The sequence below is a fragment of the Novipirellula caenicola genome, from assembly GCF_039545035.1.
Taxonomy (GTDB): Bacteria; Planctomycetota; Planctomycetia; order Pirellulales; family Pirellulaceae; genus Novipirellula; species Novipirellula caenicola.
Genome location: NZ_BAABRO010000012.1, coordinates 229,617 through 286,599 on the forward strand (window position 1 = coordinate 229,617; position 56,983 = coordinate 286,599).

General features: G+C 55.0%; 61 protein-coding genes and 1 other RNA gene (1 of these 62 running past the window's edge). 26 read left to right on the plus strand and 36 right to left on the minus strand.

Features of this window, described 5'->3' with window-relative positions:
* Positions 1-45 precede the first annotated feature (45 nt).
* From ABEA92_RS21400 to ABEA92_RS21415, 4 genes are read right to left on the minus strand one after another with little or no spacing between them, the layout of a single operon-like run.
* Complete coding sequence (locus tag ABEA92_RS21400) at positions 46-792, minus strand: glycosyltransferase family 2 protein (RefSeq protein WP_345685967.1); 747 nt, start codon at positions 790-792, stop codon at positions 46-48.
* On the minus strand, positions 789-1,505 hold the full coding sequence (locus ABEA92_RS21405) for a glycosyltransferase family protein (protein ID WP_345685969.1): 717 nt from the start codon (positions 1,503-1,505) through the stop codon (positions 789-791). The genes ABEA92_RS21400 and ABEA92_RS21405 overlap by 4 nt, the downstream gene beginning before the upstream one ends.
* Positions 1,502-2,887 (minus strand): sulfotransferase, encoded by a 1,386-nt coding sequence (locus ABEA92_RS21410; RefSeq protein ID WP_345685971.1) that lies wholly within the window; start codon positions 2,885-2,887, stop codon positions 1,502-1,504. Before ABEA92_RS21410 ends, ABEA92_RS21405 begins: the two co-directional genes overlap by 4 nt.
* Positions 2,865-3,425 carry a hypothetical protein gene (locus tag ABEA92_RS21415; protein ID WP_345685973.1) on the minus strand — a complete coding sequence of 187 codons (561 nt, stop codon included), beginning with the start codon at positions 3,423-3,425 and terminating at the stop codon, positions 2,865-2,867. The genes ABEA92_RS21410 and ABEA92_RS21415 overlap by 23 nt, the downstream gene beginning before the upstream one ends.
* Before the next feature lie 80 nt (positions 3,426-3,505).
* Here ABEA92_RS21415 and ABEA92_RS21420 point away from each other — a divergent pair, with 80 nt between their 5' ends.
* The 3 genes from ABEA92_RS21420 (at position 3,506) to ABEA92_RS21430 (ending at position 5,292) form a co-directional block, all read left to right on the plus strand.
* A complete protein-coding gene (locus tag ABEA92_RS21420; protein ID WP_345685975.1) occupies positions 3,506-4,048 on the plus strand; it encodes a DUF1697 domain-containing protein in 543 nt (180 codons plus the stop codon).
* 383 nt (positions 4,049-4,431) lie between these two features.
* The gene (locus ABEA92_RS21425; RefSeq protein WP_345685977.1) at positions 4,432-4,830 is read left to right on the plus strand and encodes a hypothetical protein; all 399 of its coding nucleotides are present in this window, start codon (positions 4,432-4,434) and stop codon (positions 4,828-4,830) included.
* A 183-nt stretch (positions 4,831-5,013) separates the two neighbouring features.
* Positions 5,014-5,292 (plus strand): hypothetical protein, encoded by a 279-nt coding sequence (locus ABEA92_RS21430; RefSeq protein ID WP_345685979.1) that lies wholly within the window; start codon positions 5,014-5,016, stop codon positions 5,290-5,292.
* A 995-nt stretch (positions 5,293-6,287) separates the two neighbouring features.
* Here ABEA92_RS21430 and ABEA92_RS21435 read toward each other — a convergent pair.
* From ABEA92_RS21435 to ABEA92_RS21445, 3 genes are all read right to left on the minus strand, one after another.
* Complete coding sequence (locus ABEA92_RS21435; protein WP_345685981.1) at positions 6,288-7,079, minus strand: hypothetical protein; 792 nt, start codon at positions 7,077-7,079, stop codon at positions 6,288-6,290.
* On the minus strand, positions 7,079-10,222 hold the full coding sequence (locus ABEA92_RS21440; protein ID WP_345685983.1) for a phage tail tape measure protein: 3,144 nt from the start codon (positions 10,220-10,222) through the stop codon (positions 7,079-7,081). Before ABEA92_RS21440 ends, ABEA92_RS21435 begins: the two co-directional genes overlap by 1 nt.
* 276 nt (positions 10,223-10,498) lie before the next feature.
* Complete coding sequence (locus ABEA92_RS21445) at positions 10,499-11,014, minus strand: hypothetical protein (protein ID WP_345685985.1); 516 nt, start codon at positions 11,012-11,014, stop codon at positions 10,499-10,501.
* Positions 11,015-11,132: 118 nt separating this feature from the next.
* Between ABEA92_RS21445 and ABEA92_RS21450 the strand changes: the two genes are divergently transcribed.
* Positions 11,133-11,531, plus strand: coding sequence for a hypothetical protein (locus ABEA92_RS21450; protein WP_345685987.1), 399 nt, complete (start codon positions 11,133-11,135; stop codon positions 11,529-11,531).
* Between the two features lie 72 nt (positions 11,532-11,603).
* Here the strand turns inward: ABEA92_RS21450 and ABEA92_RS21455 are convergent, their stop codons facing one another.
* The 15 genes from ABEA92_RS21455 to ABEA92_RS21525 all read right to left on the minus strand — a co-directional run bounded on the left by ABEA92_RS21455 (position 11,604) and on the right by ABEA92_RS21525 (position 24,082).
* Positions 11,604-12,020, minus strand: coding sequence for a phage tail tube protein (locus ABEA92_RS21455; protein ID WP_345685989.1), 417 nt, complete (start codon positions 12,018-12,020; stop codon positions 11,604-11,606).
* Positions 12,021-12,037: 17 nt separating this feature from the next.
* Positions 12,038-12,595: a hypothetical protein gene (locus ABEA92_RS21460; protein ID WP_345685991.1), complete on the minus strand. Its 558-nt coding sequence runs from the start codon at positions 12,593-12,595 to the stop codon at positions 12,038-12,040.
* Positions 12,592-13,038, minus strand: coding sequence for a hypothetical protein (locus ABEA92_RS21465; protein ID WP_345685993.1), 447 nt, complete (start codon positions 13,036-13,038; stop codon positions 12,592-12,594). Before ABEA92_RS21465 ends, ABEA92_RS21460 begins: the two co-directional genes overlap by 4 nt.
* Positions 13,035-13,406: a hypothetical protein gene (locus ABEA92_RS21470; protein WP_486348737.1), complete on the minus strand. Its 372-nt coding sequence runs from the start codon at positions 13,404-13,406 to the stop codon at positions 13,035-13,037. The genes ABEA92_RS21465 and ABEA92_RS21470 overlap by 4 nt, the downstream gene beginning before the upstream one ends.
* A 5-nt stretch (positions 13,407-13,411) precedes the next feature.
* Complete coding sequence (locus ABEA92_RS21475; RefSeq protein ID WP_345685997.1) at positions 13,412-13,660, minus strand: hypothetical protein; 249 nt, start codon at positions 13,658-13,660, stop codon at positions 13,412-13,414.
* Positions 13,661-13,710: 50 nt separating this feature from the next.
* Positions 13,711-14,727: a hypothetical protein gene (locus ABEA92_RS21480; RefSeq protein WP_345685999.1), complete on the minus strand. Its 1,017-nt coding sequence runs from the start codon at positions 14,725-14,727 to the stop codon at positions 13,711-13,713.
* Between the two features lie 278 nt (positions 14,728-15,005).
* Positions 15,006-15,329 (minus strand): hypothetical protein, encoded by a 324-nt coding sequence (locus ABEA92_RS21485; protein WP_345686001.1) that lies wholly within the window; start codon positions 15,327-15,329, stop codon positions 15,006-15,008.
* Between the two features lie 29 nt (positions 15,330-15,358).
* The gene (locus ABEA92_RS21490; RefSeq protein ID WP_345686003.1) at positions 15,359-15,685 is read right to left on the minus strand and encodes a DUF2190 family protein; all 327 of its coding nucleotides are present in this window, start codon (positions 15,683-15,685) and stop codon (positions 15,359-15,361) included.
* A gap of 20 nt (positions 15,686-15,705) precedes the next feature.
* Positions 15,706-16,038: a DUF2190 family protein gene (locus ABEA92_RS21495; protein WP_345686005.1), complete on the minus strand. Its 333-nt coding sequence runs from the start codon at positions 16,036-16,038 to the stop codon at positions 15,706-15,708.
* Positions 16,039-16,100: 62 nt separating this feature from the next.
* Complete coding sequence (locus ABEA92_RS21500) at positions 16,101-18,134, minus strand: phage major capsid protein (RefSeq protein WP_345686007.1); 2,034 nt, start codon at positions 18,132-18,134, stop codon at positions 16,101-16,103.
* Positions 18,091-19,599, minus strand: coding sequence for a phage portal protein (locus ABEA92_RS21505; protein WP_345686009.1), 1,509 nt, complete (start codon positions 19,597-19,599; stop codon positions 18,091-18,093). The genes ABEA92_RS21500 and ABEA92_RS21505 overlap by 44 nt, the downstream gene beginning before the upstream one ends.
* Positions 19,600-19,662: 63 nt before the next feature.
* Positions 19,663-19,860, minus strand: coding sequence for a hypothetical protein (locus ABEA92_RS21510; protein WP_345686010.1), 198 nt, complete (start codon positions 19,858-19,860; stop codon positions 19,663-19,665).
* A 608-nt stretch (positions 19,861-20,468) separates the two neighbouring features.
* Positions 20,469-20,744: a hypothetical protein gene (locus ABEA92_RS21515; protein WP_345686011.1), complete on the minus strand. Its 276-nt coding sequence runs from the start codon at positions 20,742-20,744 to the stop codon at positions 20,469-20,471.
* An 804-nt stretch (positions 20,745-21,548) separates the two neighbouring features.
* Positions 21,549-22,721 carry a DUF1559 family PulG-like putative transporter gene (locus tag ABEA92_RS21520; RefSeq protein ID WP_345686012.1) on the minus strand — a complete coding sequence of 391 codons (1,173 nt, stop codon included), beginning with the start codon at positions 22,719-22,721 and terminating at the stop codon, positions 21,549-21,551.
* A gap of 512 nt (positions 22,722-23,233) precedes the next feature.
* Positions 23,234-24,082, minus strand: coding sequence for an AraC family transcriptional regulator (locus ABEA92_RS21525; protein ID WP_345686013.1), 849 nt, complete (start codon positions 24,080-24,082; stop codon positions 23,234-23,236).
* Between the two features lie 253 nt (positions 24,083-24,335).
* Between ABEA92_RS21525 and ABEA92_RS21530 the strand changes: the two genes are divergently transcribed.
* The 3 genes from ABEA92_RS21530 to ABEA92_RS21540 are packed head-to-tail and all read left to right on the plus strand — an operon-like array spanning position 24,336 to position 29,803.
* Positions 24,336-27,557 (plus strand): GH116 family glycosyl-hydrolase, encoded by a 3,222-nt coding sequence (locus ABEA92_RS21530; protein ID WP_345686015.1) that lies wholly within the window; start codon positions 24,336-24,338, stop codon positions 27,555-27,557.
* A 50-nt stretch (positions 27,558-27,607) separates the two neighbouring features.
* A complete protein-coding gene (locus ABEA92_RS21535; protein WP_345686117.1) occupies positions 27,608-29,026 on the plus strand; it encodes a sulfatase in 1,419 nt (472 codons plus the stop codon).
* A gap of 9 nt (positions 29,027-29,035) precedes the next feature.
* Positions 29,036-29,803, plus strand: a complete 768-nt coding sequence (locus ABEA92_RS21540) for a GDSL-type esterase/lipase family protein (protein WP_345686018.1) — start codon at positions 29,036-29,038, stop codon at positions 29,801-29,803.
* On the opposite strand, the gene ABEA92_RS21545 is transcribed toward ABEA92_RS21540, so the two are convergent.
* The 4 genes from ABEA92_RS21545 to ABEA92_RS21560 all read right to left on the minus strand — a co-directional run bounded on the left by ABEA92_RS21545 (position 29,800) and on the right by ABEA92_RS21560 (position 33,595).
* Complete coding sequence (locus tag ABEA92_RS21545) at positions 29,800-30,180, minus strand: hypothetical protein (protein ID WP_345686020.1); 381 nt, start codon at positions 30,178-30,180, stop codon at positions 29,800-29,802. The genes ABEA92_RS21540 and ABEA92_RS21545 overlap by 4 nt on opposite strands.
* 819 nt (positions 30,181-30,999) lie before the next feature.
* Positions 31,000-32,448, minus strand: coding sequence for a terminase gpA endonuclease subunit (locus ABEA92_RS21550; RefSeq protein WP_345686022.1), 1,449 nt, complete (start codon positions 32,446-32,448; stop codon positions 31,000-31,002).
* 138 nt (positions 32,449-32,586) lie between these two features.
* Complete coding sequence (locus tag ABEA92_RS21555; protein ID WP_345686024.1) at positions 32,587-33,267, minus strand: hypothetical protein; 681 nt, start codon at positions 33,265-33,267, stop codon at positions 32,587-32,589.
* The gene (locus ABEA92_RS21560) at positions 33,257-33,595 is read right to left on the minus strand and encodes a hypothetical protein (protein ID WP_345686026.1); all 339 of its coding nucleotides are present in this window, start codon (positions 33,593-33,595) and stop codon (positions 33,257-33,259) included. The genes ABEA92_RS21555 and ABEA92_RS21560 overlap by 11 nt, the downstream gene beginning before the upstream one ends.
* 118 nt (positions 33,596-33,713) lie before the next feature.
* Between ABEA92_RS21560 and ABEA92_RS21565 the strand changes: the two genes are divergently transcribed.
* From ABEA92_RS21565 to ABEA92_RS21610, 10 genes are all read left to right on the plus strand, one after another.
* Entirely contained in the window at positions 33,714-34,571 is an 858-nt protein-coding gene (locus tag ABEA92_RS21565) for an amidoligase family protein (RefSeq protein ID WP_345686028.1), read from the plus strand.
* Between the two features lie 288 nt (positions 34,572-34,859).
* Positions 34,860-35,135 carry a hypothetical protein gene (locus ABEA92_RS21570; RefSeq protein WP_345686030.1) on the plus strand — a complete coding sequence of 92 codons (276 nt, stop codon included), beginning with the start codon at positions 34,860-34,862 and terminating at the stop codon, positions 35,133-35,135.
* A 132-nt stretch (positions 35,136-35,267) separates the two neighbouring features.
* Positions 35,268-35,489 (plus strand): hypothetical protein, encoded by a 222-nt coding sequence (locus ABEA92_RS21575; protein WP_345686032.1) that lies wholly within the window; start codon positions 35,268-35,270, stop codon positions 35,487-35,489.
* Positions 35,490-35,744: 255 nt separating this feature from the next.
* Entirely contained in the window at positions 35,745-35,996 is a 252-nt protein-coding gene (locus ABEA92_RS21580) for a hypothetical protein (RefSeq protein ID WP_345686034.1), read from the plus strand.
* A gap of 59 nt (positions 35,997-36,055) precedes the next feature.
* An RNA gene (locus ABEA92_RS21585) (hammerhead ribozyme type II) lies at positions 36,056-36,117 on the plus strand.
* 26 nt (positions 36,118-36,143) lie between these two features.
* Positions 36,144-36,632, plus strand: coding sequence for a winged helix-turn-helix domain-containing protein (locus tag ABEA92_RS21590; protein ID WP_345686036.1), 489 nt, complete (start codon positions 36,144-36,146; stop codon positions 36,630-36,632).
* Positions 36,633-36,650: 18 nt separating this feature from the next.
* Entirely contained in the window at positions 36,651-36,887 is a 237-nt protein-coding gene (locus ABEA92_RS21595; protein WP_345686038.1) for a hypothetical protein, read from the plus strand.
* 267 nt (positions 36,888-37,154) lie between these two features.
* Positions 37,155-37,388 carry a hypothetical protein gene (locus tag ABEA92_RS21600; RefSeq protein WP_345686040.1) on the plus strand — a complete coding sequence of 78 codons (234 nt, stop codon included), beginning with the start codon at positions 37,155-37,157 and terminating at the stop codon, positions 37,386-37,388.
* Positions 37,388-37,615: a DUF4314 domain-containing protein gene (locus ABEA92_RS21605; RefSeq protein WP_345686042.1), complete on the plus strand. Its 228-nt coding sequence runs from the start codon at positions 37,388-37,390 to the stop codon at positions 37,613-37,615. The genes ABEA92_RS21600 and ABEA92_RS21605 overlap by 1 nt, the downstream gene beginning before the upstream one ends.
* 12 nt (positions 37,616-37,627) lie before the next feature.
* Positions 37,628-37,948, plus strand: a complete 321-nt coding sequence (locus tag ABEA92_RS21610) for a hypothetical protein (protein WP_345686044.1) — start codon at positions 37,628-37,630, stop codon at positions 37,946-37,948.
* Between the two features lie 6 nt (positions 37,949-37,954).
* Here ABEA92_RS21610 and ABEA92_RS21615 read toward each other — a convergent pair whose 3' ends face one another.
* From ABEA92_RS21615 to ABEA92_RS21625, 3 genes are all read right to left on the minus strand, one after another.
* Positions 37,955-39,265, minus strand: a complete 1,311-nt coding sequence (locus tag ABEA92_RS21615; RefSeq protein WP_345686046.1) for a DNA modification methylase — start codon at positions 39,263-39,265, stop codon at positions 37,955-37,957.
* Between the two features lie 101 nt (positions 39,266-39,366).
* On the minus strand, positions 39,367-39,567 hold the full coding sequence (locus tag ABEA92_RS21620; RefSeq protein WP_345686048.1) for a hypothetical protein: 201 nt from the start codon (positions 39,565-39,567) through the stop codon (positions 39,367-39,369).
* A 48-nt stretch (positions 39,568-39,615) separates the two neighbouring features.
* Positions 39,616-39,756, minus strand: a complete 141-nt coding sequence (locus tag ABEA92_RS21625; protein ID WP_345686050.1) for a hypothetical protein — start codon at positions 39,754-39,756, stop codon at positions 39,616-39,618.
* Between the two features lie 558 nt (positions 39,757-40,314).
* Between ABEA92_RS21625 and ABEA92_RS21630 the strand changes: the two genes are divergently transcribed.
* The 3 genes from ABEA92_RS21630 (at position 40,315) to ABEA92_RS21640 (ending at position 43,784) form a co-directional block, all read left to right on the plus strand.
* A complete protein-coding gene (locus ABEA92_RS21630) occupies positions 40,315-40,665 on the plus strand; it encodes a hypothetical protein (protein WP_345686052.1) in 351 nt (116 codons plus the stop codon).
* Between the two features lie 1,244 nt (positions 40,666-41,909).
* Positions 41,910-42,263: a hypothetical protein gene (locus ABEA92_RS21635; RefSeq protein WP_345686054.1), complete on the plus strand. Its 354-nt coding sequence runs from the start codon at positions 41,910-41,912 to the stop codon at positions 42,261-42,263.
* A gap of 759 nt (positions 42,264-43,022) precedes the next feature.
* Positions 43,023-43,784: an ankyrin repeat domain-containing protein gene (locus ABEA92_RS21640; protein WP_345686056.1), complete on the plus strand. Its 762-nt coding sequence runs from the start codon at positions 43,023-43,025 to the stop codon at positions 43,782-43,784.
* Between the two features lie 380 nt (positions 43,785-44,164).
* Here ABEA92_RS21640 and ABEA92_RS21645 read toward each other — a convergent pair whose 3' ends face one another.
* The 7 genes from ABEA92_RS21645 to ABEA92_RS21675 form a co-directional block, all read right to left on the minus strand.
* Entirely contained in the window at positions 44,165-46,348 is a 2,184-nt protein-coding gene (locus tag ABEA92_RS21645) for a DUF3987 domain-containing protein (protein WP_345686058.1), read from the minus strand.
* Entirely contained in the window at positions 46,348-48,009 is a 1,662-nt protein-coding gene (locus tag ABEA92_RS21650; protein ID WP_345686060.1) for a DEAD/DEAH box helicase, read from the minus strand. Before ABEA92_RS21650 ends, ABEA92_RS21645 begins: the two co-directional genes overlap by 1 nt.
* Positions 48,009-48,590 (minus strand): RusA family crossover junction endodeoxyribonuclease, encoded by a 582-nt coding sequence (locus ABEA92_RS21655; RefSeq protein WP_345686062.1) that lies wholly within the window; start codon positions 48,588-48,590, stop codon positions 48,009-48,011. The genes ABEA92_RS21650 and ABEA92_RS21655 overlap by 1 nt, the downstream gene beginning before the upstream one ends.
* A gap of 98 nt (positions 48,591-48,688) precedes the next feature.
* Positions 48,689-49,147, minus strand: coding sequence for a DUF669 domain-containing protein (locus ABEA92_RS21660; protein ID WP_345318260.1), 459 nt, complete (start codon positions 49,145-49,147; stop codon positions 48,689-48,691).
* A gap of 55 nt (positions 49,148-49,202) precedes the next feature.
* Positions 49,203-49,961, minus strand: a complete 759-nt coding sequence (locus tag ABEA92_RS21665) for an ATP-binding protein (protein ID WP_345686064.1) — start codon at positions 49,959-49,961, stop codon at positions 49,203-49,205.
* Positions 49,962-50,001: 40 nt separating this feature from the next.
* Positions 50,002-50,241 carry a hypothetical protein gene (locus ABEA92_RS21670; RefSeq protein WP_345686066.1) on the minus strand — a complete coding sequence of 80 codons (240 nt, stop codon included), beginning with the start codon at positions 50,239-50,241 and terminating at the stop codon, positions 50,002-50,004.
* 109 nt (positions 50,242-50,350) lie between these two features.
* A complete protein-coding gene (locus ABEA92_RS21675) occupies positions 50,351-50,995 on the minus strand; it encodes a hypothetical protein (RefSeq protein WP_345686068.1) in 645 nt (214 codons plus the stop codon).
* A 538-nt stretch (positions 50,996-51,533) separates the two neighbouring features.
* Between ABEA92_RS21675 and lexA the strand changes: the two genes are divergently transcribed.
* The 6 genes from lexA to ABEA92_RS21705 all read left to right on the plus strand — a co-directional run.
* Positions 51,534-52,187: a transcriptional repressor LexA gene (gene lexA, locus ABEA92_RS21680; RefSeq protein WP_345686070.1), complete on the plus strand. Its 654-nt coding sequence runs from the start codon at positions 51,534-51,536 to the stop codon at positions 52,185-52,187.
* Positions 52,188-52,193: 6 nt separating this feature from the next.
* Positions 52,194-53,387 carry a hypothetical protein gene (locus ABEA92_RS21685; RefSeq protein WP_345686072.1) on the plus strand — a complete coding sequence of 398 codons (1,194 nt, stop codon included), beginning with the start codon at positions 52,194-52,196 and terminating at the stop codon, positions 53,385-53,387.
* On the plus strand, positions 53,344-54,267 hold the full coding sequence (locus tag ABEA92_RS21690) for a hypothetical protein (protein WP_345686074.1): 924 nt from the start codon (positions 53,344-53,346) through the stop codon (positions 54,265-54,267). Before ABEA92_RS21685 ends, ABEA92_RS21690 begins: the two co-directional genes overlap by 44 nt.
* A 343-nt stretch (positions 54,268-54,610) precedes the next feature.
* A complete protein-coding gene (locus tag ABEA92_RS21695) occupies positions 54,611-55,117 on the plus strand; it encodes a DUF2924 domain-containing protein (RefSeq protein WP_345686076.1) in 507 nt (168 codons plus the stop codon).
* Positions 55,114-56,691, plus strand: coding sequence for a recombinase family protein (locus ABEA92_RS21700; RefSeq protein WP_345686078.1), 1,578 nt, complete (start codon positions 55,114-55,116; stop codon positions 56,689-56,691). Before ABEA92_RS21695 ends, ABEA92_RS21700 begins: the two co-directional genes overlap by 4 nt.
* On the plus strand, positions 56,688-56,983 hold the 5' portion of the coding sequence (locus ABEA92_RS21705) for a hypothetical protein (RefSeq protein ID WP_345686080.1). 118 nt of this gene lie beyond the right edge of the window; 296 of the gene's 414 nt are visible here — the first part of the coding sequence; its start codon is at positions 56,688-56,690; the stop codon falls past the right edge of the window. The genes ABEA92_RS21700 and ABEA92_RS21705 overlap by 4 nt, the downstream gene beginning before the upstream one ends.

Below are 56,983 nucleotides of genomic sequence, written 5' to 3' on the forward strand. Positions count from 1 at the left end.
CAACACTGGGGGCGATGGATGGTTTTGATGCAAAAAGTAACTTGATCACGCACGGACAATTTGGCCTCCGGGATAACGCATCGAATGAAATCCGTGTTTACGAAGTCCCATCGAGCGGAACTTTGATCGTTCGCGGAGGGGGCGGTAAGCGTCGCTGGTCACGTGGGCGTGGCGAATGAAACAATCGCCGGCGACCGCCACCTGTAGGTGAGCCAGCTTTGCACGGTAGAAGAATTCCCAGTGCTCGTACGTCTTCAGTTCTTCGTCCCACCGAAGAGACCGGATCGTTTCGGTGCGAGCGAGAAACGCATTGGAGGACATGTGACACCAAGCGACGTGACCGTTTCGCCGGATCTCGCCGCGATGCATCCAAATTCGCCGGCCCTTCATCAACGGCGAGAGCATCGTCGGCCGGCCGCCGGATCCTTGCCGGACACCCAAAATATCAACGTCAAGGTTATCGAAGCGATCGATGAGCTTGTCGAAGTTCAGGTTCGGAGTGACGACGTGGTCGTCATCAAGAAGAAACATGAACTCGGTGCCGACCGCATCCACCGCGATATTGCGACCGACTCCGACGCCAACGTCGACTTCGGCCGGGTGAATGACTTGGCACTTCGCGGCGGACTCGGGATACGCGGCAAGAAAACGGTGCTCCGGCTGTCCGTCATCGACCACGATAATATTGGCTGCAGCGATGTGCTTGCACAGCGACTCGACCAAGCGGTGGCAGGACCAGGGGCGGTGGATCGTCTTGACGCAGAACGTAACGTCGGACAGCTGAATTCTCATGCCAGTTTTTGCCCTTTAGTTTCGTCAACTTTGCCGTCCCACCATTGCTTGAGCAAGTTTTCTGGGACTGATCCATCGGGTTGCACCAATCGCAATACGTGGCGATGGTGTGTAATGCGGATGGCGGAGTAGTGACCAACTTGCTGACGGTTTCTGCAGTTCCATTCAGCCGGCAAGATGTAACTGGGAACCGCGTGACGTAGGAGCGCCTTCGTTAGCAGAACTTCGTCATTGCCGCCACGGTAAATGCGTCGCCAATATGCTAGTGCGTCGAGAACGCGTTGGCACTTGCGAAGCATTACGACGCCAGAATTCATCGAGGGAACACCGCAGATCCCGACCTGATCACAGCGTCTGGAAACGCCGTGAACATAAATTGCTTCGTAGCCGAATCGCTCAGTTAGCAAACGGGAAGGCGCGATTGACGAGGGTTTGAGCACCACCGTGTCGGCGTCGAGGTAGACTGTGCGATCAAATGGTAGCCATGGAATGAAGCGTGGTTTGACCTGATACCCAAGGGGCGATTTGACATCGAAGCGATACTCGACATCGGGGCATGTGTCGGCTGGTTGGTCGGTGAACAACGCAACGGGTACGCTCGGGCAGTGATGCCGCAACGACGATAGGGAGCGGCGAAGCTGCCACAGTGATCGGCCACCGATCGCGATATACATCACGCCCAGATTCTCCGTTGGCTTGGGGAACCTGCTCATCCGTGTTTGCGAAGTTGGGGGTCGACGTGATCGATTGCTGCCGCGATCTCTTCGGCCGTTGGCTGGATGCCGAGGAATTCGATCAGATTGCGAATGACCTCTTCGGGATGAGTGGTCAACTCGGCGAACTCGATGCGGAAGACGTCAATCTCAGGATGCTTTTCCAGGAATGCATCACGGTGCTGCATCAGGCTGCGTTGGAGACGATCGCATTGTTCATCATTGGCAGCAAACCATTGGCCTCGATGTTTTTCGGAGCGGTTTTGCAGGCTTCGAATCGACGCCTCGATGTCACGCTCGACACTGATGACCTTCAGTGAACCCCCGAGGCCAGCATGAAGATGCTCGACAAATCGGCAGAGATGCGGGTATTTGCCACCGGCCACTGTCTTGTCGCGATTCGCTTCCGCTTTGCGAGTGACGATCCATGACTTCAGCTGTTGCGTGAGCTGCTCATCCGACATCGTGGGATCGACGGCGGGAAATCGCATCGCCTTCTCACAAAGCTGGGCCAATCCGACGGCTTCGCCCCCACCCGTAGCTTCGTAACCACCGAGCTGGTTGCCCATATGGACGCCAAGGTGATGCATAACCATGGCGACGCAAGATGTCCCCGAGCGATGGGGACCGAGCACGGCGTAGAACGGGGCGTCCGAATGGTCGGCATTGCGGGCGTCGTTGAAGAAGCGTGTCTGTTCCCACTTGCGACCGCAGATATTGGACTTGGTTGGTAGTTGCCCGACGAGCCAGCGGTCGGGGGCGTAGACCGCGATCGACTCTTTGTCGACGTTCTTGCCTTGCACAAGTGATTGGTAGCGTCGCTGGGTCAATCGCCCAAGATGATGATCGATGTGGTGTTTCGAGTGCCAATCACTCCAATGAAGGTGTCGGTACAAAACCTTCATATTTTCACGACCACGGACCATGAAGGCGTGCGTCCGATTGACATTGTACGGCCGGTAAACGTGCTCGCTGATTTTGTGCGGCGGGTGTTTACCGGCATAAAGATGCTGGCCACCGAGATACGCGAGTCCCCAATCGGCCGGCAACTCGGTGACGTAGGCTTTGAGTTGTTGAGCGAAGTCTTCGCAGAACCCGGCGTCGTCTTCGAAGACCACATATGAATTTATACGCTCGATCAGGCATTTTTCAAGGATTAAAGCGTGTGAACGGTAACAACCCCAAGCTCCATTCCCGGCACGCCACTGGGGCGGCGTCGCGACACGGCGGCCGTCGATCGCCATAAATCGCTCGGGATGAGGAAACGGCCAGGGATCGGGAATTTGCTCCATCCACTCTTTGAGGCGATCCTCACGCCGATCGAGGTTCATCAGAAAGCATCGCTCGACGATCGGCCGATCAATCGCGATCCTCGTTGTCATTCGGCTCGGGTGCTCCGTCGGGGAATTTGCGTAGGAATTTTCGGACGGCTGTTTGAACGAGTGACTTGGCGATGACGCGAGTGAACCTTCCATGGGGCATTCCTCTCAATTGAGCTTCTTCGAGTAACCAGTCGGCGATCGTGTCGATGTTTCGCAGGCAGCCTTCGGCGCCCCAGTCGTTCATCGTGTCGACTCGCGTTTCGCAGTTGCACGTTTCGTTCGGCTTTGCGAACCATGCAAGCATGTTTTTCAGTTCGTTTCCCGGACCGGGCCGGTAATCGGTGATCTTCAACGTTGCAGGTTCTTGCTGACGATCTGGCAAGTAGCTACCAAGCATCGCGTACAGTTCACGAGTGTCTTTCTTGCGACGCTTCTTGTTGACCAAGGCCATGCCGATCGTGACGACGTTGATCGCTCGCGGGTTAGATTCGTTTTGACACGCGTTGCAAGCTGCGGGCGAGACTTTGGCTTGGCAGCCTGCCATGCCCGAGGCAACTTCGCAGACGTTGCTGGGTGTCAGGTGCGGGCAGTGGATCATGGGGTTATTGCTGCCACATGTTATGATGTGCTACGGTCATATCAAACGTTGCAAACAACCATCAAGCTATAGGCATTTCGTTGAAGACAATCTGGATTGCGCTGTTCCGAGGCATTAATGTGGGCGGCAAAAACAAGATGCAGATGGCACCGCTCAAGACAGTGATGGAGTCGATTGGTTGCGAGAACGTTCAGACCTACATCCAGAGCGGAAATGTAGTCTTTGAATCATCGCTAAAGTCAAAGAAGTCGCTCCAAACGAAGCTCCTCGATACTGTCGAGGAGCAATTTGGTTTTCGTTCGCACTTGATCTTGTTAACGAAAAGTGAATTACTAAAAGCAATCGATTCGAACCCGTATGCTGACGCGACGGCGGACCCTAAGTCGCTCCATTTTTTCTTTTTGGATGAGTCACCGAGTGATCCTGACATGGATGCCATTGAGGGACTGCGTGCCGATTCTGAATCCTGCTTGTTAATTGATTTGGTTTTCTATTTACATGCACCGAGCGGCATCGGCCGGTCCAAGGTTGCTGCTGGTGCCGAACGTAAGCTTGGCGTCGCTGCGACCGCAAGAAACTTTAACACCGTTAAAAAGTTATCGGAGATGATCAACTTTAGGTGATATGGGCATTACATCATGCGGTCATCTCCGTCACTTGGCCGTCGTAACTTCCCGTGCTTGAGGGTGGTTCACCGGGATCCTCGCAGTCACTATCGACTAGTTCCCAACCGCAGGACCAGATCCAGGTGCTGTTACACGGTTCACTCGATCCGCTGCTGTCATAGGACGGTTCCTCGACGGAGTAGCTGTGGCTGAGACGATTCGACCCACTGTCGCTGGGTTGGTTTGATTCCGACGTGGAATCGTGACTTTGGGATGGTTTTTCACTGGTACTATCACTGGCACTGCCAGATGAATCTCCGTAGCTCCGATCATGACTTTCACTCGGCCGATCGCTTCCGGAGCTTTCAGAGTTCGAGCCAGAACCGCTATCCGAACGTGAAGTGGATTCGGATCCACTTGAAGAAGCCGCCACGCTGGTGGAAGCATTGCTAGCAGATTCGGATGTGCTACCTGAGTACGATCGTGAAACGCTAACAGAATCGTGCCGAGAATTGGAGCTCTCGTTAGCGCTTGGTTCACTATCCGAACCACTGTCTGATTTGCTGGCGGAATGCGATACCGATTCTGACGTGGATTGCGAGTCAGAGTCACTCGACAACGATCCGCTGAGGCTGCTTGCTGACGCATCCCAACTGTGTGACGGCGAGGTTTGGGAAAGCGAATCCGAGTGGCTGTCCGATTCGCTCTCTGAAACGCTGGATACAGATTCGCTTGCAGTCGAATTCGATGCCGAATCAGAACTACTGAGTGACGTGATGCTGCCGGAATCACTGGATTGACTACTAACAGTGCTGGATGATTCTGATTGACTCGATGACGACGCGTATGACGATGACGCACTCTCCGAACGGCTGGAGGATGCGGACGCCGCGGAAGACGAGTGGCTGCCCGACACCGATGGTGACGATGACGACGAAACGCTGCTTAGCGAAGGGCTGCTACTTGAGAAGCTTGAACTTGAATTGGACGAACTACTGTGGGATGGTGACGACGAGCTACTGTCGCTCGATGATTCGCTGGATGAACTCGATCCGCTGATGCTCGAACTATCTGACGAACTGCTGCTAGACCCACTGCTCGACGACGAGGATGACGAGCTACTGCTGCTGCTAGACGAGTCACTCGATGAATGCGATTCCGATGAGCTAGACGATGACGATCCGCTCGATGAAGAGTTGCTCGACGATGACGAACTGGACGAACTACTGCCGTCGCAACATCGACATCCGATCGTCAGGTAGCTGCTGGTGTCTTCATGGAAGTGACAGATAATCTGCTGGCTCGCCAGCAACGCGTAGTCGCAGACATTGTAGACCGATACACGCGGTCCAAGCGGTATCCAGCGAGTCCCATCGAAACGCAGCTCTCGGGCAACACCCCAAGATTTTGCTTTCAGGCGTTTTGTGGGCTTACATAGAAGCGTTTGTTTCGGTGGGTCGATCACCCATGAACGCTGCCCATCGAAGCTTACTTGCAGGTATTGTTTGGGCGAGTCGGCAATCGGCCCGCGGATTCGCTGTGCTGAATGATTCCGAGCGGTAATCCGGACCGTGTTACCGTCTGGATCAGCGACGGGCTCAATGTCGCCTGCTTCGTCGAGTTGGTAGAGGTCACAATCGGCACTGCCTGTGCGCATACCTCGGCGTTCCGCGATGCCACCGGCGGGAACTTCGATGAAGTAAACCTGAGCCGCAGACCGGCCAACGCGAACCACCGCCCACTGCTCGCCAAGTTGGCTGGGATCATTTCGCCAGAGGATTTGGGCAGATCCATCCGGTTTGGACTGAAGTGTATCGCCCCCGGATTCACCCACGTCCGCAAACTTGTGCCATGTCTTGACGACGTTGACTCGCGCAGCCACAACGCCATCGAACACGACGCGGCCGACCTTGTCTTCCGCAATCGGTTCGATGGCAACCCCAACGCGACCGGTATGTTCCTGTTCGTTGGGGATAACGCACTGGATCGTCGCATCGCGAACGAAGCGTGCAAGTTCAGTCGGTCCCACCGTTGGATCGGTCAGTGGCGAATTGAAGCCGACGATGCCGCCAATCGGAATGGTCGCTGCCGACGTGTTATGGACGCGGACAGTCGCTGCGTTTCGCACATGTGTGCGCGGACCGCCACCACCCGGCAACCGGTTGCGATGGGCCGCATCCGCCGCGGCGAGCAAACGGTTGTATTCTGCCGCGGTGATATGGAATGGATCGCCGGGACGGACGCGTCGTGCCATCGTTTACGAAATCCCCAGCACGCCGAAATTACCACCGCGATATACCTGTTCGACGTAGGCGGCCTCGGGAACCTGCAGCACCCGATCACCTACGACTTTCTCACCGTGTTTGACCCACAAGTAATCCCATCCGTATTTTTCGACGCCGCTGATGTTACCGATCGTCAGATTCGATTCGTTGGGCCGAGCAGCGAAGTGATAGGTGACGTCGACCCAGTTGTTTTCATCCTCACCTCCTTCGCCACCAAGGAACAATGCTTCGCCGGCAGCGAAAATCGACCAGGGCGACGAGTTGGTTCGCCCGGTCATCGAGACCATCGCCAATAGATACGCCGTCGAGACGTACTCGAACTTTTTGCGTACCGAGAACTCGAATGCCGGCACGGTAATGTCAACGCCGGCAACGCCTGAATCGCTGACGCCGATCGCTCCGTGGTAGATGGGAGCAACGGCACCCGGCGCTGCGTAGATGCCTCGCGTTTGCAGAGATTGATTTAGGTGGGTCGTCGCACCAGTGGTGCTGAACGAAACAGGATCCAGCTTCGTTTGATTCAGCGTGATACTGACCAGGGCGTGCCGCGCGTTGATGTATTCCGCATCGATCTGCAGATACGGAACTAGGTCATGGTGGTTAGCATCGTAATAGGAAAAGGCTGCGTCGGCTGCGGCAGTCGGGTCAACGTCGCCGTCGTTGGTGGCAACGTAGGCGGCGAAGTCCGAATGCGATTTGCCTCGTGACGCTTTCTCGGAAAGAGCCGCAGTGTCGAAGTTGTAACCTCCCGAAGTGAAACTCATCAGCTGAACATCAAGCCTCCCGATTGGGAACGTTCGACGAGTCGCCTCGTGTTTTCTGCGGTCGCGATGATTGCTCGCTTCATATCGTCAGTGATGCCGTCGCCTGAGGAGGCGGGCAATCGCAGCGAGGCGGTTGTGCCCGATAACGCTGCATCGAACTCGCTTAGTGACTGACGCACCAAAGCGAGAGCTTCGTTAACAGCTGCGATGTCCAGCATTGGCTGTTCGATTGCCAATTCAGGCATTTCGAGCTTAACCGGCTCGGGGACGTCCGCGGGGACCGCGGCATCCGCCTTGTCAGGAAGCTCCAATTTAGGAGCGACGATGACTTCGCCAGCGTCCTTCACTGGTTCCAACCGGAGCTGCTCAAGTTTTCGGGCGCCACTTCCGAGCCCCAGTCCGAGCGTCTCAAAATCGCCGGCCGCGGCCGTTTGGGAGTCTTCCGTTTCAGGCCCCTTTGCAAAACCCTCAAGCGAATCCTTCGCCTCGCGATCGAGACCGAGTTTCAGATCCTTGGGGTTTGGCGGTTGCAGCTCAGTGTCATCGATGCCTGGAAGGTCGACGGGAGGAACATTCACATCGCCCGGTTTGGGAAGAGCCGTCGGTTGAGGTGGCACCGGCAGTGCATCTTCTGCTTTCGGCTTACCGTTCTCATCGGACGGCGCCGTGGCGTTGTTCGCACGTTCGACGGCGGCATCAAAATCGGCTTGTGCTGCAGCGATTTCCGCGTTTCGATCGTTGTCGCGGTCTACGGCTGTCGGCCGGCCCGCTTCTCGAGCGGCCTTGGATTCGGCACGAATTTGATCCAGCGTTGCCTGGACACCCGCGGTCGTATCGTCAATCAGGTTTTGACGCGCTGCCTGAGCCGCGTCGTTTTCGCGAAACTGCCGCTGCTTGGTTTGATCGACAGCCGCGTTCTTAGCATCGGTCTCGGCATCGATCGCCCGCATATCCGCATTGATGTCCTGACCCTCGCGAGCCTCGCGACGTGCTTCGAGCTGAGCAGCGATGCCTTTTTGCATCTCGATGCGGTTGGCTTCGATCTGCTCTTTGCGTTTTGCACGACGTTGTTGCCGCTGGATAATCGCTTGTTGGCGCTGCTGTTCTTCGGCTGCATCGGCTGCTCGGGTGTCAGCGTCGATCTTTGCCATTTCAACATCGACGTTGATGTCATCGTCGAACAGTGCCTTCAGCTTGATCCAGGCTTTCTTCAGAAATCCTACGGTGGAGTTCCACATTGATTTCACCTGACCAACAAACACGGTCCAGGTGTCGGCCAAGTAGTCGACAGTTTCCACCCAGGCTTTTTCGACGCCGGCAAGGGCGTTGATCAACACGCCTCCTATCTGGACTGCAACATCGCCCGCGATATCAACGAGTTCGTGCAGTTTGAGAAACCCCTTCTTGAGGAAGCCGATCGTGTTGTTCCAGCCTTTTTGAACGGCTGAGGTGAGGATCGTCCAACCATCGGCCATGAATCCGAGCGTGTCGTTCCAGACGCCAGCGAGGCCCGATAATGCACCGATCAAAACATCGCCAATCGCATACGCCGAGTCTGCCCAGACATCGGAGATGTACTGAGTGAATTCGGCCCATTTTGCTTTCAAGAAAGTGGTGCCCGTAATCCACTGCAGTTTCAGGTAGGACCACAGCACATCGGCCGCCGCGGTGATGTCGCCGGCGGCTAGAGCGTTGGCGATCGCACCAAAAGCGGCAAGTGTTTCCGCTTTGAGGACTTCGAAGACGCTGCCGAGATACTCGATCGCTTGGCCGGCGATGCCGGTGGAATACAGGAAATAGCCACCTAGCGCCGCGATGGCAGCGACGACTAGCCCCAACGGCGTGAACAACATCCCAACCGCGCTGACGATCACTCCGATGGAGGCACCAATGAAACTAAAGATGCTGGCCAATCCTCCGACGGCGAAGGATGCCGCAGCGGCAAACGAACCGAGAGTGAACAGTGCGGCGCCGATACCAATGATTGCGACCGCACTTGCCGCCGCAATTTTGACGATCTTTTGGTTCTTGTTGATCCACTCAATGACGCCGGACGCCGCGCGGCTGAACGCGTTGACCATGCTGGTGACGCTACCTTCGAGCGATTCGCCGATCGTGATCGCCACACCCTCGATGGAGGATTTTAGAATGCGGAACGCTCCGCCCAGGCCGCCTTCCATCTCCTCGGATGTTTTGGCAGCGACCCCGCCTGCGTTTTGCAGTTCCTGGTAGAGTTTGCGGGTGTCGGCCACCGACTTGCCGATCGAACTGGCCGCAGTGATGCCTAACAAGCCGAAGACTTCGTTGAGTTTCTCGGCCTTCTCCGCCGTGCCCATGTTTTCGGTCGCTGCGGCAACTTCGCCGAGGATGTCGACCAACGAACGGGCGTTGCCCTTGGCATCTTTGGTGGTGACACCGAATGTGGTTTTAAACTTCTCAGATTCGGCGGCACTGATGGTGAGCAGCCGGCGCATCGCGTTACCGGCCGACGAACCTTGGATGCCCATGTTGCCAAGTGTTCCGAGGATCGCCAACGTCTCTTCGAGATTCATGTTGGCGTCCGCAGCGACCGGGCCGGCGTACGACAATGCTTCGCCGAGAGACTCCACAGTGTTGAACGACCTATTGGCTGCGGCGGTCAGTCCGTCGGCGACGCGAGTGGCATCACCGGCTTCCATACTGAACTGACGGATTGTTGCCGCCATGATGCCGGATGCCTGCGCCGCATCGGTGCCCGTCGCTCGAGCCATGTTCATCACGGCGGCAGTCATGCGTTCGATCTGTTCCGGCTTGAAACCAGCGCGACCGAGTTCCGTCATTAGCGAAGCGACTTCGCTAGCGGAGTAGCTGGTTGTGGCTCCCAGCTTCTTAGCTGTATTGCGGAGCGACTCAAGCTGCGTTTCGGTCGCCTGAGTAATGGCGGCGACACCTCGCATGGCATCGTCGAAGTTCGAGAAGATGGCGACGCTGCCGGCCAGAGGGGCTGCGGCGGCAGTACCAAATCCCATCAGTTTCGCACCGAGCAATCGCGTCGATTGACCGAACGATTGCAAACGTTTTTGAGCCGATCGTAGGCCTTTGACGAATGCTGCGTCCTTCGTCAGCAATTCGACGTATGCAGCTCCGGCGCGGACTTGGGACATGAAACGAGTCTGGTAGCTTTAGTCTGGAGACTGCAGGAAGAAGACACTAAGACGACGGGGCGACTTGTGCTTGAACGAACTTCGCACCAAGAAGAGTGGCAACCTGTTGGACGGTTGCCTGTGCCGGGACTGGTCTTGTCGCCGTGTAGGGATTGAAATCGTCGGGCTTGAACGGTTTTCGACGACGTCGGCGATCACGGTTGATTTCGGCGGTCAGTGCCATGACACTCGATGCGATGTTCCAGTCATGCCGTCGCCGAGCGTCGGCCATTTGCATTAGCTGGCGGAGGGTGAGTGGTCCGGGGTCGACTCCGACAATTCCGGCGAGTTCGACGACGATCCGTTCAACGTCGGCACCCCGAGTTTCCGTTCGAGGTCGCTGAGAAGCGTGTCCACCAGCTTCGGATCGTCCAGCCTGCGTTCGATCGCTTCCATTCCCCGAGTTTCGATCAACCGTTGTTTGTCGGCCGCCTTCCGCAGAAGACGGCGACGCGACTCCGGGAAGTAAGCAACTAGAGCGTCGACGACCGCTTTACAGGCTTCGTCGATTGCGTCGCCGGCCAGCCCTTCAGCAAATGCTTCATCGTCGACGTCTTGTTGGTCCGCTTGCGGTTTGCAGATTGCGAATAGGACGTCGCCTAACAACAGCGGGTCGCTGGACAACTGCGTGATCAGATCCCCGTCGATGGCGTCCAACAAACGAACGTCGGTAAGTGCTTTGACGCGGCGAAGTGTGGTGTTGTCGATATCGACGATCCACACGCGACCGCGGCGATCAATAAATTTTTGCATTAGTCCCCTGTCGCAATTGATTGACAGTTACATTGGTAGAGTTATCAAACTGTAGCGACGACATATCGTCGTTGCTTGGTTATCGCAGACGCATGTTTCAACCGACCCTGGTATAACGATGGGCTACAACCTGTACATCACTCGGCGGAAGTATCATTTCGAGGAGGAGGGCCCATCCATCACCATTGACGAATGGCGAGCGTTCGTCGACGCTGATCCAGAGCTGAGTTTTAGTCACCGCGACGAAGCGCTCACTGCGATCTGGAATGGCAAGTGTGAGTACCCTGACCCGTGGTTTGCGTATTCCGAGGACTATGGTTCTATCGAAACTAAGAATCCGGACGTGCCTATCGTGAACAAGATGATCCAGATGGCCGCGCGGCTCGACGCGAAGGTCCAGGGCGACGACGGTGAAATTTACAAGACGCCTAGCGAGACTTATTTCGAAGACGAAGATGACTTGAGCACATCAACAATTCGTCCTTGGTGGCGACGATTGGCTCGTCTGTTCCAATGAAGCTATTGTCCGACATCGTTCTCAGATTGCTTGGCGGATACTCATCCGTTGCGGTGCGTCAAACGCCAGTTCTTACGTTCCGCTACCGGCCGGGACATTCATACCGTTACCAGACGAGGACTGGGTTGGCTTGAGCGTCACGTCGGCGGAGACCACTTCTTCGAGGTTTTGGTTGACGTTGAAGGTCATGACTTCGCAGGTCAGTGTCAGTGAACCGCCGGCGTCACTGATGTCGACGTCGCAGGGCGTGCCACTGCTCCAAAGCGTCTGAAGCATTGAGAACGAGGTGTCGCCATTCTTGTTGAGGACCGTGAACTCGATCGAGGCATCCTTTAGTGTGCCCACGGTGGCTCGCCAACCGTTGTTGTCACGAGTGCTCGCATCCGCTTCGGCTTTTTCGAGATTGACCGTCAAGTCTTTGACGTTCTTGATTTCGGCACCGTCGATGGTGAGCACTGCGTCGAGACCGAGAACTACTTCTGCTGACATATTGACCTTCTCTCGATTTACTTGACGGAATCACGCCAGAACTTGGGTAGACGTGATTGGTTGGCTTGCAGGGCCGGTTTCATGAATGGACGTTTGGGATAACGTCGTGGCTTGTTTGCGCCGCGGCGTTCGTTTTCTTCCTCGACCAACCGTGTGGCACGATTGGCCTGGGCGACGGTTTGCAAAAGCGTGCGAACAAACTTGCCGGGTGCTGCCACGCGGATCGGACCGTGCTGGCCAACCCGGAAGCGGTGACGCTTCAGTTTGCGTCGCTTTGTGACAACACCGCCGAACTCGTGTAGGTTCCACAGGCGACCAGCGATTTCGTTGACCGGGCCTATTACTGCCTCTTCGCGGTCCCGATTCACCTCGTAGCGAATCACGCGGCGCAGCATGCCGGTCTGCGTGTGTGGCGGCGAACCAGGACTCGACGGCTTCTTCCGTTTACGGATCGATCGCTTCGCGGTTATCCGAATGGTCGCGGCAGCATGACCAAGCGAGCGGAAGTTGGCGGATTGAACTTTCTTCTGGACTTTCGCTTGATCAAAATGGACCCGTGTTCGGATCTGGATCACTTCGCGAGCTCAAACGTCAACGTCAGCAAACTCGTGAATTGATTGAACTGCGTCCAGTGTTCGGTGGAGTACAGGACAGCGTTTTCCACCTTCACACACCGAGCGGCGACGAAAGAGTTGAGCCGTTTCAATCGGAAGTAATCGGCGACTTCCTCGACGAAGAACACGAGCGGGTCGATTTCTTTGGCATCTCCCTTGCTGAACTTCTTCTGGATGGCCACATCGATCGTCGCGTGAAATTTGTTGCTTACTCGATCGAGCGGCAAGTATTCGACCTCACGTGGCACCACAGTAACGCGCAGCTCCTTCATGTCTTCGAGATCGAAGTTGGGAACATAGAGTCGTTGTGCAGCGAGGTTCTTTTTGCTGAAGTCGCCGGCGTTGATTTCAGCCACGACGCTGTCAGCAATTTGAATCACCGTTGCTGGTGTCGTTGTTGTCATGTGATCGTGTCGACCAATTTGGTGTGAATGCGAAGTTTGATGCGAAAGGGATCGCTGTAGCGCCAGGGCGGTTCGTTACCAATGGACATCAGTTCGTACACGAACGTCGTATCGCCGTCGGCTTCCAAGATGCGATCACCGCGGCGAGGCCAGGTACCAATGTCGGACTGCAGCAGATCCTTCGTGTTGATCAGAAAGTCACGAACCTGGGCACGGGTGACGATGCCTTCGCCGTCGTCTTGTTCGTATTCCGACTTGCCGATCGTCGCCGATAGCTCAGCGGATAATTCTTCACGCTGATAGACAACGGTTCGCGATGCGTGCTTGTTCAACTTTTCCGCTAACCAAGACTGGCCTCGCTGAAGCATGTCGCTCACGATTTGCTACTCGCCCGCGAATTTGCGGTGCGTTTCGTCTGCAGTAACGCAGCTGCCTTCTCGCCAAGTTCGTCACGCCACGCTTCATTTGCACGACGTTGATACTCATCCGAGATCGCCTCGGCTTCTTCGTGCAACTGTTGCTGCCGAAAATTGAGTTGGCGTGAGAACGGATGAAGCGGACTGTTTCCTCCGCCCAGTGCGTTCCCGCCTCCGTCACGTTTCTTATTCGGCAGCAATGCCACGGCGAGGAGAACTAGAACAACTACGGTTGCGATTCCTAGAATCATGAGCTTCACATGCCTCGCTTGATGAGAATGAATCCGAGTAGGATGATGGCGACAACGATCAGGGCGAGCGTGGCCAGTTCGCCGGCCCCGGCCCAGATCAAGGCGTTGCGACCGCCAAGATCGCGGTCAAATAGCCGGTCACGGTCGACGTCGCGGTCTCGGTCGAATGGACGCCAGTTATCGTTTGGTTCGACAGGACAGTAGCCATCGGGACAATCCTGAGACGTGAGCTGTAGTGTCGGTGAGATTGCATCGTCCCACGAATAGCCGCGGGTTTTGAGAGCACCGGTCCGCTGAGCCTGACGGGTCTGTTGATAAAGCTCGTAACCGTGTCGCAGGTCGTCGTAAAGTTCGGCGGCGGTCGCGGGGAGCATCGTGTGTCCCGCCGCATGAACGTGTCCCCCATTTGCGTCCTGGAACAGCACCACAGGGAATTGGCCGACCGGCACGATCTCTTCGAACCGAGTTCGATACAGAGCATTGCCGGACGTATAGACCTGGAATTCGCAGGCGGATTTCAGTTTGACAAGACGGCTGTCCCTGTTGAACCAATCCAACAACTGTTGACTCTTCGCGTCAGTGCCAACGAAGAGGGCAATCTGGTATTGCTTTCGGGCGGGTGCCGGTTTCGAGCTGGATGTCGGCGTTACCACGATCGGCGCTGGAACGGTTAAAGCCGCTGGCGAGTTCGCAGGAATTACTCGGTACGGACGCACGATTGGCGTTGTTGGAACGACACGGGATGGCACCGCAGTCGGAGGACAAGGGCGACACGGCTGGGTGAATTGTTGTTTCAACTCGCCCTGGGCCCCAAGGTTGACTCGCTGTGGTTCGTCCAGCTTTTCAATCTGACCCACTGATGGTGGTGCAACCGGGCGTGCCGGAGGCAGCTTCCATGTTGACTCTTGCGGTGGTGGTGCCGACGAAGTAATCGCGGTAAACACGACTCCTAGCAGCACCGCATGGATGACCGCCACGGCGATCAGACCCACGCTTAGTCGGATTCGGATTTCGTCTTTCACTCGATGACCTCGTAACTTGGATATGGCAAAGAACTGGCGGGGTCTTCCAACACGGTCAACGCGAATCCGCCATAGCCCGCCCATAAACGAACGAATTGTTCACGGGGTGTCAGTTCAAACCGGCCGGGATAGTTGTTGTCCAGAATCGCTGCGTACTGGCGTCCATCGCGTTTGACCCAACCAACGAAGGTGCAGCAGTGAGCCGGCTTCCACCACAGGATTGCCCCACGGCGCGTTGCGGTGGCCCAGTCAAGGAACCGCGGATCGGCTTTGACCGTCTAGCTGTAATCGATGTCCGCAGCATCGAGGCGGCTTCGCAGTCGCGAGTCCCACTCGCCGTCGCTGTACGTCGCCCGCCAACGTTCGCCGAGTTCGTACTCATTGAGCCAACGAAGATGATTGACCAGCGACGCATGGACGCAGCTGCCTTGGTTGAGCCGGCCAGTCCAGTTTCGCTGGTGAAGCTGCGTCGGAAGATTGGCTACAGGCTGTTCCGCTGGCGGTGCAGGAAGCGGCTTGACTTGCACCGGATGATCCGGCAAACATCCTGTGGCAAACAGGAGCAATCCGGCTGCGATAAATGCACGCAGAAATCCTTTCACGTGGTTTTCCTCTTCAAGATGAACGGGACTTACTGCGTCAGCAGGACGCGAACAATGGAGCTGCCCGGCGTCGCAGGCCGGATCGCTTTGCCAAGCAGCGGGTGACCGCCACTCGTCTTGACCACATGCCAGCTGGCGGTAGACCAATAAAGCCGAGTGCCGACGTCGATGTTGGTCGACGGGTCTTTCAGCACGTCAAAAACACCGCGAACAGAAAGTCCCCCGGTCTGACCGGCTGCAACGAAGAATTTCCTGATCCCAACAAGTTCCCCCAGCACAACGATCGAACCAGCGGGTACATCATCCGCGGGGACGAAATCAATGGTCGAACCGTCGTGCAAGAAAGTTGCGGGCATCGCGAGTCAACTTCCTTTTGTTATTGGCTCAGACGCACACGCACGTTGTCATCGTCGGCGGCTGCGGCGAGCACCGCTTTGCCGAGCAACTTGTTTCCGGTAGCCGTCGTCTGCGGCTCGTTGCTTCCGTCGACATAGACCTTCTGACCGACGGTGAATGCAACGGCACTGGCGGGAGTCTTCGGAACGTCAAATACGCCTTCGACGGCGATCGCGCCAAGCGTGTCGGCTTTGATTGACCGCTTAGTGATGCCGACGAGATCGCCCTGCACCACGATTTCACCCATTGCGAGATCGGCGTCAGGCGTGTGATCGATCGCCGATCCGTCATAAACGAACTCTGCTGAAGACATGAAAACCTCAAATGGAAGTGAACTGGTTGGTTGCTAGGAAAGGTGGATGCCTATCCCACGGCTCACGCTTCGCCGGTGACTTTCACGGCGGCGCGATGGTCTTGAGAATTCACACCAAAGTCGATGTAGCTGCGGAAGCCCATGCCGAGCGTGTTCGGCGGCATTTCGACTCGCTCGATAACCGGCGTGCGGCGTCCATTGAGGAACACGATCTCAAACGCCGGCAGCACGTTGGGGTTGGCGAACAGATACCACGCGGTGCCGCTCGCGCCGGTGTAGTACGAATCCGACAGGTGAGGCGTACTGATGATCCGGTACTTATTGCGGTGCGGGTTATCGACCGGGATTTTGGTCGGCGAACCCTGAGCATCGATCATCAATTGAGACGAGCCCATCAGCAGTTCAGCTTCGGTTTCAAGCTCCACCGGAACTACCAAGTACTCGGGCCGAATATTGATCGGCTTTTGGTCTTTTGGCTTCCCGCCAGGGCCGGCCTTTTGCTTGCGGAAGGTCGTCTTGGCGACGGTCAAAGCATCGGGACCGAACTTGGTGTCGGCACCTGTGAGCAGGTTCGCGTTGCCTGAGGAGAAGAAGCCCGCGTTCTTCAGCAGCAACGTGAAGAACAGATCGTCGATCGACTCGGCGCCGGAGCGTCCCATTTGGCGTGGGATGTCCATGAACGCTGACAAGTCGTCGTTGATGATGTCATGTCGCGTCAGCGTCAGGATCTGGCCGTACGTGTCGGCCTTGTAACTGAATTTCTGGTCCGACAACTTGCCGTGCTTCAGTTCCCCATCCGGGGCGACTTGCTCAAAACCGCCGGTTCCAAGCAAACGATAACGGGCGACTTCTTTAAAGTCCGTCACAGTTCCGACACTACACAAATCAAACGCAGCGATCGGAGTGTTTTGATATGCCGCCAGCAACGTCTTGTTCATGACGTTTTCCATAATCGACGGCAAGCTCATCGAGGAGAAACCGGCACGAATGGTGGCGGTTCCGTCCCCAAACACTCGCGGCACTTCGATGCCTTCCATGCGAGCACACTCGGCGACCAGTTCACGCAGACCGATATGTCGCAGCGGATCCGCGGCGTTGAGAGTCTTCTCGCCGTAGGCGGCTAGCAATTGCTTTTCCTCGATCCCTACCGACAGACACGCGGCGGCCTCGAGGACTTCGCGACTGTAACGCGGTGAGTTTTGGGTTTGCTCTGGAGCTTTGGGGCGTTCGCTTCGTAGCACGGCGAGTTCCGTCTTGGTGGTGGACCAGCCTTGCTCGATCGCGTCGGCTTCGATGTCCGCATGGCTGCCGGCACAAAGTTTCCGAATGCCGGCAATGCGGCGAGATTCGGCCGCGGCCTCGGCACGCATTTCGACAACCGGCGAGGTCGGCTTGGGGTGTTTCGTCTCGGTCTTGGGCTTCGTGCTCATGTTCAAACTTGCGTTGACGGGTTCGAGGTCGTCCGTGGATTGGGTTTTGTCAGCTTCGGTTTCATCTGGTCCGTCGCCATCCGCTAGCCCCGCCGCCACACGTGCCTCGGTGTTGTCGTCGGCCCCGAGAGCGACGAACGAAACCTCGCCAAGGGTCGATTTGCGAGCGATATAGACTGGGCCTTTGAATTCGCGATCGTTGGCGTTCGCCGTCTTGCCTTCGGGGATGAAGACAACTTTGTCGGCACTCGCACCGAGCGATGCTTGCCAAGGGAACCCGTTCTCGCTGGTCGCGATGACTTCTTGGGCTGTGGCGCCCACTCCGGAAATCACCCCAGCGACTTCGAGTGACTTGTCGGTGATCGCGATGTCATCAGTGTGACCGACGATGCTGCCGCGATCATGATCCTTCAGAATCGGTCGTGACTTCCGAGTCACTCGCATCCCAACCAGATCAACGACGACTGGGTAGGGCCATCCGCCGAGCCGCATCGCACCGCCGGTGTACGCGGTCATCGAGAACTTACGCAGCGAAGGCTTGCCCTCATCGGGTGTTTCGACTGCCGCAAGCGTAATCGTCGCCGCGTCATCACAAACGATTCGTAGCGAACTGGGGACAGATTCAGCTTCCGCTTCGAGCGGCTTGTTGTTCAGCGTCTTCGGCATCGTCTTGCGTGACCGGGGTTTCGGGTGGAGTATCAGTGTCGGACTCGATCGACAGGCCGAGTTCGCGCATCAGTGCCAATTCCTTGGCACGTTGTTTAAGTTCCGTCTCCCAGTCACGCCCCTGCCGCGCAAATTCGATGGCCAGAGTCGTCGTATGGCTGGCGAGACGGATTTTCTGGGCGTTGGCTTCTTTGGCGGGATCGACATGTTCGTGACCATCCCAAAACCATTGGTGCTCGAATGTGGAATCGAGCGTGCGAAGCGAATTGGGCAGATAGCCCTCGATCAGAATGGCTTCGCGAATCCACGCAGTCAGAATGCGATCCAAAACAACGCGAGCGAGTTGCGTTTGTTCAACGCGGATCGATTTGAAATAAGTTTGGTGATCGAGTCGCCCGCTGGCGTAGTTGTAGCCCGAGGAATTTCCAGCGGCGACGTTGAACGGCATGTTCAAGCAGCGGGCGATTTCGTTGAGAATCTCTTTCTTGAACTCCGCGTAGGTCGTCGAAGGTTGCTCCGACTTCATCTGAGCCATCTTCCAGCCGCCTGGCATCGTCAGCAGCATTCGTTTTTCAAGTTCGATCGGCTCGAAAGGTTCGGCCGCATCGGCTTCACCATTGGCCGGCGCATCGGTGTAGAGGATGCCGGCGAACTCGGCAGCGGTTTCAGCAGCCGAAAGCACCGCGAGCGTGAACCGGCGGAGTTGTGCGAACAGCGGCAGTGCTGGCGTAATGTCCGGGATGCCTCGAATTTGTCCTGGACGGTCACAACGAAAGTAGTGCAGCACCGCGGCGGCCGGCACGGTGTCGTATTCATCGTCAACGAGGAACAGCCCATCGCCGGGATGGTTCCGCAGCACGTCGTAAGCAATCGGGTTGCCGTCGGCATCGAAGCGAATGCCATCGAGGTATCGCCCGGTGTCAGGGGCGAGCGTCGGAGAGGCAACCTGGTCGGCTTCGATCAACCGCAAGTCCAGCTTTACCGCCGCATCGACGCGTTGATTGTTGGTAAGCAAACCAAACGACTCGCCATCGGCAACGCGAGATAGCCGCATGGTTCGCAGCTTTTCGGCTAGCCCAATGGATTCGGCCCAAGCATAGAATTCTGATTCAACAAAACGGTTCGCGGCGTCGTTCGCCGTCAGCATTTGCAGCCTTGGACCGGTGCCGACCACATCGTTAGCCAGCGTTAACGTGATCCCTCGAGCGTAGCTGTTATTGGCGACCTCGTAACGCGAACGGTTGCGAAGCGTTCGCCTCACATCAGGGCTGTTCGCAGCCGCGGCCGACAACCCATCGGCCCGCGACCAATGTTTCATGTTGTCGAGCGTCGTATTGGCTGCGTCGTATTTAGCTCGAATTCGCGAAAAGAAGGGCTGCCGGGGCGAGCGTCCTGACGCGGCGGGAGAACGGGAACCTCCGCTGCGCCATGCTTGCTCGATTATCCCTGACAAACGCTTCAACATCCGTGTTGATATCCTGTTGCCGTCCCCGGCAGCCCTATACGCATCGCGATACGAAAAGAAAGATCAGCCAGCCGACGGCGGCACGATCTTGTTGAAACGCAAACCGCGATTTGCTTTGCGAACCGCTTCCTTGCCAGCGAGATGCTTGTCCGCAGCGATTTGCTCGGTCAGTTTGTGTTGCTCGACACTTCCAGCGTCGCCAGAAGCCTTTGCCGGTCCCGATGCGTTCTCTCGAATTTCGTCGTTGAGGTCGTCGGGCATGAAGGTCTTCAACCTGAGCAAGCAATGTTTTCCACTACCTGTAGACCTTCCAACTCAGAATGCCAAAAGGCGAAACGCCAGTGCATTTTTCACGAAATAGTTTGCTTCGTGTGCGACGCTGCAGCTCTTTAACGCTGGACATGCTCAGCAAACACGTGATATTGCTCGCCGTGGTGATTAAAGATGGACAGCAATCCGTGGTCGCTTTATGCCAAGGCGTTTCGCGTATGAGTGGGGATTTCCAGAAGTTGGTATCGTAGACAAAAAGGCGGTTCGCTCACTTGCCGCGAGGACATTGCCGGCGATCTTTGAGACAACGTCAATTAAACGGCCGGTGACGGCCACCGGAGCACGCAAACGCCTGCCGGGTACCAATCCTAATGGCGTTTGGAAAGTCAGACGTCGCAAAGTATCCGGAGAAACGATTGCGTGCGACGAGCTATGAGACCACATGGTCTAGGTTCCGGGAGAGACCGAAAGCGATCGCTATCTGAAGCAGGATTATTGGATGCCGACCCACTTGAAGAACTGAGACCAACCGTGAAATGTTACGTCTAAGTGTCTTGCTCCCAATGCAAAGTACAACTCTTCGGAAATCGTAGGCCCAACTATCCGGCTGAATCAAACATTGGTTTCGACATGCGAATTTGCTTGAGCATCTGCGAGGCCTGAACCTCTGTAGAAACAGTTGAGATAGAAATCTCTTGCTCTCCAGTCTGCGGGTCAGTGGGTTCCGTTGCTTGACGCGAGAGAATCAAAAAGATGGTCAGCAATTCATCTTGCATGACGCTGTGATCTGGTTCGGCGACTCCAATTTTGAACACGATGTCGTTCGCTGAAAGTGGATTTTCGGCATTGACACGTCTTTCAATGTGCAACGCCAATCGCTTCAGTCACGTTTTCACGGCCGCAAAACCGCGATCACCTTTGCTCTTTTGCAACGGGCGTTGGCATCGATACAATCTCTCGTGACTTAGTGTCACTCGCTTCATTCACGGTGGTGAAGTAAAAACCTTCCGTAATCCTCTGTTTTTTTTTAAATTTCATTTCGATCATCTCCGCGGTTCAGTGCATGATAAATGATCCCAGCTTCATCGGATCGCTTTTGTCGGAGCATAGCTCGCCTTGAGAATGAATTTGTGGAAATGCTCATCTTTTGATCCCCTTGCTGGCGACGTCCTGTCGAAACAGCCGCGAGGCACCTCGTGTGCGTCGCCTGAGTCGCTTTGCTCCCCGAGGTCCGCATGGTCGGCATCCAGCCAAAAGACGTGGCGGGCATCCTGCCCACCAATAAGAAAGCCCACCTCGCCGTGGCCTATTGAATCGCCGCTTTACTCCGGTGCAGGCCGTGGACTGCTCATCAAAGAGACCTGACTCATTTGATCTCATTGTCCGAACGGCCTATCGTTTCGACTCCAGCCCCAAAAGTTTCAGCCATAAAGGTGCCATCCAGACGCTCAATGCGTTTGCCGAGAAGCTGCAGGCTGATGCCGCACGCATCGATCGCCGAGCATCCGATAGGCGATCAAAAACCGAAGATTCATCCTCGGGTAATTAAACGTAGATCCAAACCCTATCCAACGATGAAACGCCCACGCCACGCCGCCAGAAGATCAGCCGCATGAAGACCTTATGTCTTAGAAACACGCGGCATTCACTCCTGACAACTTAGACTTCTCCATACAAGCCTAAAATTCACCCACCACTTCGTTCGAGCCGCGCGTTCCTAGCGATCCCCACAGTCCATACGGGCTACCGCCACCTGGCGTTGGCGTCAGGCTCAAATCCCCCGCCTCAATACTATCGGTAATAAACTTGACGGCACCGTCGCCCATCAGGACGTGCGCACCACCTTGATGCCGACTGCCTGCGGTTGACATGCCTTGAGAGGCATCGGTACCGCGAAAACAACTCGGCTTGTTTGGTGGAAGAATGGTCTGGAATCCGGTGTACTGCAGACGCCCGTCCGCCCACATGTGACCACGGCCGATCGTATTCGTCACATCGCCCCCCACAGCGACGCCGACACGGATAAATGCCGGGCGCTGGGGATCAATCTGATCAAGACACGTTTTCACACTGATCGACGCATCCTTAACCAATGCGTCTGCAACGTTATAAACGTTGTCGGCCTGGATCTCACGTTGGCCAATGCCCGTACAAACTTCACCAGCCATAATGGTATTTGACAGACCATCAATCACCGAGCTAAATTTCGTGAAATGCCGCGCCCAAAACATTCCGCGGTTGGTCTGTCGAGCGCGGACTGCCGTTGTCGAATCGTCTGTTGTCGCGTTACCAGTGATCTGAGCATTGTCGTCGTCTGTACTTTGATACCAACCGCGATGGTTGCGACCTCCGCTATTGACCAGTCGCATGTGATCACCCTGGCACACCGCATAGTTTGAACGTGCGCGTGCTGGAAGGCCTTTACCGGGATCGCTTGGGCAGCGTAACGTGGCAAGTTCAGTGACCCAAGGCTCAAAGTTCGTGTCCCAGGGCGGAGGGCCCATCGCTCCGTAGGTTACGTCACCTTGACTGATCGCTTGCCAAAGTGCTTGTTGCTCGACAAAGGGCGTAATCATCACAAGCGTGCTGATGAATGATCGATTCGTAGCATTGGATGTGACATTTTTGAGCCATGTTCCGCCTGACTGCATTGGCAGTGAGTTGAACGCAGAGTGATAGTTGTGGTAACCAAGTCCGATTTGCTTAAAATTGTTGCTGCAGCTCATCCGCCGCGCAGCCTCACGAGCGGCTTGCACCGCTGGCAAGAGTAACCCAACAAGTACGCCAATGATGGCGATGACCACCAGCAGTTCAACAAGCGTAAACGCCGTTCTTCGATTTGGGGAATTCATACGACACCTGATACGATGAAAGGAAACAAAAACAAGATAGAACGCCAGATGTTCGATTCAGTTGGACGAAATCGCGTCATCGTAATTCGCCATATCTTCGGGCGTCATTGGAGGATGCTCGACTACCGTCGACTCATCTGAAGTACCACAACCTGTAAACGAGAGAGCGAAACATGCAACTACAAGGACACAAAGGAACTTCTTAAACATTTGAAACTCCGGTGAGACGGTAAAAACAAAACACCAATCGCAATAACAAACAATTCGTTGCCCGCAAGACTGGACCAATGAGCCACAGTAACTTGAGCGACAAAATCATGCCGACCGGCAGTAGCAACACATCTCAATGCTAGAAATGGCAATGGCAACCGTAAATGCGTTAAAACGTGAAAGATGTGTCACATTCTGACATTGTGATTAAGTGTAAATTCAACGGGCAGCGTCTTTCTCGCGATCCCAGGGGCGTGGGTAGAGAGTCTGTTTTCCCACGACGGTCCGCCTGAACGCGGCGCTCACTCCACCGCAGTAGCCGATTTTCGGTAGGCAGCGGGCGATTGATTGGTGTGCGTTTTGAACACCCGACTGAAGTAGTATCGATCAGGGAATCCCAGACGCAATGCGATCGCTTCAATGGATAGAGATGTATCGACTAGCAGTCGACAAGCCTCTCGAATTCGCACTTGCTGGACGTATCGCATCGGCGTCTCGCTCATGGCGACTTTGAACTTGCGGATAAAACTTTCAGTCTGAAGCGACGCTTGCATCGCCAACTCAGAATTTCGCCATGCACGTTCCGGACATTCATTGATCTGCTGAACAGCATAGGCAATCTCGTCAGGAAGCCGCTGTTGCCGAAGCAGCTTTTCTTCGGCGAGCAAGTAGACCAGCATCGCCAGTGACAGAGCTCGAACATGCACCCGGTCCGTGGGTGCCCCCTTGTCAAACAATCGCGGAATTTCGTCGAGCATCGCTTGGAGGACGCGATCAGGTGAGATCAGAATTGGCACCTGGACCATTGGGTCAAGCATCCGTCGGCATGAAAAGTGGATCCAAAACTTTGCGACAGGAGAGTCGCCCACACAGTCGAAACGTTGATGATCTGGAATCACCAGGATATGCTTCGGGCCCATCGCAATGCGACGATCTGCAAACTGCACGTGGTGCCCAGAAGTGTAATCGTAATAAACACGCCAGAACGGACTGTAAACGCTGGGGTAATTCCAGCCCGCGTTGTGCAAGTAAAACCCAGCTTCATGCAGCGTAACCTCCGTATCCGAGCACGGCATCTTCAACGGGTCGAACTCGACGCCAACTCCGCTGAACGGTTGATCGTAGGCACCGCGGTTAGGCCTGTTAGCCAAATTCGGACTACTTTCGTCTCGCGGCTTTGTCATTGAGTCGTTGGAAATTGGTAGTTTTGGATATACCCTAGCCAGAATAAGTCATTTCTCACGAGGCTAGCAAGAAATACAATGTCATTATATCACAAACTAGGTTTACCGTACTGATCACGCCTTTTTCAGGATTCGAATTCGATTCGAAGGCGGAGGTTGGGCAACTCGAAAGAATCGATCTATGGGCTCTACGGCACGAGTATGTATCGCGCTCTCCGCTATGGCGATTGCAATTTCTGGTGATTTCACTGTCGCTGACGAATCGCTAGCTGACAAATTGAGTTCGTTAAGTTTCAAGAACACCGGCGTCGTTTCGCAGGACATGGAATTTGTCCGGCCCGAGCGGAAAGTTCATTACATTGAAACCGATGAAGCATGGTTTGGAAAAAGTGATCGCTACCTTCATCAACTGAAAAACCGCCAGCCGACAAGTCCTCCCTCAGGCATGCGTTCATCTGTTCCGCTCGGTGGCCTCGGTGCAGGCACAGTTGAAATACGAGCGGACGGTAGTTTTAAAGATTGGAATATATTTAACAATGCTCCTGCAACAACACCCGACAAGATTCAGATCGACGATGCATTCCTCGGCATTCGCACGCGCACTTTCGACGGAACGACATCGGCCAAGACCGTGCGAACACATCCATCCGGTGAACTGCCTGCAATCGAATCGATTGAGTACTCGGGTGCGTTTCCGGTATCGCGACTGAAGTTGGATGACCCCGACCTGCCGATCAAGGTGACCGTCTTCGCCTATTCCGAATTTCATGTTCGAAATTCAGATCGCTCAGCGACGCCCTGCGCGTTGTTCAGCTTTTTGCTCGAGAATGCGGAAGACAATCCTGTCGATGTGGATTGTTCCTTCTTCCTGCCCAACGCGATCGAAGGAGAATTTCGCCAGGACAACGGGTTGGTTCTGGCAAAGTCGGGTCAGGACGCGATGGCTGGAGAAATGACACTTGCCGCGTGCGGTACCGATCGAACATCTTTTGGCACGTCCGATGATCTGAAAGTTTTGTGGACTTCGTTTGCATCCGATGGCAAGTTCCCGCAACTTGGCTTGAATGAAGGACATGGCTTCGGTGCGATCACTGGGGCAGTTCGACTAGAGGCCGGCCAAGCTCGCGTTGTCACTATCGCGTTGGGCTGGTTCTTTCCCAACCGAAAGCACTACGTCGAAGAAATCGGAAACTATTATTCGCGGTTATTTGATGATAGTACCGATGTTGCATCCACGGCGCTGAGTCGATTGCCGGAAACGATCGACGGCATCCGCCGATGGCACCAAACGTGTTTCGACAACAGCTTGCCGGAATGGTTGCAAGACTCATTGGTCAACAGCGCCGCAACGATGTTCAAGACCAGCCTATGGACGGCCGATGACCGGTTTCGGCAGTACGAATCGTTCTCGTGTCCGAACGTAGAGCCTATCCACATCACCTTTGCCCGTTCTTTGCCTTACGACCTGTTCTTCCCTGATCTGGCCAGGAACATATTCTCCACATTTGCGGAATTCCAGCAGGAAGATGGTTACATCCAAGAGAAAACTTGTGGTCGAGGGCCAGCGGCTCAACCTTTCGGCTTGGATGCACCGCCGAAGAACGGGCGAGTTCTCGGTGACTGCTGCCCGTCGTTTATTTTGACGGTCTATAAGGCTCACAAATGGTCGACTGACTCATCCTTTGTTGATGAAATGTGGCCACACGCAAAGAAAGCTGCGGAGTGGCAAATTCGTCGCGCCGAACAATTGGGTGTGCCAAATCGCTTGGCTTCGACCTATGACTTGTCGAATTTCCAAAGCAAGGACATCGTATCCTATAATGCCTTCATGCATTTAGCGGCCATGAAGGCCAGCATTGCACTCGCAGAAGCATACGGCGACGAAGAGTTCGCGATTCGCTGTCGCCATAGTTTTGAATCCGCAACCAAGTCGATCGATCAGAATCTTTGGGAAGGTAAGTACTATCGAAACTGGTGGGATGCCAAAATGGGAGCTCCTAGTCTGATCCACGTAGACACGCTCTATGGTCAACTGTGGTCCAGCATCCTTGGGCTCGGTGAATTAGTGGATCGCGATAAAATGCTGTCGCACTTGCAGATGGAAAAATCGGCTTGCGACACGCCGTTTGGTTTGGAGGTGATCACTGACACCGAGAAGGTGCGAAGTCCCACTCGACGAGATATTAACAGTACCGTTTGGCAAGGCGGGTCGATGACCTGGAGTGTACTGAATTTGTATCTAGACCAGGATGTCGACGACGGTTTGGCGATGGCGGAGAAGGTTATCAACCATTGGAGAGTGCAACTGAACGACCAATGGGACTATCGCGATCTGACCGCCGCTTGGGACGGAATGCCTTGGTGCAATTCTCACTACACGCGACAGTTGACGTTTTGGTCGTTGCCAATGGCGCTCTCGGGTCAAGAGTACACGGCTAAAGATGGCACGCTCTCGTTCTCACCGCGTATCAAGGCTCCCTTTCGGCTCCCATTTTACCTCCCGCAGGCCAATGGCGTACTCGAAGCACTGCCAGGAAAACAGCCTACACTACGAGTCATCGACGGGAAGATTAAGTTGAGCAAGGTGACTGTGAATGGCAAGGAAATTGAATTCAACATCGGACTGCAGAGTCCAACGGAGCGAACAATAGGTGGGGGCACGGGACCAGGGAGAGAAGTCGTTGACGATGAAATTCTGCCAATCCTTCGCAAAGCGGGCGTGCCTGAAGCTTGCGAAGAACTGGGGATCAATTTCAGCGACACATTCGGTCGCCTCAACGCCACTCCCAACCATCCCTATCGTCTCTATCGATGGTCGGTTTCTCAAGGTGAAAATGGGGATCCGGTGATCAATGCACTTCCACCGGAAGAAGAGATGGGCTGGACCCCATGGGAATGGTGGACAATCGAGAACGGCAAACCCGTCCACCTGGAAAAGGTTCAGTTCCCCGTTAAAGAACCTATTCAACGTGGGATCGTTCGTTGGTACACGCTCGACTCCTCGGATGATCTGACACCTCGATTCTTGCGTGAAGCTGCCGATCTAGAAACTTACCTTCGCCAGGCGCGGATTGACGTCGGTAGCGAGTGGCTAGGCTTGGATTTTAAAAAGGTCTTCATTGATTCGCTGACAGATGAGACGAAAGAGCGTTATCGAAAGATGCGATGGGCGATAGTGCCCCACGTTCTCGCTGCGGACGGGCCAGTCGTCTGCGCCCTGCCCCGCGAAGGAAGATTTGATGTTGATCCATATGAGTGCTGGTACACCGACGGAAAAACTCCGCAAATCCACCACCTGCACTACACCCAGAAAACACCCAAAACGACAGGAACTTGGCTTGAGCACCGCGGAACGCCTCAGCGTTCTCCCGAGGTCCTTGGTCGCGTTTGGCATTGGTACGACGATCCTAGCATGATACCCGCCTTGGAGTTCGAAAGATGATTAATGCAAAAAAACTACTTTCGAGGCTATATTTTTGCTGCCTGGTGGCGATGGTACTTAGCAATGCGTCTGAGGCCCAAGGGTTAGGCACGCATCAACGCCCCAATATCGTTTTTATCTTGGTGGACGACTTTGGTTGGAACGACGTCGGGTACAACGGTAGCACGTTTTACGAAACTCCTCGAATGGATGGTTTATCCAAGGAATGGATGCGATTCGACAACTGCTACACACCCAGTCCGATGTGTTCGCCGACGCGTGTCAGCATCCTAACTGGAAAGAACCCCGCGCGACATGGAGTGACTCAGTGGCTGATGGGAAGTGATACCGCTTACGTTCGCGAAGGTGAAATGCCCAGAGTCTACTGCCCCGGTCCGAAGTCGCAGGGAATTCAAGACAGCGAATGCACTGTCGGCGAAACGTTCCGTGACGTTGGTTACGAGACCGCTTTTTATGGCAAGTGGCACATGGGACCGTTTAAGACCACCGGTGGACCGAAACGGCATGGCTTTGATTCACAGCTTGCCGTTATTGAAGCCAACGGATGCTCGATGTTCCATCCCTTTGGCAATCACAACTACTTTCCCGATTCCATGCCGGGAGACAATTTCACCGATTTATTGACAGATGCCGCCATCGATTTTGTCACAAGGAAACGAGACACTCCCTTCTATCTGCACCTGTGTCATTTCGCGATGCACGATCCGATCAAATCCAAGAACAATCTACGAACGCGGTTTGAAGCCAAATTGAGCGGGCTTCCCAAACTGGAAGTGGATCGCGAGTTGGATCGATATGGGCACAGTCCACAAAAACTTCGACAGGATGACCCTGACTACGCAGGCGAATTAAAAACTCTGGATGAAAACATTGGACGCCTAGTGGACAGCCTGATCACCGCAGGAATGTACGACAATACGATTATCATTCTGACGGGTGACAATGGCGGACGAAGTTCATTCTTTAAGCCGCATCCAACGTCGATGCGCCCGCTAAGAACGGGGAAGACTTTCCTATTTGAGGGTGGCATTCGAACACCTTTGTTGATCCACTGGCCCGGGCATAGCTTGGCAGGCCTTCGTTCCGATGTCCCCGTCACCAGCATGGACTTTTATCCGACACTCCTGGAAATGGCTGGCGTTCCGTTGATGCCAACGCAACATGTCGATGGCGTAAGTCTTGTCCCTCTATTGCGAGGTGAAACAATCAGCCGCAATACCCTCTATTGGCATTTCCCACACTACCAAGGCGAGGGTGCTTATCCAGCCAGTGCAATTCGCAAGGGCGATTACAAGCTGATCGTCAACTACCACCATGACGACTCGCTTTTGTTTAATGTAGTGAACGACCCCAATGAAACAAACAACCTCGCTACTGCAATGCCCGGGAAGACCAAAGCGTTAAAAAAACAGCTGATGGCATATCTGGATGAAACAGGGGCACATATTCCGCAAACTCTAACCAAGTAACTGTTATTAATGACGAAGAATATGATCCTGATCGCGATAGCTGTGTGTGGCATGATGCTTGCAGGAGACCTTCGCGCGGAAGAAAATCCCGCGGCCTTCGCGGCGCCACGGGAGACGACGGGAAAGCACCAATGGGTAGCAAACCATTATGCTCGCATGATGGCGCTGGCAGATCAATCGCCGGAGAAATTCAAGATCGTTTTCGTGGGCGATTCAATTACCAAGAAGTGGCTTGATTTGTCGGGTTCCCTGTGGGCAGACAACTTCGGCGACGTTGACAGCCCGTATTATGCGTTAAACCTAGGTGTTCCCGGTGACCGTACAGAGCATGTGCTTTATCGATTGAAATCCAAAGCCGACGGCGGCCTTGGCAATCTGGACAACCCCGCGATCCAGCCGAAAGTAATCGTGTTGATGATTGGCACCAACAACCTATTCCCACCCCACAACGCTCAACAGATTGCAGGTGGAATTGAGGCGGTTGCGGAACGCTTGCGAGAATTACGTCCCGACGCTGCGTTGGTCATCTGCTCGATGATACCTTGTCACAATCCCGACAAGAACAAGCAACAGGTGATACCAGCCAACGAAACGCTTCCGGCGTTGGCTGAGCGCATGGGCGACAATGTTCATTTCCTGGACCTGTACCCTGCGTTTCTTAATGAGCGAGACGAGAAAGACCAAAACTTCTATGTTGACGGTCTCCATATCAATGAACAAGGCTATGAAGTGTGGCTTCGTCGAATGATGCCGATATTGAAAATGACTCTTCACTAAGATCGCAGAAGAAAGCGAGGTTCAAGGAGAGCAGATCGAAAAACCTTGCGATAATTGACGCTTTGCAAGCGTTCGGCAGAACTAGCGTTTTGCTGGTTTTCATTGGCGGGAGCGGCGGGCTTTGGTTTGAGCGGCGGGGGCGAGCGATTCTTGTTGACGATAGGTTCGGATCGATTGGGATGCGCGGCGGCCGAGTGATCCGGTAGTAGTGACTCTAGTTCACCTTTGCTGCCTGTCAGACAGCGGAGCGCGTCGTCCAGGTACGCCCACAAATCCTGTTGCTGACGCCGCTCACCCGCGACGAGCGTATGCACCCAGCGGTTGCGGCCGCATACCAAGATCTGAGCGTGCCAACTCAACCAGCTGTTTGTCTTCACTTCCTCTCCTCTAGCCGATGGAAGAATGCACGGATGTCCACAAATGCGTTGCGAAGGAGGGATGGCCGACTACCTGGTTTTACATCGCTTCCATTGGTGAAAAGCCTTGGTTTATCTACCTGAGTGATGGATTCGTTGGCCAGTGCCTTACGAATCGATTGCTCGAACAAGTTTGGCATCGTGCTAATTCTTTAACTCTGAATAACGGAAACGATTGAGGCGGGTGCGAACTCAGTCGAGACATTGGGGCACAACCTCAACCAGGATATGAGGTTTGTCTTCACGACAAATGCACCTGCCGGCAAGGAACGCGACTTCCCCTTACTCAGCAGATTCCGAAAGTTGGAGGCATGGCAACATCTCACGGCGGAACCAGCATCCGCACACAGTGACGAGATCATGGCTGGTGTCCGTAGGGTACTTGCCAGCACAAGACGGCCATTTGAGTTGGGGATGTATACAGATGTCGTCGAAGTAGGCAAACGAACTTACGAATATCTCAATCAACTGTCCCGCACGAACACAGATCTGAAAACAGTATTCCTTCCGATCGTAAAATTCGATCGCTACGAAGGTCTGCTCAATGCAATCCAAACAGCGCTCAGCTCGCCTATGGACATGAATTCGCAGCGTGGCGACGCTCGGTGAACGATTGGCAAATGATTCCCAATAGAATTTCTCCGTACGTAGAGGGCGTGGGCAAGCGACTTCCTTCGGCCATGCCCGTTCTCAATTTGGTGCTCCGGAGGCCGACGCCGGAGTCTCTTACTCACCTTTTCTGCATACTCTGGTTTCCCTGACCGAGGCAGTTCATTTTCACTACTTGCGTTTTTTGCGTTGGAGCTCTCTGAAGCTTACGCGGTCCCGTTGGCGAGCGGGTGTAATGTCGGTCCCGAACAGAAGTGCACCTTGCATCGACGCAGCGACGGCGGCGCCGACTAGGCAGTCGAGCCAGTGGTTGTCGGGTTGATCAGGGCGGGCTTTCCATTCGTCGACGGTTCGTCCGCGGCCTTCAGTTTTGATGAAGTACTCGGCGGTGACTTGCTCGGCAAACATGCGGTGCTGCTCGGCTCGGTCGCCAAAGATGGAAAGGCATCCGCGGTCTCCCATCGATACGGCGAGCCGGGCGTGCGTAAATGACTTCCACCAGTTTGTGTCGTAAATGACATGCCGGATGGCACGTTTCCCGTGGATCGATGGGATCCGCCAATTCAATCCAATGCGGTCGCCTGGACGGCGCTTGTATTCGCTGAATGGATTCGAAGAAGCTCCCACGAACCTGCCATGTGAGGGCGGCAGAATTGAGGCGTGCGAGCTTTGCCGACAGAATTGATAGACGACGTTGGTGGAGTGTCCCCAGTTTGCGTCGACCAGACAGCGACCGATCTTCATCGCTGCACCGTCGTCTCGTTGCCACTCTCGACCCAGCAGTTCGCCCGTCAATGCCTGGAGGCCAGCATAGATGCTGCCTTCGAGTCCGGTGCCTTCGGCGGCAGACGCAAGTGTATGACGGGCATCGCGAAGCGTGAAGTACGGTCGTTGCTGATCAGGGTATGTTCCATAGTCAACGACATAGCCAGTAAAGTCGTCTTCCCAGGCAGCGACGACGTAGAACAGCAGCTTGCCTTGAACATCGATGAATGCAGTCAGATGATTGCCGGCAATCGGGACGCGTCGCCTTGGCATGTGATTGATCTTCGCTGCCACTTGGTCCGCGGTCAGTTGATCAGCACCAATAGTCTCTTCGGGTATCGGCTCGTTTTGATACTCAGCGAAAAACGCGGCTTCGTCTTGAAGCTTTAGGTTCATCGCGTGCTGGATCGCCGACAGCTCATCGTGGTTGAAGCGTTGCTTCCATGAGACGTCGGCGCCGGCGTCCATCGCGTCACGGTTCTTGCGATAGAACTCGGTGCCAGCCTCACCACCATCGCCGCGACGCAGGCCTTCGGCACGTATTTCGGCATACCGCTGCCATAGCGTTTCGTCGGTCGGAAACGAATTGACCATCCTCGTTCGCTCGCCATTCCACTCGGGATGCAGCTCGCGATTGAGGATATTGTCGGCCATATCACCTGGTCGAATGACCGTGCACGGCATGATGCCTGAGATCTTTTTGCCAGGGCCGGCAAGTCCGAGCACCGCGCCGGCGAGGATCGCTTCACGATGAGCACATTGTGACAGCGATCGAGCGGATTCGTCGGTTTGCGGATCGTCTAACACAACGAGCGAAGGCCGGACCGTTTTACCATCGGGACGTTTAAACTTCATCCCTCGGATTCGCCCGGTAAGGCCGGCAACTTTGATGATCGCGCCGCTGGCACTGCTGCCGTCAATCGTCGGCAGGATGATTTCCTTTGCCGTCCACCCGATCTGGGTCCGTTTGCCTTGATACAGCTGTCCATTCGCTCAATTGGCGATTCCGTCAAGTGCCTGAATCGGATAGCAGACCTCGGGATAGTCCGCCAATAGGGTTTCGTTCGCGTCGAATTCGGTTTTAATCGAATCGAGCATGTCGCAGGCGTGCCCTTCGTCACTGCCGATCAAACAAACGAAGTCGCGGTAGCCGTTAAGCACCGCCCAAATGCAAGCCACCTCAGCGAGTGAGCTTTTACCGGACCCGCGTGCCATCGCGAGTGAAAACAAACCACCTCGCACGACTGCTTCTTCGATCTTGTGGATGACTTTCAGGTGTTCGGGGGACCAATCGAGATGGAACGTCAACGAAAAGTACGCCTCACAAAAGAATCGAAAGTTGCCCGCTGCCTTTGCCTTGCGTTCGGGGTTCTCGATTGTGGGTAAATCACCGATGTCTCGGCCTGCCTGTGCAATCGCTGCGTTTCGAGCACGGGCTTTCTCTTTAACCTTTGCGTAGGGATCGTCATCAGCCGGCGGTTTCGGTTTGTGCCGCTTTTCAATTAGCCACGCGCTGAATTGCAAAAGGTTCACGTGCGTGCCATCACCGATGCGAATGCCCGCTTCGGTTCGGTAGCGATAGAGCTGGCGGTCGTTAATGACGGTGCCAAGCGACGTGCTATTAAGTGTCCGGCAGCACTCGCTCGGTTTCATTCGCAGAATGTCAATCGCCACGATGCTTCTCCTGCAATAGCCATGCGGTGTAATTGACGACGTTCACGGTACCGTCCGAGTTGGTCGGTGCACCGGCGTTGATGTCGGCCTGGATTTGCTCGACCGGAACGCGTTTTCGGTAGGCGTTGCTCAGCAAACTCGCCAATCGTTCGACCGGCATTCGTTTGACATCAACAGGGGCTGGCTTGTCATCCATGACGGGCTCTTTGGGAAGATTCACGACACACCGCACACGTCGGCGACTGTGCGGCAGGAATGCATGTTTGGCATGATCGGCCACATGTTTCGGTCGGCCACAGTGGGGCCAAAACTGGCGGCGTGTTGGCATGAAAAGAAAGCTGGAAATTACTAGAACATTACTGCCGAGTTTGGCTTGAGGTGTCTCAAAACGCATGGCTCATGTGTGTCAACGCAAACGAATTACACACGCCTTTCGGAGACACGCCATGCACGCCAACGACATCGCCTTTGGTATCGAAATCGAAACCCACATGCCCGGAAACGACGCCACGCCGATCGGCGGCTACCACAACGGATTGCCGGTCGCTTGGTTGCCGGCGGGTTGGAAAGCAGAACGCGACAGTAGCATCCGCACACCGGCCGGCCGTAAACCCTGCGAATTCGTATCGCCGGTCCTTCGCGGACACGAAGGATTGCGAACGGTCGAAACCGCGGTCGACGCGATCCGGGATCGAGGGGCGAGGGTTAACGAATCCTGTGGCCTTCATATCACCATCTCTTGGAACGGCGACGCGGCGGCGTTGGCTCGCCTAATTTCGCTGATCGCGAACCATGAAAAAGCTATCTACGCTTCGACGGGAACGCGACGCCGCGAACGCAACCAATGGGCGAAACAAATCAAAACCTATGGCACGAAGGAAGCGGCCAAGACTCGCTGCGAACGAGACCGCTACCACCTTCTAAACCTGACGCACCTTGCTCGCGGCAAACAACGCATCGAGATTCGGGCATTCGCTGGCACGCTGAACAAAACGAAACTGATCGGCTACATCCAAATGATTCTTGGATTGGCTGAACTCGCCCTTAATACCAAACGCTGCAGCGGATGGGACTACGCCAAAAAGCCCGGCACCAAATCTTGCTGGGACCGACCGAACGCCGGCCACGGTGAAACGGAACTGAACCGGCTTTTCTACCGGCTCGGGTGGACGAAAGGTTGGTACAAGGGAGACCTTCGCAACAAACGCTTTGGTGAACTCACCGCCGGCGAAACCGGATGCGATTTCAAACCCGTCAAAAAGAAACTTCTCGACCTGGCCCGCAAGTACGACCAAGCGGTTTAGCCGCCGGCCGGTCGCCCGCCTTGGAACGCCGCGACTAACCCCGCGGCGTTTTTTCGTTTTCTGGCCGCGACGTTCGCCATCTGTCGCGTTGAACTGGAAGGTCCAAAGGTAGACAGCCAAAGTCCGATCGTCGCCACACGGGGCGATTTCCGCCGACGTCGGCGATCTCAACAAACATGGAAAAACCCTGCGAATTGACTCGGAAATTCGCTTGATGCGTTTTCGTTTCCATGGCTCATGTGTGTCATCGCAAGACGGTTTTTCACACTCACAAACGGAGCCCCAAACATGACAATTTCGCAACTGATCGAACTCCTCGAAGACTACCGCGAACAGCACGGCGATGAATGCGAGGTGCGTTTGATGACGCAACAGAACTGGCCTTTTGAAAACCGGATCGCCGGTGTCACTAGCGGCGCGGAGATGAACGAGGCGAGCGAGGACGACCCCAGCGAATACTTCGACGACCAGGATGTCGCCGAAGACGCGATGGTCTACATCGTCGAAGGCGGCCAAATCTGCTACGGCAGCAAACGAGCATGGGAAACATGCCGCGACTGTTGAACGCGGATTTGAAATGCGAATTCGGGAAACAATTTGAAACTTTCCCGAACTTCGCTTGCTGACTCCGGCGACGCATGGCTCATGTGTGTCACCGAAACGATTCTTTCCCTTTCCGCAAACGGAGACGCCACCATGGCCACCGCTATCAATCACCAACGCATCGAAGCCGAATACACCGCCGCCCACCTTCGGGCTTTGACGCTTCTCGAAGACTTGCACCAACACCTCGAAGACACGCCGGCACCAAGCGACGACGGTCCGGTAATCGGATGGGACCACGTTGGCTCGCTGAAACATCTTTGCGAACAACTCCAAGAATTGAAAAAACGATTCACGCCGGCGGATGCCAGCTAACTTCTTTTTCATTTGCCGACACGCCGCGACAGTCGCTCGACGCCGCGGCGTTTCTTCGTTTGCGAATGCTTCGCCGGCTTTTGGCATCAACGCGACACGTTGCGTTTGTCGGCCACGTCGCGGACATCGGAAAACATTCCAAACATTCGAATTTGTTTTGAGACTTCGCTTGAGCTTTCTCGGAATCCATGGCTCATGTGTGTTAACGCCAAACGGCAAAACGATTTCAAAACCTTTTCCACGAGAGACGAAACCATGGCCATGAACGAAACCCAAAAAACCAAGACCGCCGCCCTTCGCACCGAGATGAAAAAACTCGACCCGGCGACCTACCAAGACATTCGCGAATCGTACTACCGGATCGCCGACAACCTTCGCCCCTTGGTCGACGCCCTTGAGAAGGCCGACGCCGACCTCGGGCCGAATGGCCCACTTTTGGAAGAGCACTACCTTTTTTGCGAGATGCTCGACCGGCTTAACAAGAGCAACCTCGGCGCGGTTGTGTAGGCCGCCCGCCGCAAGGCAACCGCCGCGGACGAAACTGCGGCACGACGCGAAAGGACAAAAGCCGAAACGCAAATGGGCGTTGTCGCGGGTGGTTCCCGCGGCCTGACGATGGCAGCCAACCACGAATACAAATTGGGAGATACGAAGATGAAAAAGGAAGATGTAAAGATTGGCGGAGAGTACTACGCGAACGTCACGAACAAGAAAGTGGTCGTGCGAATCGATGCGGAGCATTCTTCCGGCGGTTGGGAGGCGACGAACCTGACCACCAACAAAAAAGTCCGAATCAAAACCGCCGGCCGGCTGCAAGGGGCGGCGCGACAACCAACGCCGGCCACTGAGACTCGCGTTCGCAAACACGTCGCAAAGCCGGCGAACCAACCCGCGAACGAAACGGCAGGCGGCGAGAAAAAGTTGTCGTGTGTGAAAGCGGCTTTGCAAGTTTTGGAATCCTCTGGCGAACCGATGAACGCCCAGGAAATGATCACCGCGATGGTCGAACAAAACCTTTGGGAAAGCCCCGGAGGCAAGACGCCGCACGCGACGTTGTATTCGGCGATCCTGCGTGACCTCAAACGCGGCGATGAAAGCCGGTTCGTCAAAACGCAGCGGGGCCGGTTCACGGTTCGCAGCTAAACGATAAGGACGACTGCAATGCAAAAGCATTTTTATGATCTGCGGGAAGTCAATGATTTGAGCGAAGGTGAACGAGCCACGCCGGAACCAGGCGTGACTTACGACCTGCGAACGATTAAGAACCAGGCGGTTGCATCGGGAACGGTCGAGTATGTCTTTCGAGACGGGGATACTCTTTTCGCCCGAACGGCCGACGGCGAATCCTATCCGGTCACGGGGGCTGGCTCGTACGTTTTGGTTCCACATGGGCTGTGACCGCGAGCACTCTTCGTCATCAGCGACGCTTCGCCACATACGCCCGACGTTGGCCACGGCCGGGCGTTTTCTCGTCTGTGGGGCCATCGGCCGGCCGTCTGTAAGCGGCCGACACGCGGCGTTTGTCGCGGTCATTATCCGCCGGCGAAAAACATTCAAATTCTTTTCAGATGTTTGCCAGAGTTTGCTTGATATTGCCGGCCGGTCATGGCTGATGTGTGTCACCGAAACGGCTTTCAAGATTTCGTTCTCAAACGGAGCCACCACATGCCCAACAAGCAAACCCTTCACGCTCGGCCGATCGAACCGGGACCGGCTTATGAGCACGGCCACTTAATCGCCCGCGACCTGTTACAGCACATCGAAGTGCAACTCGACCGCATGGTTCGGCCCGACAATAAGGACCTGCGTTGGATGCATGTCCGGGCGATCAATCTCATCAACGCCCAGCTCTCCGAGGTCGCAGCACTGCTGGACGAAACCAACGGAGTCCGCAACTGATGAACCACAAAGCAAACATCAAGGCGGGCGATCGCGTCCGCCTAGTTTCGATGACCGACGACCCCGACCCGATTCCCACTGGCACCACCGGAACGGTGGTCGGCGTGTATCCGCAAAGCGAGTGGACGCAAGTCGATGTCGATTGGGACAACGGTCGGGCACTGATGCTTTCCATTCCACCGGATGTCGTCGAGCGGATTGGACCGCCGGCGGCCGACAATCAATGAGGACTTGAATCCATGTCGACACGAGCCACGATCGCAATCCGCCGAACCACCGGTGATTACCTTGCGACCTACCTTCATTTCGACGGCTACCCAGAACACGCCGGCCGGCTCCTGGAATCCAACTACTTGAGCTACGAGCAGGCCGAAGCGTTGATCGCGAAAGGTGACATCCGCTGTCTCGATGCAGAATTGGGTGAACCAGAATACTATGACGCGGAGGCACCGGCTGCGGTATTGCCGACACGTATCGCGTTAGTCGAGTTCGCCAGGAACTGCAGCTCGCAGTACCTGTACGTTTTCGACGCCGGCGAATGGACGCATCAAAAGCTGTAAACAAGCTCATCGCATATTCTCCTCGCGAGCCACAACGGGAATTGGTGACTCGCCGGTGCGCTCGAGGACCGCTTTCTTACCGGTGAAACGCTGGTAGCGGTCAACGATCACATCGCAGTACGGCGGGTCGAGTTCCATCAAGAATGCCTTTCGACCGGTTTGTTCCGCGCCGATCAATGTCGATCCGCTGCCACCGAACAGATCGAGTACGTTGTCACCTTTGCGTGACGAATATTGCATCGCCATCACGGCCAGTTCCGCTGGCTTGCCGGTGAGGTGTTCGAGCTGCTGTGGCGGGATTTTCTTGACGTGCCACAGGTCCGTTGCGTTATTCGGGCCAAAATACTTGTGGCCGGCACCTTCACGCCATCCATAGAACGCCCACTCGTGTGCCCCCATGAAATCTTTCCGCGTCATCACCGGGTGCATTTTGTCCCAGATGATGGCTTGCGAGAAATATAGACCGCAGGCTGACAAGACAGGCGGATAGTTGGCGATATTCGAAAAGCCTCCCCAAATGTAAAAGCAACGACCGGGTTCCAAAACGCGGGCAATGTTGCCGAACCAAGCTTTCAACAAGCGGTCAAATTCCTCATCGGAAACAAAGTCGTTGGCCAGCGGCCGGTCCTTAGCTCGCATCTTCTTTGGACCGTCTTTCGACTTGCCCTTACCGGCCTCGAAGGAACTGTTGCCGGCCGCGATCGCATTCTTGCTGCGGGGTTCGACCTTTACGTTGTACGGCGGATCCGTATTGCACAATTGGATCTTCGCGCCGTCCAAGAGCCGATCGAGGTCTTCCACGCTGGTCGAGTCGCCGCACAACAACCGGTGGTCACCGAGGATCCACAGATCACCGGGTTGCGTGATCGCTTCGTCGGGTGGTTCGGGAACGTCATCCGGATCGGTCAAGCCTTGCGTGACGCCCGGGTCGAGCAGTTTAGCCAACTCATCCGAATTGAATCCGAGCAATTCGCAATCGAACCCCGACTCTTGCAACGCACTGATCTCCAGGGGCAGCAAGTCGTAATCCCACTCTGCATTTTCGCCGGTGCGGTTGTCGGCGATCCGGTAGGCCCGGACCGATTCAGGTTCCATGTCCTTCGCGACGTGAACCGGCACTTCTGCAAGATTCAACACCTTGGCGGCCTTGAACCGGGTATGGCCGACGATGATCACGCCGTCGGTGTCAACCACGATAGGTTGGCGAAATCCGAATTCGTTGATGCTTTGCACGACGTCCGCAACTGCGTCGTCGTTGATACGAGGATTGTTTTCGTAAGGCTTGATCCGATCAAGCGACCACATTTCGACCTGCATAGCAGCGTCCTTTCCAAGGAGAAGAGAAATGGAAAGGGTTCGGTCGTTCGGTGGCTGGTTAGATGTTTGGTTGGGTGGGTGTGTTTTGGGAAGTCGCCGGTCTACTCACTGTCGGCTGCAGCCGTTTCGTCTTTCGGGTCATCGAACTCTGGTGAGAACGGATCGAGTTCAACAACCTTACCATCGCGCCAAAGGACAATTGGCGTATTGTGTTTTCGAGCACGGTCGACAACATCCTTCCGAGTCTCTTTCATCGCAGCGTTGGTTCGCTTGGAAAATTCACTTTGATTGTCGCGGATCACGGCATCATCTCCGGTGTTGATTGATTGAGGAATTCAAAATGGGCATCATCAGAAATGATCAATGAGATCCGCGTTTACAAACTCGTCGCATCTGGCGAACCGAGACAGGTATTGTTTTGCGAACGTCGTCTTGCCGGCACCATTGGGGCCGGCGATGACATAGGCGGTTGGATTCAATGATTCGCTCAAACTTCTTCGGCTCCTTTTTGTGGCATTTTACGGTGCGAGACGGGTTTCACCAATGCGACATGTTTCGTTCGGACAATCAAAACTAACTGTGCCTATTAAGGCGGCTGTTCCGGTGGCCCTGCTGGGAAACGTTTTTTCGATGGAGGCCCCGTTCGCCCAGAGGCGCCGGCTTCTGGCCGCCCACGCTCGCCCGGGTCGCGATCCATTTCGCTCTCGGCGTCTGATACGCCTTCTCCGCCTCAACCGCCGGCGTCGTTCGCGGGGAACATAGTCTGTCGTTGTCAAATCGGGTCGGTGTTGTCTCATCTATGAGCGAACCGGTGCTTTGTGTGAAACACAGGAGCCAATGGCCGAACGAGTTGTCGACATCGTGCGGAGCCAGGCCCCGCTAATTGTTGACGCGGAGTCTAGAACCAGCGATAATCGCGTTCTGCTTGGTTCTCACCAACCGGCGATAACACCCTACTTCATCACTTTTCGCGGGAATAAGCGGCGATAATTACCTCGTTATCCGACGGAAATCATCAACCGAACTCCTTTCAACCGATTTCAAATGCCATGATTAAATGCAAGAAAGATGACGCTCCTTACCCATTGTTCTCTGCCTTCGTCTTTGATTGGCTAAATGTGTTGGCGTCAGGCGATCTTGACGCCGCCGAATCAAAGATCGATGAACAGGATGAAGGATTGCTTCGAGAGCGAATTGAACTTGGCTTGGAGTGCGACACACAGTTCACCCGACCGGACGACGAAAAATCCTTTGCCTTGCACTTCTACCATCCGGCTAGGGATTTAGGCAATGATTACACCGTCGAGTTCTGTATTCCAAACACGGAGATGGAGTACGACACGGCGTTCGAGTTTCGTAAGGTGCGCGGTGGTTACAAGGTGGTCCTCGTCCGACTGTAGCGGTGCGAGCGATCGGATAACAAAACAATGCACCGGCGTTGCCGGCCGGGCCGAATTTGAAATCAACGTCACTGGCGGCAACCCGGTGATTTTAGACGTTATCCGACTGAAATGCTCTCGACTGGATTCCCGTGGACAACCGAAGTCTGGAAGCGTAAAATGTAACCTGATACACGAGCGTTTTCGGAAGTGACGCTTATTGGATGATTAGCCCGTGGGTCTCCTTGCAACTGAATACAGCGTACCTTCAGAGGGTTGTGGCAAGTTTAATAGCAACGTTGCTTTATTCTCGTTCCTTTATCTCCGGAGTTCCAATGTACTACGTTCAAGAAACCGTGACATCTATTACTGCTCGACTGCCAGCGACCTATTTGGAGGTGCGTAACAGTTGCACAGAGACTTGAGCGAAATCGTCAATAAGTTAGTCCCGAGAAGTTGAGCTAGCGGGTTCGAGACCCGCCGTTGGCATCGGATATTGTGCGTGCGGATAACCAGTAAGGCTTTGACTTCGCGTTGGGCGGAGGTTGAGCCTGAATCTCGTTAAATGGTTAACGTTCTGTGAACCAGAGTGGCTCGGGAGATTAGCCGAAGCTCAAGGCCTTTGTTCAAGAAGCCCGGTGGAACTGTAACGCTCGTGACGTGTCAGTTGGTCTCGGCTGCCAAGATATGGTACGGGTTTTGCCTTATTGAGCTTTTGACTTTTGGCGTCTCGGGGCCTATTGAATCTATCCGTTTCGTCGTTATTTGCCGAGTCACTCCTCGATCGGTCTCCCCTTTGGTGTAGATTTTCCGCGGAGCTACGAACGATCATTTTCGCTCGAAGCCGGGTCGAAGTTCAAGTATTTCCAAGGAAATTAGTGGTTCGTCTGGTGTTGAACTCAGTAGCACAGCTAGCAGTCAACGCGGTTGGGGGTGCCCGTTTGCAGGGGCCGCCGAATTCCAGAACAAAGTTCATTGGAATTGCAGTGAGCCTGCCCCTCGGGTGATCCAGACTTGGGTGTCCATGCTGTGCTACAGAACCCGCTATAATGCCTAGAATAATTCGCTTGTCGACTCGATGCGAATGCAAATCCTCGACCATGAGAAAGTACCCCCGCCGCGATAGCGGCTTACTTGAACCATCGGTTGCAACTGAGCGGCGGTGGTTAGCGTTTTTTCTGCTTGCAAGTCGTTCGCCGCCGCCCGCTGAACCGTAGCGTTCACCGACACAATTCGAAACTTTCTGACGGAAATACCTGCCAGCTATGACCGAGAACCCCTACTCACCGGCTTCGGACTTGGGGGACGCGATTGTTGACCGATACCGCGTTCCATTTGCGATTGCTTTCTGGTTGACGGCCATCATCGCCGTGTTGTTAGCCGTCGCTACAATTTACTCGGCTTACATGAACTATGTTGTCCTGCGGGATTCTGGCGGCAAAATTCCAACGTACGTTCCGCTCGTTACGATCCTGATGATCTGCTGCTCCGTCGGCTTCGCATACTCTGCGTTTCAATGGCGAAATCGCAAGACACGCGGCGCTCTTGTGACATTCCTGATAGCAACGGCCACTGTGGTGGGTGGACCGATCATCCTGCTGATCCTGTCTATGGTCTAGAAACATTTTCTATCTGGTGGCGAACGTTCTCATAATTGACAAAAATCTCGCCGCGACCGATGCGCAGTAGACCATTCGGTCGATGCGCCTGATATGATTTTGATCAACGTCAATTGCGATGGTTGACGTAAGGCCGCTGCATCGCGGCGCACCGCGCCATGAACCGGAGTTCGCCATGGCGTGTTTACGAGTGGATACCACATTGGCAATCCCGGTTATGGCAACCGTTCGCCAGTCGAGAAGACGAAGTGCTTACCGTTCACCCCGGTGATTTCTGATGCGTCTGGATCAATACACACTCAAACATGAAATGTGGAACACCGCAGTTTTCGCGGTCTTTTGTGCATTCGCGTCGACCTATCCGCATCTGGTAACGTTTGGCGGCGTGATTCCGATCGTAGCAATCGCGTTCTCGAACTCGCGACGAAAACTAATGACCTTGCTCACGGTTGCTACGTTTACCGCAAACGCTGTGATGTTGCCTTTTGCAATTAGCGGCGAACATCCGGATAGGGGCGACGGGGTCGTCGCGACTATCGGCGCAATAATGGGACTTGCGTTCGACAGGATTGTTTTCCGCCCCCATCTGTAAGCGGGATTTGCTAAACTGCTTTGGAAATGAACATCATGCTAATGCACTTTTGGCAAACACTGCGATGCATGTGAGTCGCTAAGCTAGGTTTAATTGAAGTGGTCAGTCGTTCGCGGCGACCACGTGATCGTTATCCGGAAGAGACGTATACGTCCCCAATTGCAACAATGAATCTGCAAATCATAATTCCACTCGTCGCTGTGTCACTTGTTGCTGTGTTTGTTTTATGGGGAGTCATTTACACTTGGGTAACGGGAAAGCCGTTCATCGTTGTCAACTCAGGGAATTCCGCCCCGACATCCGAGCAGTCGCCATACCACCAGCTGCTGGACACACCAGCTGACAGGCTTACCGATGACCAGAAGCGATCTCAGTTGTCTGGTGCAATCGCTTGGCAGAATGAGGGAAGAATTTTCGAGATACTGGCGACTGATAAAGGCTTCCTGTCCAAGGTAGCGAAATACGATAGCAAAACATGGATTGGGCAGGCAGTAGACCGTGGTTGTAGCCTCGACGTCTTGGACCGGCTACTTGAATCCGGGTGTGATGTCAACGAACAACTCGAATCCCGGCCAATCGAGATCGCTGTCAATAAAGACAGGTTTGATGCATTGGGTTGGTTGCTAAAAAATGGAGCAGACCCGAATCTTGGTCGACCGATTGTTGCAGCGGTAAATCATAATAAGAGTCCTGAGCTACAGCTTGAGATGCTTGAGCTTCTACTGAACGGAGGTGCGAACATTAACAACACTTTTCCACTTTTTGGAGATGAGCAAAACAGCTTTACCGTTCTTGACTGGGCGGTTTTATACGGTTTATCTCCACAGGTCATCGAGTACCTCAGGTTACGTGGAGCGATTCACAAATGGCCGCCGGAGAAAATTGCATCAGCGCAAGAAGACCTTCAACCACGACGTATTGTCGGGTGACTGCCAACGTCGGATAACTACGCGATGATACGGAGACGATGTGGCATGGCCTTAACACTGCGTCCACGACGTATTTAAACGAATGCTGCAACCTGCAGAAATTGGTGGAAAGTGATGTGTCACCGAAATCTGTCACCCTGCCCCCTCGTGCGCGTGAATACGCGTCGCGCGGGCATGGGCGTGACAGGGGGACGTATATTAATAGAGAGAGAGTTTTTTCCTATATTTACGGTCTTTTCTCTTGAAAAAATCTGTCACTAATCCGTCACCATCGGGGGTGACAGATTGGGACGGTTCTTGGCTTAAAAGCATGATTTGGCTCCAAATCGAGCGAGAACTGTCACCACGGCGTGACGGATTGGTGACAGATTCGTGACGGATTAGTCGAGGTTGATTTGGTAGCCTTGGGCCGGCTTGGTTTTAGATTCGATCCACACCGATTTGATCTGTTCTTGTTGCACGAGCGTTTGAACGACCTGGTCAAAATCGTTTGCTTTCATCTTCATGATACGCATGATCTGCCTGCGGCTGAGGATGCCGGTTGATTCGTCTTGAAGCCGCTTCATGAACTTCAAGCATTCTTTGTGAAACGGGTTTTCGGCGACGTGGACTGACGCGAGATAAAGTTGCCGGCGTGTTTGGTGCAGTGCAAATTCGCTGGCCCAGCGAACCGCCGCGACGGAGATCACCGGCTCGGCGTGGTTCTCACTGCACGCATAGATCAATGCCAACTTCTTTGCATGTTCACATGTGCGACTCCACGCGGCACGAGCCACCTCGTCCCCGTCGTCGTCGGCCTTGTCGTATTCGACTTCGGTTTGCGTTCGCAAATCCGTGATCGCGGTCTCGGCATCCGGTGTGAACCGGACCGTTGCCGTTTTCGGGTGCTGGGACATGAAGTTGCCGCCGCCCGGTGTGAAATCCGCCCACCACTTAGCCGTTTCCAAGATGTCGTCGGGTAGGTTGCGGGCCGATCCCGGCGTTTGTCCTTTGCCACGCTTGCCAACGTCGATGATGTTCAGTCGAGCGAAGAAGCCGTTGGTTAACATTCGCGTCGACAGCGACTCGTAGAAAAACTGTGGCGTCGCGGTTCCGAACAACGTCAAGTGAGGCTGATCGACATAAATGGCATCTTTTTGATTAGCTTTCACACGGATGGGGTAAACGTCACCAGCCGACGTGTAGAGGGTTAGCAGAATATTGGGGATGGATTCACGCGTATTATCTCGATCGAGGTTGATCTGCCTAAGGACGCCGTCCATCTCGTCGTTCTGGAACAACATGCGACCCGAACGCACCAATGCGTCTTGGATGCCTTCCCCTGATGCGAACTTGTCGCCAATGCTGCGTGATTCGCCGATTTGAAACAGGACTTGCGAATTGACCTTTCGGGGGAATTCTTTACCTGTCCCACTGCCCGCAAGTGCGAGCAGATAGATGTTGGTTCGCAGATCGCCAGTGGTGGCGACCTTGCGACCAGCGAGGAACGATTGCAACGCCATTGCTCCGCAAAACGCCAATCCAATGTTTGGGTAAGGAGCGTTCGCCAAAGTGAAATCCATGACTTGCCGAACGAAGCCGGGCACCTCATACATCGACTCGGGTAAGCGGCCGGGATCGCTGGGTACTTTGTGCAGCGGTCTATCGATCGTCTCTGGCGATTCGACGATTGGCGGCTTCGTTTGAAATTTGCTCAGATCAACGGTGGAAAGATCTGCATCCCTAGATTGCGAATCACGGAGCCAGCCGAATGGACGGTCGTGCGGTTTTGTTGCCGCTTGGTTGACCTTGTGTTGCAGTTCTTTCTCGGACCAAGGCGGATTGCAGCGTGGGTTGTAGTGGTTGGTCAGAATCGCGAGCGAAATCGCTGGATCGAGGCCGAAACCATGAACGAGCGCCGTCGCGGCGGCATAAGTCTGCGAATGACCGCCACTGCCAGCGATCGCCGGTGGCATCGCATTGATATAGGCAACAGCCCGCGATTGCACCTCGTTGCTCGCGTGGCGCAGGCTTCCAGCCTGCGATGGTTCAGGATTCGCGAGCGGGACGCTAATGCCACGCTTAGCAATGACGGCTTCCGCGAGGGCTTTGACGCATGCGGCCAACATCAGCGAGGGAACTGCGGCCGGTTCGCCATCGAGTGTTTCGTAGGTTTCGCCGTCGGGATGCACACTCGGCCCGACGACGGTTTGCGCACCGGTCGACCGCAGTTCGACGATCATCGAGCCATCGCTGGGATCGGTATGCTTGGTGGTGATCGCTCCAACCGCAATGTACCAACGATGGGAACGCGGTGCCGATGGTCGGCCCGTAATCGCCGGCGTTGGAGGAAGATACTGGTCGGCCAACTCGATCGCTTCGGCGCAGTCCAGATCCACGTCAACGAGCCACGCTGACGGTTCACCAAGAATGATGCCGATGTTACCTTGCTTGGGAAAGACCTCGGGGTTCAATCGCAGATTGATCCAGTCACGTCGTGCCGGTGACTTCGATCGCGGGCGCAGCGGCACGCAGTACCAGTCACGCTGGCGATAATTCGCAACCTGCTCCCGCAAATCGACCATCAAAACGGTGCCTCGTCCGATGCAGCGTTAGGTATCTCGCCAATCGTCTGTTTGATAATGCGGTCGTATTTCTGGCCGGCGATTGAGCGGACCGTTAGTATTTCGGGCACGGCGAGCAGACCGGCTTCGGCAATGTCGAGGGCTTCCTCGACGTCCGTCGGACACGGATCGAGACAGCGTTCATACCACCACGCTTCGGCTTTGCGTCGTGCGTATCCAGTGTGTTCGATGCAGATGAATTCGCTTTGCCAATGATCCAGCCCGATCATGTAGTCGACTCGCAGGCATCGCGGCGCATCCTCGTCGGCGTCACGTTTACGGTGGATTCGATAGATAACGTCTTGAACGGCGTGTTCCGTATCGGTGACCTCACCAGAGAGCACGCCGGCCTCACTCGCTTTCGCCTCGTGGGCTTCACGATCCGGTGGCGGAAACGGATGGCCGCATTCGGGGCAGTTTGCATAGCCGCAAGCGACCAAGGCGTGACACTTTTGGCACTCTTTCGCCGGTGGGACCTGATCCGGGCGAGTCGCCTTTTCCTTTGGTTTAATTTGGTCGATCGGGCCGTGGCGTTCGATATTGCCGCCGAAGTCGAGGACCAGGCAATTTTGTTTCTCCGGATGCAAACGGAAACCACGGCCGACGCATTGATACAGAAGTCCCGGCGACATAGTCGGACGCAGCATCACGACACAATCGACACGCGGTGCATCGAAGCCGGTCGTCAACACGTTGACATTGCAAAGGAAACGCAGCGGTTCGGTTTCGAGCAGCGAAGTAGGTGCGTCGTCTCGGAAGCGGGCCAACATCTCGTCACGTCCGCCCGCCGGCGTCTCGCCCGTGACGAAACCACAATCGATTCCGTGGTTGTCTAGGAGCGTTTCGACGACTCGCCGCCCATGCGCCACGCTGGTCGCAAAAATCAGCACGGCCCGGCGATCCGCCGTCAGCTCGACGATCTCGGCACACGCAGCCGATACGAGGGAATCGTTGCCTGCCAATTGCTCGACTTCTTCGGATACAAACTCGCCGGCGCGAACATGGACGCACGAAAAGTCGGCTCGGTTCACACCGGCCTTGGAAACGAGCGGACAGAGATATCCGTCGCGGATCAGTTCCTTGATGCCGATCTCATAGCAGATGTGATTTAGGAAATGATCCGGCGAACAGATCATGCCGGAGTCGAGACGGAATGGTGTGGCAGTCAACCCGATCACGCGGACGTGTGGATTGATGACCTTGCAGTCCGCCAGGAACTGCCGGTACATGCCGTCACCCTTCTTGGAGATCAAGTGTGCCTCGTCAACAATCACCAAATCGAACGGATCAAGGTCACACGCTCGCTTGTAGACGCTCTGGATACCAGCGACCAAGACGGGTGTGTTGGTATCACGTTTCTTTAGGCCGGCAGAATACAGTCCGACCTTGATGTCGGGGCACAGACGACGAACCTTGTCCGCGTTCTGTTCCAATAGTTCTTTGACGTGGGCCAAGATTAGCACTCGGCCGTTCCATTGGTTAACTGCATCACTCGCGATCTTCGCCAGAACGAGTGATTTGCCTGCACCCGTTGGCAGCACAGCGACCGGGTTGTCGTCGCGGTTGCGAAGGTGGTCGTAGACTGCGTCGACGGCGGCTTGCTGGTAATTGCGTAATTGCATCACAGAGCCTTTCCGTTGTGACGTTTGCCGGACCACGTCGGTTCCGCGTTGGGTGAGATTTCGCGGTTGTCTTCGTTGCAACCGTCACAGATACGATTGGCCGGACCTAAGGACGCGAACGACTTTTGACAACGCAAACAAATGCGGTCGGCTGCCGCGAGGTTTTCTGTCTGAACCTCCGCGATCCAGACGATCGCTTCGCCTTGCAAGGGCTTTGGTTTTTCAACGCCAGCAGCAATCTCGTCTTTGGTACGACGTTTTGGTTTCGACTTGTTTTCAGAGACGACCTTTTCGATCGCCAGACGCATCACTTGGTTGTCGTCCAGGAACGCTCCGCCCCACTGCAGTGCATCGAGCATCGCTTTGAGCACATTGTCGATGTCGCGACGCCGGCGATCGGGCATGTGCAGCTCGATGTCGACCGACAGAGGACCAACAAGTGGTTCCACGCGTTTGCGATTTAGGTAACTACTGACCTCGGCACGATACTCTCGGCCTTTCTTTGAGATCAGCACCCGCTGGCCGACGTGACGCCAGTAGTGATTGATCGACGGTGGATAGGGCAGGTTCAGCTTTAGCATGGTTGGCATGACAGGGTGACGAGCGAACAAAAAACGCTCGGCCGGCAATCCGTGCCGGTCGAGCGTCGGTCTTGGAAGCGATCCAATAGAGGCCGCGGCTATCGCTTCCAAGGGGCCTCCGTGCCGCTGATCTTGGCGGCTGGTTTCGTCTCCGCGGTCGCGCCGACCTTCGAATACCCCTTCACTTCGTTCTGCAACTCGCCAGTGTCGTTGCGTCGCTTCACTCGCACGTGAATCACACACGGCAAGTTATGTAGGTCGGCCGAGTCGGTAGGCATCAAGACGCCGACCGACCGACAGATCGCAGACAACTCCCGCCGGGCGATTTCCACCGCGGTCGCGTTGGGGTTGTCGAGGTTGAGTCGCACCCAGAGAAGACGGTTTGCGTACTCACCCTCCACGATCTGAAACGTCAATTGAAGGTAGTTACCGGTCCCCGCTTTGGTCGGCTTCAGTTCGCTGTCAGTGATGACGGCCACGTATTTGCCGGCGGGGATCGGTTCGAGATCGTCGGCAGGTTCGACGGTGTTGGCATCAAAGCCTTGCAGGTTTGCCATTGTGAGTCTGTAGTCCTTAGTCTGGAGTCTGTGGATGGAAGAGTGGGGGAGTCGTTTAGTTAGCCGACATGGCGGTGACGAAAGCGTCCCAGGAGAGCGGCAATTCTTCGGCGATGCCGTAACGGTTTTTGGCGACACAGGTTGGCGATCCGTACGCCCGAATCACTCGTTCGCCGCCTTCTTTGCCGATGGCATGAGCGATCGTGCGTTTACGGTTGAAACCGCCGTCTTCGCTCTGCGTTCGCATTTTGCGAGTCGCAAACAAAACGGCGTCGCACCACTCCTTCACGAGTGCGGCAGCATGCTTGTGCAACCGCGGCGAGTAGCGGTCGTACGGCGATGACTCAGGGTCCTCGAACCGTTCGACCTTGGAGTGAGCGATCATCACGATCACCATGCCTCGCGAACGCAGCACGCCAAGCTGATCGAGCACTTCACGCCACAGAGAGAGGGCGTGCATGTAACCGCGAGCGTACCCGCCGTCGACCTTCTCGATCGACTCGACGGCATACTGTTGGCACAGTTTGTCCCAGACGAGACGCTCTAGCCAATCGAGAGAGTCAATCACGACAGACTCGTAGTCGTGCTTCTCGCCCACAAGCGTTTTTAGTGCAGCGATGACGTCATCGAACTTGGTCGCAAGTGGGAAACGATCACAGTCGATTTCATCCAGACCGTCTTCCGTTTGAATAAAGATCGGCTTTGGAGCTTCGCTGCCAAACGTTGACTTACCGATGCCTTCGACCCCGTACAGTAAGACACGTGGCGGCTTCGATTGACGGCCAGATTGGATGGTTTCAAGTAAGTTGGTCATTGAGTGGACAATTCCTTCGTTGGCTGGTTAACGGAATGATTTAGAGAGACGTGATCGCTTCGACATCGAAATTGCCATCGCGATCGCTGGTGACGATGTAGTGCTTGAAGTCAACTTGGACGACAAAACGCTGTCCGCTGCCGAGGTGCTTTCGGAGCGATTTGCAAGCTCCCGTGAAATCACGGGAGGCTTCGTTAAAACGTTCGGCCGATCTCAGGTAGCGACCAACCGCGAGAGAAATGGCGACGCGGCGTTCAATGTCGAGTGAAACGGTGGGCATGGGGAACCTGGAGCTGAGAGGTAAGGGCGGTCGTTTGATTCGCGGTTTCCCGCTACCTCTAGACCTTCCAACTCAGCGTCCCAAAAGGCGAAGCCGTGCCGAAAAAAGTTCAAACGATATAGTCTCGAAGTCCTTCTTCCTGGAAAATCTCAGCGATTTTCGGCAGCCAAGACTTCAGCGTTGAACGCGGCACATTCATGATCCGAGAGCATTCGGCAACCGAATGATTCAAACGCAGCTTCATGAACCGTTGCCATTCATCGGGCAACTTCGCAATGACCACCGACAGATCGTTTCGCATATCCACCAAATCAGTCTCGGATAACTCCGCGGTTTCCAACCGGCGACGACGATCGTCATCACTGACGCACTGAAGGAGCTCGCGATATTCGCCACCGCTTTCAATCATCACGTTCAGCGATGACGTTCCAAGGTCGGCTCGTGTTTTCCAACGGCGAAACTTCAACAGGTGGCTGGCCTGACGATCCACGATCATCGTGATGTAGGGATTCCGATGGCCAACGTCATCGTCGTGCAATCGCATCGCTTCTTCGAGACGGGTCTGCAGTTCTTGGTGAATGTCCTCGGCTTCGTGCTGCGCGAATTCTGGGTACGTCAACAGTTGCCGGACCTTGCGGCGAATTACCGTCTGCGTAAACGCGTCGTCGGCAAGAGATTGACAGTGGGCATTCGGATCCGCATCCACGCGGCAAGCAGGCGAGGTTGCAAATTGGCTTGGGAAGGGGAAAGACATGTTCGCTCCGTCGGCGGGCGGTGTTGAAAAGGCCGCATCACGGCAGCGGCCACACCCACCGACGAAGTTGCACGAAATCGAACTATGAAATTTTCATTGGTTCGTTTCGCCCCGCCCAACGCCGCATTTACGTCTCCAAATTTCCTCAGTTTCAGTTACACCAAATCGGACTAACTGAAACTGCAACAGCGACGATCCCTCCCGCAGAGCGGCGGTCTGAAAAGATTTTCCTGGCGTTTGGACCAACCGTGTCACGCGCACTGATGACTCTGGACGGAATGCGTTCCTCACCTTCCTCGTTCATTTGGGAGTCGCATCATGAAGACGACCTACAACTGTAAAACCGCCATACCGATGTCCACCTCATCTGTCAGCGCGAATTCAAATTTTAAGTCGTTGTGATTTAGCGACTTGCGACATTGCTAGCAAAATCGCACTAGACGGCATGATCCGGATGACTAGATTTACATTAGCACGAAACAACGTCTATCAGCGCTAATTCGAGCCGCAGGAACACGACCGCCAAGGAAGCCCGATCATGAAGCCAACCAAGCCTAGCCGAGGACGACCACGCCAGAACGAAATCACCGAAGGTCAAATGCGAGCACTCGACGAACTGTCCGCCGCTATTGACCGCAATGGCATCGCACCAACGATGACCGAACTCGGTGAGAAGCTTGGCATTACCGCCGCCAGCACCCATCAACTGGTTTTGCAACTTGAACGCAAAGGCTACGTCCGCCGACAACCGCGAAAGGCTCGCAGCCTTCGCGTCGTTCGCCGGCCAAGTCAGTCAATCGAGTCGATGGTCAGTGTGCCGCTGGTCGGGGTGGTCAAAGCCGGCCCAGCAATGTTGGCTGAAGAAAATCGAATGGGCGAAATCATGGTTGCGTCGGACTTGGTAGCTCGCGGGCAATGTTTTGCTCTGACGATTAGCGGCGACAGTATGAAGGATGCGGATATGCGAGACGGGGATGTCGTCATCGTTCGCCGACAATTGATTGCCGAAAGCGGTGAGATTGTTGTCGCGATGATCGATGACGAAGCAACCGTCAAACGACTGGAAACTAACGATGGATCGATTCGCTTGCTGCCCGAAAATCGGAAATACAAACCGATCGTCGTGCAGCCTGACAGCGACTTTCGTGTGCTTGGAAAAGTCATCGGTGTTTCTCGTAAATATGAAAGATAGTTTGCAATGCCTCAACAAGTCTCCACATCCACGATGTTCCGCGTGGTTCCCAATTCGTTGCTGCAGCAATGGTTCATCCACCATGTGCCCGGCCAGTTCGATGTTCCTTGGGAAAAGCTGGCCGAACGGGAAGTCGATCCAATGCTCGACTACATCAATGAACTGCTTCCAAGTGATCGCAACGCCGTCGAGGTCGATCTTCAAAACGTGCGATCGTTCGCCAACGAAGCCGGCATGACCGCGATCGACGACACAGCGAAATTGCACGGCGTCCCCGACCTGATGTCTCGCATCCCGACCGACCTCGATTTGCACGGCCGAGCGATGTGGGTCCGTTTGAACGAACCGGAGATTTTTGCGGCGTCATCCACCTTTCTCGACCTCGAAACATGCAGTTTCTGGCGACGGCGAAACGATGTGCCGGCGGATGTCGAATTCGCGCCAAATGTCAAAGAACGATTGGCCGAAGGGATCTCGAATTTACTGCGTGAAGAAGGTCGCGGCCAATACGTCACCGTTGAAACCATTACCCGCAATGAAATGGAGTACTTCATCGCTCATCCGGATGACTTTATCCGCTGTGAAAACACTCACGATGACACAGGTCGGTTAAAAACGATCGCGATTCGTCCCACAGTGCAGGTCATATTCGCTTATGACCGAGTCGCCGGTTCACTCGAACTCAGCACCGAACTTCGACAGCCACGCAAGGAGCGGCTCGAACAAATCTTTGCTGACCGCGTGCTCGGATGGAGACTCGGACCCTACGAACCAGACCAAGCCTATGCACTCGATCACCTCAAAAATCCGACGTTCCATTTGGCGACCGATCCTGTGGATAACATCCGCGCTCGCATTGAAACGATTTCGATGCTGAATCGAAACTCCAATCGCCCCCTTTCCACTGGGGTCAACAAGAAGAATGCTGAAGACACAATCCATCAAGCGATCGCCGAGGAGTTGAGCTCATCGGACGAACTGCTTTGGCAATTCCGGGTGAACGCGGTCGAGATCCGGATCGACTTTCCCGCCACACGTTTTGCACGGGCCGGTCATCGCAAGATTCGCATCTCGCCGCGAACATGCAACCTGCGAAGCTTGACGCCCGATCGCGCCGAGATCGTCCAGAAGCACTTGAAAATGTGGGAGATCGACTGTGCGACCAACGACGCACCCAGTCTGGTTGCAGTGGGAGCTTGATCCGCCGGTCTTTACGGTTGACGAGGTCACTCGCGTCTACAGGACGCAACTCGCCCCGGCCAGGCATCATGGTTTACTCCGCCCGACAATGCGTGCTGCTGCGATCCGCTGTCCTGACTGTGGCGAGGACCAACCGGTGACCTACGTCCCGGACGCAAGTGGAATTCGTCAGGGTTACATTGTTTGTTCGCCATGCGGTCCAACGCGGATTCGTCCCGAGCAACTGGACCAACTGGTGTTCGACACCGCTGCAGCACTGCACCATTTATTCGCTGATACGAGGCGATCGATCGAACCGTTGGTATCCGATCGGCTCTGGCATATTGGCCGGAGGACGATCGCCAGCCGCAGTCGTGAACTCTGGTTCGTTCGCGGCATCGCGTTTAATTATCACGATGAGATCCTCGAAAAACTGAAGCGACGGCCGCGGACGATCATCTTCACGCCCACGCCAATGGTCGCTGAGTACTGGGAAGAACACCTTTCCAATCGAGTGATCGCGATCGAAGATGTCGTTCACCAGGACGAGGTTCAACTATGGCTCGACTGGGATGCGATCGAGGATCAAATTCTCGAAGCGGCCGATAGTCACGATTTAAAGCCGCCATCAAGGTCCAAACGATCGAGTCGAGTCGCTAAGATCGAACTGCTCGTCAATGAACTGAAACAACATCTCAGAACCGCGGCCAGCTATGCGGAAGCAACTGCTGAGTTACTGCCGCGTCCAACCCAAAACGACATGGCCGCCCGAACGGGCATGAGCAAAGTGGATGTCAGCCGCTGCTTGAAGGACGATTCGGCGAACGAACTTCGGTTGCTTTGGCAAACCGCTGGCGACCTCGACGCCGTCCTGCGATTGCCACAAAAATCTCTCCGCTGAAAAACATTTCTCCAACCTTCGCCATTCGGGTCTCCCAGTTGGAAGGTCTACAAGTAGGAGCGGTGTGTTAACTCCACTGCCGACATTTGTAATCTCTCTTGGACAACAGACCTAATGCAACACGCTGATGCCACGGTAACCGAACGGCAAGTTGATGAAATTATCGATATTCTCGCAAAAGCCGTCGTCCGGCATTTGACGGCACATTCCAATCACTTGGAAAAAGACTCGCCGAAAGTCTCGCACGTTGGCTTGAGTTCTTCGGCAAATGATCGCTCTCTGTGATCAAGCGGTAAACGAACCGCGAGATTTACGATCCTTACTCTTTAGCCACGGAGAACCCATGTCCTTAAACATCAACCGCGAAGTCGCCCGCATGAAGCGAATGGCGACCGGGGCTTTGAAAGACCATTACGAGTCCGTCTGCGGCGAGCCCCCACGCAGCCACAATCGCGATTGGCTTGTCAAGAAAATTGCTTGGCGGCTGCAAGCGAACGAAGAAGGAGGTTTGCCAGAACGAGTACGCCAGCGGGCGCTAGCGATGGCCGACGACGCCGACTTGCGAAAACGTCCGCCTCGCGACTTTACCATGAAGATCGACGAAGCCAATGAACAAACGTGCCTCGTTGCTGCTGACGATGATCGTGACGAACGATTGCCGCCGCCTGGCACCATTCTGACGAAGACCTATAAGGGCAGGACGTTAACCGTTTTGGTCCGTCAAAGCGACTTCGAGTTCAACGGCGAGATATTCAGCACGCTATCGGCAATCGCTAACGCGGTGACCGGCTCGCACGTCAACGGTTTCACGTTTTTTAAACTGAGCCAGAAGAAGGGGGCAAATCAATGATCGCATCCACCAAACAGCCTAAAAACATTCGATGTGCGATCTATACTCGCAAATCAACAACGGAAGGGCTCGACCAAGATTTCAACACTCTCGATGCGCAACGCGAATCCGGTGCTGCATACATCGCCAGCCAACGAGGTGAAGGCTGGACCGAAGTTGAAACGCTCTATGACGACGGCGGCTTTACCGGCGGCAACATGGAAAGACCGGCGCTGAAACGCCTTCTCAGTGATATTGAGGCCGGTTTGATTGATTGCGTGGTTGTTTACAAAGTCGATCGACTCAGCCGCAGCCTGCTCGACTTTTCTAGAATCATGAATACGCTCGACGTCGCAGGTTGCTCGTTCGTCTCGGTGACCCAGCAGTTCAATACCTGTTCCAGTATGGGGCGACTGACCCTTAATATTCTATTATCGTTCGCTCAGTTTGAACGTGAAATCATCAGCGAACGAACACGCGATAAGATGGGAGCGGCCCGCCGCAAAGGCAAATATATTGGCGGCCGGCCGGTTCTGGGTTACGACATTGACCGTGATACGAAGCGGTTGGTCGTCAACGAATCAGAAGCGGTTCGTGTTCGCCAAATCTTCGATCTCTATCTTGAGCATGGAGGATTGTTAACAACGATTGACGCGATCGAACAACGCGGATTCCGGACAAAACTCTGGACAACCAAGGCAGGCAAAACGGTCGGCGGCGTTCGCTTTAACAAGAACACACTCCATGCTTTGCTGACGAACCGAATCTATCTCGGTAAAGTCACCTACCACGACCAAATCTATGAAGGCGAGCACGACGCGATCGTCGATTCCAACACCTATGATCTTGTCCAGAAGAAGCTTCGTGCCAACCGAGTAAGCGCCGGCGATAGGGTTCATGGGCGTTCCCCAGGAGTGCTCGCCGGTCTCATTCACTGCACCGCTTGTGGGTGCATGATGACGCATGCATCGAGTGGCGCACGAACGAAGTCCAAACGCTATCGCTACTACGTTTGCAGCAAGGCAACTAAACGAGGCCGCAAGACCTGCCCGCGTCCATCATTGCCCGCCGAAGAAGTCGAACGATTCATCGTCGCTCAACTTCAGTCGCTGACGATTGACGAAAAAATATTGAACGCGATATGCAACCGTGTCCGCCGATCCATCGATGAACGTCGCAGCGAAGTCATAAAAGAGCAAACAGCACTCGCGGCTGCGATACATCGGACCGAGCGGTCCATCGACTCGCTCTCTGTCCCCACATCCGACGCTTCCCGCGAAACTATTCGACTTGATTCCTTGGCGTCGCTCAATGAGCAACATCACCGCGACCGTATGCGTCTTTGCACTCTGCACGAGCAACTTGCCACGATCAACTCCGCCACTCCCGATCGCGTTTCGATCCTCAAGGCAATCGACGACCTTGAAACTCTGTGGGACCACATGACCCTCAGCGAGCGAAGTCGATTGATGTCACTTCTAATCGAACGCATCGACCACGACCCTACCGACAGCAACCTGTCCATTACCCTCAGCCCCACGGGGCTCGAATCCCTCGACACCATTACCCCGACCTCGGAAACACAAACACAATGACGCACATTCAAGCCAAGTTCCAAACCACCGCCGCCGCACGCGGCCAACACCGCGTCACGTCGCCCACCGCGGCCAAACGCCCGCCCACGCCACGTCTGCCCCACGTGTCGAAACTGATGGCCCTCGCTATTCGTCTCGACCACTTGCTTGCAACCGGCCAAGTCAAAGACCAGGCAGAGATCGCCCGCACCGCCGGCATCACCCGCGCCCGAGTCACTCAAATACTGAATCTGCTCCAGCTCGCGCCGGACATTCAGGAAGCGGTTCTTCACCTCCCTCCCGTTACCAATGG

Bases quoted from the DNA above. Each gene is read 5' to 3' on its own strand.
- ABEA92_RS21495 (WP_345686005.1), bottom strand. From the start codon at position 16,038: ATGTCTTCAGCAGAGTTCGTTTATGACGGATCGGCGATCGATCACACG.
- ABEA92_RS21540 (WP_345686018.1), top strand. From the start codon at position 29,036: ATGACGAAGAATATGATCCTGATCGCGATAGCTGTGTGTGGCATGATG.
- ABEA92_RS21670 (WP_345686066.1), bottom strand. From the start codon at position 50,241: ATGCCCACCGTTTCACTCGACATTGAACGCCGCGTCGCCATTTCTCTC.
- ABEA92_RS21695 (WP_345686076.1), top strand. From the start codon at position 54,611: ATGTCCTTAAACATCAACCGCGAAGTCGCCCGCATGAAGCGAATGGCG.
- ABEA92_RS21440 (WP_345685983.1), bottom strand. From the start codon at position 10,222: ATGTCCCAAGTCCGCGCCGGAGCTGCATACGTCGAATTGCTGACGAAG.
- ABEA92_RS21405 (WP_345685969.1), bottom strand. From the start codon at position 1,505: ATGAGCAGGTTCCCCAAGCCAACGGAGAATCTGGGCGTGATGTATATC.
- ABEA92_RS21465 (WP_345685993.1), bottom strand. From the start codon at position 13,038: ATGACAACAACGACACCAGCAACGGTGATTCAAATTGCTGACAGCGTC.
- ABEA92_RS21635 (WP_345686054.1), top strand. From the start codon at position 41,910: ATGACCGAGAACCCCTACTCACCGGCTTCGGACTTGGGGGACGCGATT.
- ABEA92_RS21500 (WP_345686007.1), bottom strand. From the start codon at position 18,134: ATGCCGAAGACGCTGAACAACAAGCCGCTCGAAGCGGAAGCTGAATCT.
- lexA (WP_345686070.1), top strand. From the start codon at position 51,534: ATGAAGCCAACCAAGCCTAGCCGAGGACGACCACGCCAGAACGAAATC.
- ABEA92_RS21665 (WP_345686064.1), bottom strand. From the start codon at position 49,961: ATGACCAACTTACTTGAAACCATCCAATCTGGCCGTCAATCGAAGCCG.
- ABEA92_RS21560 (WP_345686026.1), bottom strand. From the start codon at position 33,595: ATGCCAACACGCCGCCAGTTTTGGCCCCACTGTGGCCGACCGAAACAT.
- ABEA92_RS21575 (WP_345686032.1), top strand. From the start codon at position 35,268: ATGGCCACCGCTATCAATCACCAACGCATCGAAGCCGAATACACCGCC.
- ABEA92_RS21530 (WP_345686015.1), top strand. From the start codon at position 24,336: ATGGCGATTGCAATTTCTGGTGATTTCACTGTCGCTGACGAATCGCTA.
- ABEA92_RS21535 (WP_345686117.1), top strand. From the start codon at position 27,608: ATGGTACTTAGCAATGCGTCTGAGGCCCAAGGGTTAGGCACGCATCAA.
- ABEA92_RS21615 (WP_345686046.1), bottom strand. From the start codon at position 39,265: ATGCAGGTCGAAATGTGGTCGCTTGATCGGATCAAGCCTTACGAAAAC.
- ABEA92_RS21655 (WP_345686062.1), bottom strand. From the start codon at position 48,590: ATGCTAAAGCTGAACCTGCCCTATCCACCGTCGATCAATCACTACTGG.
- ABEA92_RS21595 (WP_345686038.1), top strand. From the start codon at position 36,651: ATGCAAAAGCATTTTTATGATCTGCGGGAAGTCAATGATTTGAGCGAA.
- ABEA92_RS21510 (WP_345686010.1), bottom strand. From the start codon at position 19,860: ATGCCCGACGACCTCAACGACGAAATTCGAGAGAACGCATCGGGACCG.
- ABEA92_RS21645 (WP_345686058.1), bottom strand. From the start codon at position 46,348: ATGGTCGATTTGCGGGAGCAGGTTGCGAATTATCGCCAGCGTGACTGG.
- ABEA92_RS21570 (WP_345686030.1), top strand. From the start codon at position 34,860: ATGACAATTTCGCAACTGATCGAACTCCTCGAAGACTACCGCGAACAG.
- ABEA92_RS21640 (WP_345686056.1), top strand. From the start codon at position 43,023: ATGAATCTGCAAATCATAATTCCACTCGTCGCTGTGTCACTTGTTGCT.
- ABEA92_RS21660 (WP_345318260.1), bottom strand. From the start codon at position 49,147: ATGGCAAACCTGCAAGGCTTTGATGCCAACACCGTCGAACCTGCCGAC.
- ABEA92_RS21630 (WP_345686052.1), top strand. From the start codon at position 40,315: ATGATTAAATGCAAGAAAGATGACGCTCCTTACCCATTGTTCTCTGCC.
- ABEA92_RS21605 (WP_345686042.1), top strand. From the start codon at position 37,388: ATGAACCACAAAGCAAACATCAAGGCGGGCGATCGCGTCCGCCTAGTT.
- ABEA92_RS21400 (WP_345685967.1), bottom strand. From the start codon at position 792: ATGAGAATTCAGCTGTCCGACGTTACGTTCTGCGTCAAGACGATCCAC.
- ABEA92_RS21490 (WP_345686003.1), bottom strand. From the start codon at position 15,685: ATGCCCGCAACTTTCTTGCACGACGGTTCGACCATTGATTTCGTCCCC.
- ABEA92_RS21550 (WP_345686022.1), bottom strand. From the start codon at position 32,448: ATGAAGTTTAAACGTCCCGATGGTAAAACGGTCCGGCCTTCGCTCGTT.
- ABEA92_RS21455 (WP_345685989.1), bottom strand. From the start codon at position 12,020: ATGTCAGCAGAAGTAGTTCTCGGTCTCGACGCAGTGCTCACCATCGAC.
- ABEA92_RS21600 (WP_345686040.1), top strand. From the start codon at position 37,155: ATGCCCAACAAGCAAACCCTTCACGCTCGGCCGATCGAACCGGGACCG.
- ABEA92_RS21450 (WP_345685987.1), top strand. From the start codon at position 11,133: ATGGGCTACAACCTGTACATCACTCGGCGGAAGTATCATTTCGAGGAG.
- ABEA92_RS21520 (WP_345686012.1), bottom strand. From the start codon at position 22,721: ATGAATTCCCCAAATCGAAGAACGGCGTTTACGCTTGTTGAACTGCTG.
- ABEA92_RS21675 (WP_345686068.1), bottom strand. From the start codon at position 50,995: ATGTCTTTCCCCTTCCCAAGCCAATTTGCAACCTCGCCTGCTTGCCGC.
- ABEA92_RS21700 (WP_345686078.1), top strand. From the start codon at position 55,114: ATGATCGCATCCACCAAACAGCCTAAAAACATTCGATGTGCGATCTAT.
- ABEA92_RS21435 (WP_345685981.1), bottom strand. From the start codon at position 7,079: ATGAGTTTCACTTCGGGAGGTTACAACTTCGACACTGCGGCTCTTTCC.
- ABEA92_RS21685 (WP_345686072.1), top strand. From the start codon at position 52,194: ATGCCTCAACAAGTCTCCACATCCACGATGTTCCGCGTGGTTCCCAAT.
- ABEA92_RS21590 (WP_345686036.1), top strand. From the start codon at position 36,144: ATGAAAAAGGAAGATGTAAAGATTGGCGGAGAGTACTACGCGAACGTC.
- ABEA92_RS21610 (WP_345686044.1), top strand. From the start codon at position 37,628: ATGTCGACACGAGCCACGATCGCAATCCGCCGAACCACCGGTGATTAC.
- ABEA92_RS21505 (WP_345686009.1), bottom strand. From the start codon at position 19,599: ATGTTGAAGCGTTTGTCAGGGATAATCGAGCAAGCATGGCGCAGCGGA.
- ABEA92_RS21470 (WP_486348737.1), bottom strand. From the start codon at position 13,406: ATGCTTCAGCGAGGCCAGTCTTGGTTAGCGGAAAAGTTGAACAAGCAC.
- ABEA92_RS21650 (WP_345686060.1), bottom strand. From the start codon at position 48,009: ATGCAATTACGCAATTACCAGCAAGCCGCCGTCGACGCAGTCTACGAC.
- ABEA92_RS21445 (WP_345685985.1), bottom strand. From the start codon at position 11,014: ATGCAAAAATTTATTGATCGCCGCGGTCGCGTGTGGATCGTCGATATC.
- ABEA92_RS21580 (WP_345686034.1), top strand. From the start codon at position 35,745: ATGGCCATGAACGAAACCCAAAAAACCAAGACCGCCGCCCTTCGCACC.
- ABEA92_RS21565 (WP_345686028.1), top strand. From the start codon at position 33,714: ATGCACGCCAACGACATCGCCTTTGGTATCGAAATCGAAACCCACATG.
- ABEA92_RS21415 (WP_345685973.1), bottom strand. From the start codon at position 3,425: ATGATCCACTGCCCGCACCTGACACCCAGCAACGTCTGCGAAGTTGCC.
- ABEA92_RS21410 (WP_345685971.1), bottom strand. From the start codon at position 2,887: ATGACAACGAGGATCGCGATTGATCGGCCGATCGTCGAGCGATGCTTT.